Source organism: Nocardia amikacinitolerans NBRC 108937 (genome assembly GCF_001612615.1).
Taxonomy (GTDB): Bacteria; Actinomycetota; Actinomycetes; order Mycobacteriales; family Mycobacteriaceae; genus Nocardia; species Nocardia amikacinitolerans.
In genome coordinates, this window is record NZ_BDAU01000044.1 from 1 (window position 1) to 44,454 (window position 44,454).

Here is a 44,454-nt window from a genome sequence, read left to right on the forward strand (position 1 = left end):
TGCGAACCTGGACCGTCCGCGTCCTCACCGCCACCACCCTCGACGAGGTCTTCGCCTGACCAGTTCCGGGGCCCGACTCGTACGGCGACGACCCACCGAGACAGTCAGTAGCCGAACCACACGACCCGACGACCCTCAGAAGCAGTAAGGGAACTTGCACGTCGAGGGATCATTCGGGCCGAAGATCGCGGCAATCAAGCCATTGATGACGGCATCGGCCACGCCGGATCCAGTGCTGATCGCCACTTCCTGTGCGGTAGCGGGCTTGTCGGCAACGAAATCATGCCGTGCGACATCGGCCGACGCTGTCGCGGGTGCCGTAATCGCAACGCCTACCGCTACGGCCAGAACAACCTTCCGGATCATGTTGCTGCCTTTCGCTTTTCGGTGATCGACAACTCGCAGCCTACTCAGGACATCGAGGGGCGCATCCCCCTCTTACTGGGGCACTTCGGGTTGCCGACATCCCCGGACATGCACAAGCCCGGGGTCACTCGACAGTGCGCACTCGGCACGGCCACGCCGCCGACTTACCAACGGTCAAGGCACTGTGCGACTTTGCTCAAGGGATGGATTCGCACGGTTCCCGTGAACATCTCGGATGAAGCAAGGAACCAGCCCTCCCGGCGTAGACCTCGACAGTCGGTCCAGCCCTTGGTGTAGCTAGCGGTGGCTGCCTTCTTTTCCAGATGTGGATCTCGAAGGACACGCGCGCTGCGCGAGCGGTGCCGGGCGCCGTGATTCGTTTCGGCTGGCCCGATGCTCATCGCACAGGTGCCCACTCCCGCGCCGGATGAAGGCCGGGTCCAGTCGCTGCGCGAATGTCAGATTCTCGCGGCGCCAGCAGTCGCCGCAGGCGTACTCGCTCATGTCGGCCTCCTCGTTCCTTCGCTCAGCGTGTTGCCGAAGAGTTCCCACTCGCAAGGGGAATCGAAGCCATGTGTCCATACCATCGCCGTTTGGCGCCCATACCGTGACCGATCCGGCGTCACTACTCCGAGCGACGGATGGGCGCACGTCGTTGGCTCACGCCATCGTGGTGTGCCACACGAGCAGTCAGCAGCCGCATCCATCCAACGCAACGCATCGAGCAAGCCACGAAGGAAACCAGCGCCGTCCGAAGCCAACTCAGCTCTTCAACATGCGGCCGATACCCCCACTTGGCGAACTCGACGGACATTGCGCCTCGCGTGCTGGTCAGTCAGCTGAATCGACCTAGCCACCCGGCCGGCGGTGCCGACTCACGGTGCTTTCAGTCGTCGTAGTGGTAGCGGCAGGCAATGACGACGACGACATCGTCGTCGGCGCGGTACACGATGCGGTGCTCCTTGGTGACTCGCCGGGACCACCACCCGGACAGGTTCTGCCGCAACGGCTCCGGCTTGCCTATACCGTCGGCGTTGCCATTGCGGCGAATATCCTCGATCAACCGGTTCACCTTCTTCAGAGTGGCCCGGTCCCCGGACTGCCAGTAGAAATAGTCCTCCCACCCGTTGGCGTCGAACAGAACCTTGCGGCTCATGCCTCGACAGACCCGTCATCACTCAGCGAGCGCGGCTCGATCAGGCCCCGCTCGACGTTTTCGATCGACTCCATCAGACGGCGAGCGTTCGCCCGGCTGCCCAGCAGGTAGGCCGTCTCCTTCAGCGCCTCGTATTCGCGCAGACTGATGACGACAGCAGGCTCTTTGTCACCGCTGCGGGTGATGACGACTTCGTCGTTGTCCTCGGTGGCCGCATCGAGAACTGCCGCGAAGTTGGCCCGCGCCTCGGTGGCGTGCATAGCGCGCATGATGTGACCTCCAGTCAGGATCTTTCGATCTCCAGCATACCTCATCCCGTACGCAATCCCGTACGTGATTTCAGCCTGCCCGAAATCACCGCCTCACCTACACCTTCCCCACCACACCGCCTGACCTGCCCGGTCTCTACGCCGACACGGCAGCCTGCCCTCCGGTCGACCTGCGACTCGACAAGGTGCGCACGGGCTCACCAACCGTGCGCACCACAGCGTGGCCAAAGTGCCCTCATACGTATGCACCACCGCAGTCTCCGGCCCGTCCGCGGTGGTGCTCATGCAGTAACCGACCTGCGCGCCGTACCGCGCGGCGGTGCCGTCCGCATGTCACTCGTCAGCGGCCACACCCTCGCCCGCCAGATCATCGCCACCGTCCCCGTCATCCCACGCGGCCCCACCCTGACTTCCGGATCAACCGCGCCGATTTCGGCAAAGTCGACGAGCGCCCCTGCTGGTTATAAATCACCAAAATGTTCGGCCGGTCCGAGGGCGGCGCTTTCCGGCATGCGGGCATTACGACAGAAGCAACGCAGCTCGCAATACTTCACCGGAACGGTGCATACCAGTCCCTAGGGAGGCCCTGGATCTTGTCAATCTCCGCAATACTATCGTTGACGATTCGGAAGCTCTTGTAGGTCATCGGATAGTTGACTGCCGACATGGCGTGTTCACTGGTGAAAATATGCAGTTCGCCGTCGACGCCGCCCTTCATTTCGAGAACGGCTCGAAATCCGATCATCGAGTCGCTTAGAACGTTTACCGACCGCTCCCGATACGATGACAAAAATTCCAACTGCCACACCGTATACCAACCCCCTCCCTCGAGTGCCGAGCATTTTCCCCACACAGTCTTACGAATGTTGGATGACGAATATCTCGGCTGCTCACCATTCATGGCGTCACCTTTGCGACACAACTGGCTAAGTACCGGCTTGACCGGAGCGGAATTTGACAAGCCATTGCCACTCCCGCTCCAACTCTTCGACCCTCTCGGCCGTCCCGTTATCCAAGGCCAGAAGCGGCACTAAACGATCCCTTATTTCGATCCAAGGGATCTCGCACGAATTCGACAGTATGGCAATCAGCTTAAAGGCAGTCAGCTCGAAATTCTCGTCGGACCGGAGGTACGATAGAATATCTTGAAAAGAATGACCCTCTGCCGCCAGCTTGCGCACGGCAACAATCCTGTTGTCCAGAACGTTTTCACTCACGAGAACAGCACCTCGATGTTTGTATACTGACCACTATCGCCCATTAGCTTGTATACGTGCACGTTGGTGAACCCGAGCTCCGATGCACGCTTTCCAGTAAAGGTCGCCAGAGCCGCCTGCTCAGGACTCATTCCTTGCCGGATCAGCTCATTGTATTTATCAAGATTGGTCGGCATCTCCGTTACCCATTTGGCATCGATTCCGGTTATATTTTCTCGACCGAAGTGATCTACCATTTCTTGGAACATATCCCGCCCGCTAGGAGTACCGGCACCTCGCTCGATAACAAAGGATAGAATGCCTTCATCGGTGAGCTTGCCAAGAATACCACCGCTCCCATCATACAAATTTGCGTACTCTCGACACGCAAGTCCGAGAGGGTCGATCCAGGTGGTTGGATTGCGTGGGTAGCTATGGGGGTTGGGCGAGGGTAGCAGGCCAAGTGGATCCCGTGAGATGTACCGGCCACTGTCGGGATCGTAGATACGGAAGAAGTTGTAATGGAGTCCGGTTTCAGGGTCGTAGAACTGACCGGGAAGCCGGAGTTGTGTGTCGGTGCTTCCGCGCCAAGTGGTGCGGCCCCACAGGTCTGAGGTTGCGTAGGCGGCGATGTGTCCCGTAGCGGGATCGATGAGTTCAGTTGGGGTACCGACCAAATCGGTGACGATGGCGAAGAATTCGCGGTCGATGGTCACTTGGTCGGCGGTTTGGGTTACGGGTATGTAGGTGTTGGGTTGGTAGCTCCAGCGCCGAACGACCTGTGGGGCGCTTTGTTCGATGAGGCGGGTGTCATCCCAGGCATAGTCGGTGCGTTCGAGGACGGCTCCGTCGTTGGTGAGGTGTTGTTTGGTGGTGCGGCGGCCGTAGGCGTCGTAGGTGTAGTGCCACCACTGGCGGTCGGGGGTGTAGACGTCGGTGAGTTGGTCGAAGGCGTTGTAGCGGTAGTGCCAGATGTCGGGTTTGTGGGAGAGGCGGGTGGTTTCTTTGCGGATGAGGCGGCCTGCTTGGTCGTAGTGGTAGCGGGTGCGGCCGTCTCGGATGAGGAGGTTGTTGCGGTATTCGCGGTGGATGTCGGTGACGGGGTTGGAGCGGTCTGCGACAGCGGTTGCGGTGGTAGCTGTTGGGGCAGTGTCGGTTTCGGGTAGGTGGCTCGTGGTGATGTTGGAGAGGGCGTCGTAGGTGTAGCGCTCGGTGGTTCGTCCGTTGGCGGTGATGGTGGTGACGCGGCCGATGGGGTCGAGGGTGTAGTCGCGGACGAGGGGGCTGGTGTCGGGGCGGGTGGTGGTGTGGGGTGGTGATGTATCCGTCTGGGCGCCACGTGTAGTCGTCTCGGCGCAGGAGGTGCGGGGCAGGCGGGGTTGTGAGGTCCTGCACGATCGCCAGGTTGGCGTGGACTTGCTGTTGGGTGATGAGGCCGTGGGAGGAGAGTGTTTGTTCGACGGTGATGGCGCCGAGGCTCCAGCCGGTGTTGCGGCCTGCTGCGTCGTGGGTGAAGGCGATGGTGTGGTCGTCGGTGGTGAGTGCGGTGATGCGGCCGGTGGGGTCGTGTTGCCAGGTGGTTGTGGCGCCGGAGGGGTTGGTTCGGGCGGTGCGGCGGCCGTGGGCGTCGTAGCCGAAGACCATCGCGGGGCGGTCGTCGACGCGTTGGGTGACGAGGCGGCCTTCGGTGGTGTAGGTGGATTCGACGGTGTGGGTGCGGTCGTTGCCGACGCCGGATATCGCGGTGAGTGGGCGTCCGGCCAGGTCGTGGGTGTAGCGAACCCATTCGCCGGTGTCGGCGCGTACTTCGGTGAGTCGTCCGAGGATGTCGTAGCGGTTGCGGCGGGTAACGCCGGTAGCCGCGGTGGCTGCTGTGACGCGCCCGGCGGCGTCGAAGTCGTAGCGGGTCTGCGCGCCGGTGTAGTCGACCTCGCTGCTCACGCGGCCGGCCGGGTCGTAGGTGTAGCGCCAGGTGTGACCGAGCGGGTTGACCACTCCGACCATGTGGCGTTCGGTGTCCCACGCGTAGTGGGTGGTCGTGTTGTCGGGTTCGGTGCGGGAAGTCAGTAGGTCGAACGCGCCGTAGGTGAAGCGAGTCTGCCCGCCCGCCCGGTCGATATGGGTGAGGAGGTTGCCTTCCCCGTCGTATTCCCAGGTGGCGGTGTGGCCGTCGGAGTCGGTGCGGCACAGCAGTTTTCCCTCTGGCGACCATTGATAGCGGGTGATCGCGTTCAACGGGTCGATGACGGTGACGGGACGACCGAAGTGATCACGTGTGATCCGGGAGACGCCGCCGTGCGGGTCGACGATTGTCACCGGCAGCCCGGCGGCGTTCACTTCGACAACGGTTCGCGCGCCGGTGGATTCGGTGATCGAAGCGACGGCGCCCGACGGGTGGTGGGTGTGCACGGTGCGCAGGCCCGCGTTGTCGATGACCGCGGTGAGGTTGCCGTGCTCGTCGTATTCGAAGCGCCTGACGGAACCATCGGCATCGCGGATCATCCCGGGGCGGTTTCGGGCGTGGTATTCGACGGTGATCGTCGCCTCGTCCGGGCGAGTCACAGCGGCGAGGTCGCCGTCGTCGCTGTACTCGTATCGGGTGACAGCGCCGTCCGCGGCGACCACCCGGACGGGCTTGCGGTCGTCGTTGTAGTCGGTCCGGGTGCGAGCGCCGGTCGGGTCGATCGTGTTCCGCAGGCGCAGATCGTCGTCGAACTCGAAGATGGTCACTGCGCCAGACGAATTGGTGTACGTCGTGCGGCTGCCCGAGGGAAGGCTGTCGTAGTCGAACTCGGCCGACATGATGCCGTTGGTGCCGTGCTGGCGGATGACGCGTCCGGCCCCGTCGTAGACGTTGTGCATCTGGTTGCCGTTGGAGTCGGTCCACGATAGCATCCGATGCTGGTCGTCATAGGTGTAGTGGGTCGTGGCGCCGACGCCGTTGGTGATCGACACCAATTGACCCATCTCATATCCGAATTCGCGGACGCGGGTGACGATCTCGGAGCCGTAGGCGTCGCGGCCCAGCACCGACAGCGCCGTGACGCGTCCTTCGGCGGTGTCGACTCGTACGCGATAGCCGCCGGAATGGGTGACTTCGGTCGGGGCGCCGTCGGCGTCGTAGTGGTAGCGAATCTCGTTGTGGTGGCGGTCGGTGATCGCGGTGATGGGGTAGTCACCGAGCAGGGTCGAGATCGCGCTGTGTGAGGGTTTGGGGGCGAAGTGCCAGGTGATTTCGCGGTCGGGGTCGAAGACGCGGTAACCGCCCGACTCGGTCCGGGTCATCGTCCAGCGTGGCGAACGACCCGAAGGAAGCACGGCTATATCGGGTGCGGTGTGCGGGTAGGCCAACAGGATTCCGTCTTCGCCGACGAAGGTCACGCCCTGCTGATCGACCACCACGCGCATGTCGAACGTCGCCGACCAGGACGGGCCGAACCAGCGTCCGAACCGATAGCTCGACCGATGCCTGCGCCGCAACACCAGGCTCAGCACTCCGGGCAACTCCACATCGGTCTCCGGCAGCAGGAATTCACCCGTCGCGGCATCGACCGGGTCACCGCAGGAGTTGACGTCCTCCGGCTTTTGCGTGTCCTTCGGATTGTTGGCCCGCGCTTCGTCGCCCACACCCTCGTTCGACTTCGACGGGTTGTTGGGCTTCGGCTTGTCGGTGTTGCTTGGCGAGTTGGTGCCCGCGGGATTGGTGTTGTCGGGCGAGTTATTGGGTGTATCAGGCTGTTTCGATGGCGGATCGGCGGGCTTCGGCTCGGTGCCTGCGGGTTTGGTGTCGGTGTTGGCGGGTTTCGTATCCGTGTTCGCCGGTGTGGTGTCGGTATCGGTCTTCTTCGACGGACGAGTGCCGGACGGGGTAGCACCGCGCTTTCCGGTCAGCTTCTTCATGATCGCGGCGAACGCGTCCTTCAGCTTCCGCAGCAGCGGGCGTCAGCTTCGACATCGTCGAAGCGAGTTTGCGGAACAGCTTCGAGATCGTGTTCATCGTCTTGGCGACGTAGACCGCGGCCTGGGTGGCCACCACCGGGATGCCGACACCGAGGGTGAACACCGCCTCGGCCGCCCACACCGCCAGCCGCCCGACGGTCTGAGCGACGATGTCGCGCACCACCATCCGCACCGCCGCCACCACACCACCGGCCATCTCGATGGCCTGGGAGGCCGCCTCGGCCGCCTTCGTCGCCGCGGCCAACGCATCAGCGGTCTCAGCCGCCCGCGCCCGATACGCGGTCGCCGTCGCACCGGTCCACTCGGAGATGTCCTGCTCCACGGACTGTTTGTGCGCCTGGGCGGCCTCGTTGATCTTCTCCGAAACATTGCTCCAGGTCTTGGCATACGCCTGGATCTGATCCGGATCACCGGCGACCCAGTTCAACGCCTCCTGCAACGGCTCGACATGCTCGATCAACCAACCCACACCGAAACCGGCCAGCGTGCCGAACGGGTCGACCACCACAGCGGCGACCTCGAGCCCGACACCGACGATCCCGAGCCCCGCCTCGACCCACGAACCGGACGAAATCGCTTCGTAGGTATCGGAAACCGTCTCGAACAGCGTGACACCGGAGTACCACTCCGTCGAATCCTCAGCCTGCGCGATCAGCGGATTCGACTGGCCATCACTCACTTGGCCGACCCGTTCGGCTCAACCGCCTTCAGCTTGCTCGCATTCGAGCTGTCGGTGCTCTCATACCCCTCGGCCACTGTGCGCAGCTTGCCCGCGTCCTCGCCCACAGCCGTGACGGCGGCCTCGAGCGCCGCGATCCCGTCGCTCTCCACCGAATCGACGAACAACGGTGGCAGAAACGCACAGATCTTGCCGAACGCCTCCGTCGGAGCCGACACCGCCTTCGCCGCATCCAACGCCTGCCCCAACGGCGCTGCCAACTTCTCCACATTCGACGCATGCGTCCGGATACGCTCCGGATCGACGTTCAAGCTCTCAGCCATGAGGCGTCACCTCCCCCAGACCGGGGACAACCCCAGGTTGAAACGTTCTGCGGCACGAGCTGATGCCGCCACGAGCATAGCGGGACGCCGATGTCCCTCAGGTTGGCCGCTACCGGCGACTACCGCTACGCCGTTCGTGGACGAGCAATGGCCTACTTATATTGACGCACCGAAAGACCGAGCGGTTCCGACGAATTCGAGGGCGGAGCGGCGATCAACAACGCGGACGTACTCGCGGCTGGACACTTCCGGCCGGTGCGTCGCCCAAGTATCACAGTTGCGGCGGGTGAGTCGCCCGCCAGTGCTCGGCGATATCGATTCGCCGGGTGATCCAGACCCGGTCGTGGGATTGGACGTGGTCGAGGAAGCGGTCGAGGGCGGCCGTGCGGGCGGGGCGGCCGACCAATCGGCAGTGCAGGCCGATGGAGAGCATCTTCGGGCTTCCTTCCGCCCCTTCGCGATACAGGACGTCGAAGGCGTCGCGGAGGTGGGTGAAGAACTGTTCGCCGCTAGGGAAGCCTGCCGGGGAGGCGAAGCGCATGTCGTTGGTGTCGAGGGTGTAGGGCACGACGAGGTGGGGGCGCTCGTGCGCGGTGACCCAGTACGGCAGGTCGTCGGCGTAGGAGTCGGAGTCGTAGACGAAACCGCCGTGTTCGATGACCAATTCGCGCGTGTTGGGCGAATCGCGGCCGGTGTACCAGCCCAGCGGCGGGGCGCCGGTCAGCTCGGTGTGCAGGCGCACCGCTTCGGCCATGTGGGCGCGCTCGGTCTCTATGTCGGTGAGCTGGTAGGACTTCCAACGCAAGCCGTGGCAGGCGATCTCATGACCCAGCTCCAAGAACGCCGCGACCACCTCGGGGTTCCGCTCCATGGCGCGCGCCACGGCGAACACGGTCAGGGGAAGGCCGCGGCGCTCGAAAATCCGCAGCACGCGCCACACGCCGGCGCGGGAGCCGTATTCGTAGAGCGACTCCATGCTCATGTGCCGGTTCGGAAAGGCCTGAGCTGGAGTCATTTCGGAGAGGAATGTTTCCGAGCTCGGGTCTCCGTCGAGCACACAGCTCTCCCCTCCCTCCTCGTAGTTCAGTACGAACTGCACCGCGATGCGCGCCTCGCCCGGCCACCGCGGATCCGGCGGATTCGGCCCGTACCCTACGAAATCCCTCATGCGCCCAGCTCCCCGTACAACCGCAGCCGGGCAAGTCCGCCGTCGGGATAGATGTCCAGGCGCACCTCTTCGACCGACGCCGCCATCGGCGCGATCGGGAAGCGATGCCTGGTGTCGGGCAGTAGCTCGGTGCGCGGCAACAGTTCCACGTCGGTGCCGTCGTTGGTGCGCCCCGACAGCCGCGCCGAACCGGGACTGTTGCCTAGAAAGTAGGAGGTGTCGATCTCTGCGAGCCGGATGAGCCCCGGGCCAGCGAGACGTATTCGCACCCAATCGTTTCCGTCGTCGCGGCGGCGCGCGGTCTCCCAACCGTCGCCCATGCATCGCGCCGAGCCCGGATAGAGCAACTGGTTGGGAGAACTGTAGAAGCGGTTGGAGCAGTCCAGCACCAGGGCGCCGTTCTCAAGCGCCGCCAAGTCCAGCGGGCCGAGACCGAGCAGCGCGGGATCGGGCCTCCCCTCGCCGTGGACGCGTAGCCGAGCGACGCCGCCATCCGGGTGCATGGTGAGTTTCACGTGCGTCCACCGCTTTTCGCTGTCGACCGGAAACGGATTGCGAGCGTCTCCGGCGATCGGCGCGCGGTCGATCAGCGTCGTCCAGTCCGTTCGACCGGCGAGCGACTCGGCGGTCGGATATCCCTCGACCTCCAGCGCCGCCACCGACACCGCGGGCGGATAGTTGCCGCGAAACCACGCGGTGTCCACGACGATGCCACGCACCACCCCCGGCACGCCGAGCCGCACGACGGCCGCGTCGTCGCCCGGCATGCCGCGGCGCCTGCGGGTCTCCCATCCGTCGTAGACCTGGCCTCTGTGGCCGAAGGTGGACGGTCGATACTCCGGCACGCCGGGGCTGATCAAGTTCTCCTTCTCCGCGAAGAACTCGTCGTTCGCCCAGATCACCGCGCCGCCGAGCGGGCGCACCGCAAGATCGGGCAGCAGCGTGAAATGCCCGTCGGCCTCGCTCATGTCTGCGCCTCGCCGACGTTCTGCTCCGGCAGGTGCGAGGTGATTCGCTCGCTTCGTTCGCTCATCGCTTCTCCTTCACGCCGAGATCACCGATCGGCTCGCGCGCCGCGAGCGCTTCCAACACCTCCCGGGTCAGTTCCGGTGCCGTGGAAGTCAATTCCGCCTCCGAGCGCGCGCCGCAACGCAGCCCCCGAAGCACCGTGGCGGCCAGCGCCTCGGCGGTGGCCGGTTCGTCGACGACTCCCGAAACGGCGTCGTGCCGCTCGAGGTACGCCCGCAGCCGGGGCACGGCGACATCGATCGCGCCACGGAAGAATTCGTAGGTCGCCAGCCAGCGGGTGACCAGGTGCCCCGGGTGCATGTCCCAGCCCTGGTAATAGCCGCGGCGCAGGGCGCGAGTGACCAGCCGATGATGTTCGCGCAGTGCGGCTTCCGGTTCCGCGTCCGGCACGATCTGGGTGGATCCGTCGCACACCCAGACGCCGGTCTGCGCCGCTGCCGCCTGCATGACCGCCTTGGCGTAGTCGGCGGCGGGATGGTCGAGCGCCTGGTCGATGGCGGCGATCCCGCACGCGGCGGTGTAGTCGTAGGTGCCGAAATGCAGCCCGGCGCAACGTCGCCCGGCGACCTTGATCATCTTGGCGACCGGCACACCGCCGTCGGCGCCGACGATCGCCTGCGGGCTCTCGATCTGCAATTCGAAGCGCAGCATGCCATCGGCGAGCCCGGATCCACGCTCCAACCCCTCGCACAGCGCGACGAGCGCCGAAACCTGCTCGGCGGCACGAATCTTCGGCACCGTGAAGACGAAACCTTCCGGCACACCGCCCGCGCCGTCCAGCACTAGTTCGAGGGTGCGCACGGCCCTGCGACGCTCGAGCCCCTCCAGTCCTTTGACCCGAATGCCGAAGCCGGCCGGGCCGTCGACGGACCACCCGGCCAGAATCTCGCCCGCTGCCGTCGCGGCAGCGTCCTCTTCCTCGTCCGAGCGATACCCGTAGCCGTCCTCGAAATCGATCCGCAGATCCTGCACCGGCTCACGCAGCAGCCGCTCCCGCACCGCGGGCAGCGCCGCGGCGGTGTCGAGTTCGGCGAGCGATTCGCGGTGGGTGTCCAGCAGCTCGACGGCCGCGGCGCCCCACTCCGCCGGTGTGTCGGCGCTCGCGCGGTCGGCGGGCACGTAGACGGTGTGGATCGGTTGCGTCCGGTCCCCCGACCCCGGGTAACGCGCCCGCAGATCGGCGTCTACGGCCTCGAGCATGGCCTCGATCCTGGCCCGGACGTTCTCCGGCAGCCGTGTCGCGGTCACCGTTCCTCTCCCTCCTGCATGGCGCGCCAAACCCGGTCGGCCGTCATCGGCAGTCGATCGATGCGCACTCCCACGGCGTCGCGGATGGCATTGGCCAGCGCCGGGGCGACCGGGTTGTACGGTGACTCGCTCATCGATTTCGCGCCGAGCGGTCCGAGTTCGTCGGCGGTGTCGGCGAAGTAGACCTCGGTCGAGGGTAGATCGGCGAGCTGCGGAATGTGGTATTGCCGCAATGTCCGGGTGGTCACGACGCCGTGTTCGGAGCGCATGTCCTCGTAGAGCGACGTGCCGATGGCCTGGGCGACCCCGCCCTCCACCTGCCCGCGGCACTGCACCGGGTTGAGCACGGTGCCCGCGTCGGCGGCCTGGACCGATTGCAGAATGCGGACCCGACCGGTCGCGCGCTCGACGGCGACGCGGAAGGCGTGCACGTTGAAGCTGACCGAGCGCGGGATACCCGTGTGGTCGCCGTGCGCTCTCAGTTCGCCCGCCGCCGCGAGCTCCGCCGTGCTGATCAGCCGATCGCCGCACCGCACCCCGTCCGGACCCAGGACGCAGTCGCGCACCGGTGTCCCGGTGAGTTCGGCCGCCCTGGCCAGCATCGAGTCCTTCAGCGCGAGCGCGGCTCGGTAACCGGCGTTGCCCGCGACGACGATGCCGGTCGAGCCGAACGCTCCGGTGTCGTAGTCGACGAGGTCGGTGTCCGACTGCCGGATCGCGATCCGCGCCGGCTCGGTGGCCAAGGCCGTCGCCGCGAGCTGCGCGTGCACCGTCGTCGTGCCGCTACCGAATTCCGCTGTGCCCACCCGAATTTCGAAAGAACCGTCGGACCGCAATATCGCGACGGCGGTCGAGCGATGCCCCCGCGGCGGGATGGTCGCGATCATCGCCAATGCCATGCCCTCGCCCACCGACCACCCCGGACCCGGTGCCGTTATCCCGTTGCCGCGCAGTAAAGCTCGTTGCGCGAGGTCGAGACACTGATCCAGCCCGTAGCTGCCGAACACCAGATCCCCGGCCTCCACCTTCGCACCTGTGAACGCGTCACCCGGGACGACCACGTTGCGCCTACGGAACTCGAACGCATCGATGCCGAGCTCTCGGGCCAGCTCGTCGAGTGCGGACTCGACGGCGAAGATGATCTGACCGAGCCCGTAACCGCGGAACGCGCCGGAGGGCACGTTGTTGGTGTAGACCGCACGGGCGTCCACGCGCTTGTTCGCGCACCGGTACACCTCGATGGACTCGCTCACCCCGTGGTACATCACGCCCGCGCTGTGATTGCCGTACGCACCCGCGTCGGACAGCACGTCGACGGCGAGCGCGGTGAGCACGCCGCCCGCGTCCGCGCCCGCGGTGACGGCGACGCGCATCGGATGTCTGCTGGTCGCCGCGGTGAACTCGTCGGAGCGGGTGTACTCGTACTGCACCGGCCGCCCTGTGCGCAGCACCGCGAGCGCGACGAGATCCTCCACGAGCATTTCCTGTTTGGCGCCGAAACCGCCGCCGACCCGAGCGGCGAACACCCGCACCCGTTCCCGCGGCAGCCCGAAGATGTGGCACAGCTCCTCGCGGGTCAGGAACGGCACCTGCGTGCTGCATCGGATGACGAGTCTGCCCTCGGCGTCCAGCCACCCTATGCCGCAGTGGGTTTCGAGGTGGACGTGCTGTCCGCGCGGCGAGTGCCACGTCCCGCGCACCACTCGCGTCGCGGCGGCCAGACCCGCGTCCATATCACCGACGCCGCCGTGCAATTCGGCGACCACGTTTTGTTCACGGTCGGCGATACGCGCCGAATCCGGTTTGTCGCCGTGCAGTTTCGGCGCGTCCTCGCTCAACGCCTCCACTGGATCGAACACGGCGGCCAGCGGCTCGTACGAAACGCGCAGGGCGCGGCATCCCGCCGACGCGATGTCCATGCTGTCCGCGACGACGGCGGCCACGCGCTGGCCGACGAAACGCACCGTGCGATCGAGGACGAAGGTGTCGTCCGGGTCGTCGGCGCGCCACTCGTGCCTGGCCGTGGAGAACGGCACCGCGGGGGCGTCGGCGAAGGTCAGGACAGCGTGCACGCCCGGAATCGCCTCGGCGGCGGCGGTATCGATGGAGATGATGCGCGCGTGCGGATGCGGGCTCGGCAATACCGCGATGTGCAGGGGGGCGGTCGGAGGCGCCGCCGGGTCGTCGACGGAGGGGAGCACGTCGAGCGTGAACGGCTCTGTGCCGGTGACGATCCGAGGACCGGCGGGAGCGCCGAGGCGACCGAGTCCGGACGGAAGCCGCTCGCTCGCACCCGTCCCCGCGGGCAGGGCGCTTTCCACCTCGCCAGGTGAACCGGAGCCGTCAGCATCGCCCGTCAGTGCCGCGCGAATCGGTCGATACCCGGTGCAGCGACACAGGTTCCCCTTCAACAGTTCCGGCAGATCGGCAGCATCCGGTCCCCCGTCGGTTCCGCACCCCAACCCCACCGCCGTCACCACCATGCCCGCCGTGCAGAACCCGCACTGAAACGCCGCCTCCTCGATGATCCGCCGCTGCACCGGGTGCAATCGATCCGGCGCACCGAGCCCCGCCGCCGTGGTGATCGACCGGTCGGCCGCGCGGTAGGCCGGAATCAGACACGAGTGCACCGTCTTTCCGTCGAGCCGCACCGAGCACGCACCGCAGTCGCCCGCGTCGCACCCCTTCTTCACCGCGAAGAATCCCTGCTCGCGCAGTAGCGTGCGCAGGCATTGCCCCGGACGGGGTTCGGCGTCGACGGTGCGGCCGTCGATCTCGAATCTCACGGTCGCCCACCGGGTTCGGCGCGCAGCTCGGCGGCCACTTCCACCGCGAGCAGCCCCGCGGCATGTCTGCGCCAGTCGGGCGACCCGTGCGGATCGTCGAACCAGAGCGCCGCATCGATACCCGCCACCGCCGCCGCCACCTCGCGATCCTCCGGCACGGTACGGAAATTCAGCACGACCGGACGGGTGGTCGCCGCCGTGAGCGTCAGCACGCACCGTCCGTCGGGCTCGCGCCGCCCCATCAACAGCGCACCGGACCGCCCAAGCGGCGCGAGCGCGATCTTTCGAATAGCAGTGCGCGCCAACAGCGCGCGCTCCGGCACCACGACCGAGCGCAGCACCTCGCCCGTACGCAACACCGAAAGTCCCGGCCCGATCACGAACTCCCGCAGCGGAATCCGGCGAGCACCGCCGTCGGCGGCCCACACCAGTGCGACACCGTCGAGCGCGGTCAGCGCCGCGAGCACCGCACCGGCGGGCAGCGCGAGACACACGTTCCCGCCGACGGTCGCGCTGTGCCAGATCTTGTGCGAGGCCACCAGCGCCCGGCAGGCGGGCGCGAACAGCGCGGTCCCCGGCCACCGCGGCCACCGCGCGTCGGCACCGAGCTCGCGCCCGGGCGCGGCACCGGCGAACTCCGCCAGCGTGCACGTCGCCCCGATCTCCAAGCCCTCGGCCGTCTCCGTGAAGGCGGGCCAGCCGAGCGCGGTGATATCCACCAGCCGGTGCAGCTGCGGCTGCGGCTCCGAGAACAGGAACGTCCCCCCGGCCAGCACCCCGGTCGCCCCGCCGACGCCGGCCAGGTCGGACCGCCCCCGCGCCACCACCACCGAACGGATCGTGTCCAAGTCCACGTCTCACCTCGCTCCACAGCACCTGCCGCCACAGTAGGGGCCCGGAGTTGCCGCGGTGTTGCGCGACACCCGCCCCAGATTGCGCGGCCGTTACCTCGATCGTCCTCCGCGGGCGCGACGAGGGCACCCGCGGCGAGCGGATCCCGCCGCGACCGGCGGAGGAGTTCGCGCGATGGCGATTACCGCTACCGAATGGCTGATAACGAGTGACGTCGCACTGGAGGCGGCGTTCCGGGTGGATCTTCCCGAACCGAGCAGGGGCAGCTGGGTGTTGTCCTACCTCCCGACCGATCGGCGGCTGACCAGGGAGCAGGCGCTGCTCGGCGTCGCGCTGGCGGAGATGATCCTCTTGGACCAACCGCACTCGGCAGCGCCCTTCGACCTCGAAGTCGGCCGACTGCACGCCGCGCAACTCGGGCTGACGCTGCACGACGTCATGTGCTTGCTCGCGCTGCGTGCCGACGGGAACGCCGATCCGCTGCCGTGCCCGCCGAACGCCACGGGCGATCGCGACTCCGCGCCCACCGTCGCGGAGGGGACGACAGTGTTCGCGGTCTGACGACGGGATCGGGCAGTCGACCCGATCCCGTTGTCGCCCAATGCTTCACCGAGTACCGGCGACGAGGGCGGTCTGGGCGCGCGTTACCGCGCGGCCCACCGCTTCCTCGTCCACCGTTCGCACCTCCCCGTCGCGCACCACCTCGCGGCCGTTCACGATCAGGGCGGCCAGCGGGGGCGGGGAACCGAGGATCAGTGCGGTGACGGGGTCGTCGATGCCGGCGTGGGCGGGGGTGTCCATGCGCCAGAGGGCCAGGTCGGCGAGTTTGCCGGGTTCGATGGAGCCGATCTCGGCGGCGCGGCCGAGGACCCGCGCGCCGCCCATGGTGGCCAGCTCGAGCGCGGTCCGCACGGTCATCGCGCGGGGGCCGTTGGCGGCGCGGGCGTAGAGCAGGGCGTTGCGGGGTTCCTCGATCATCGAGCCGGCTTCGTTGCTCGCGGCGCCGTCGACGCCGAGCCCCACCGCGACGCCGGCGGCGAGCAGGTCGGGAACGCGGGCGATGCCCGCGCCGAGGCGTCCGTTGGACGTGGGGCAGTGCACGACGCCGGTGCCGGTGCGCGCGATGGCGGCGATCGCGACGTCGTCGAGGTGGACGGCGTGCGCGTACCAGACGTCCGCGCCGAGCCAGTCGAGCCGCTCCAAATACTGTGCGGGCGTGCAGCCGTGAGTGGCGGCGCAGTAGTCCTGTTCGTCGAGGGTTTCGGCCAGGTGGGTGTGCAGGCGCACCTTTTCGGCCCTGGCCAGTGCGGCGGACTCGCGCAACAGGTCGGCCGTCACCGAGAACGGCGAACACGGCGCGAGCGCGATCCGGACCATGGCGTCGAAAGACGGATCGTGCCAGCGGGCGATCGCGTCGGCGCTCGCGGCGAGGACGGCGTCCAGCGATTCCACCACGGAGTCGGGCGGCAAACCGCCCGCGCTCGCGCCGAGGTCCATGGCGCCGCGACAGGGGTGGAAACGCAAGCCGACGGTCGCGGCCGCGGCGATCTCCGCGCCGAGCAGGTCACCGCCGCCGCGCGGGAACAGGTAGTGGTGGTCGGCGGTCGTGCTGCAACCCGTGCGCGCGAGGGCGACCAGCGCACCGGTGGCGGCGATCCGCACCGATTCCTCGTCGATGCCCGCCCAGATCGGATAGAGCGCGGTCAGCCAGTCGAACAGACCCGCGTCGGCGGCCAATCCCCTGGTGATCCACTGGTAGAGGTGATGGTGGGTGTTGACGAGGCCGGGCGTCAGCAGGCAGCCGCGGCCATCGATGCGCGGGGCGTCGAGCGCGGGCGCGGCGCCCGGCCCGACCGCGCCGATCCGGTTGCCGTGCACCACGACGTGGCCGCGCCGATACTCGGTGCCCGCCGCGTCAACGGTGGCCACCGCGCAGCCGTCGATCACGAGGGTCGCGGCCTGGCTCACGGCGCCCACGCCAGCCCGGCGTCCGGCGCGTCCGCGCGCGCCACCGTCGCCTCGATGAGGCCGTACGGGCGGTCGGCCGCGTAGTACACCTGGCCGCGGTTCTCGATGCCGAATCTGGCCAGGTCGTAGAGGAAGTGGTGCTTGTTGGGCGCGCTGAGGCGGACCTCGGCCAGCACCGGAAACGACTCCAGCACCGCTCTGCCCATCTCGAACAGCGTCTGTTGCAAGGCTTTCGAGTAGTGCGTGGCGAAGACCGCCACCAACCGCGCGCGAATCCCGTCGTAGGTCGCGTCCCAGTCCACGCCCTCGGTGGTGGCGAAGCGCCAGCGCGCGAACAACGAGGTGGCCAGCATGCGTTCGCGGGTCGGCTCCAGCACGGTGAACTCGTCGGTGAGGAAGTCGGCGAACTCGGATTCGGTCGACTTCAGGATGATCAGATCCCGGACGCCGCCGATCACCCACGCGCGCTGCGAATCTCCCGTACCCGCGACGGTGATTCGCGCCGTGCGCACCTCCGGACCCTGCCGCGTCCAGGTGAAGTCGTGCTCGGCGCCGTCGACCGAAACCCGTTGCCAGGCATATTCGTCCACCTCTACGGTGGCGCTGTCGACCGGCTCGATGGTGTCGACGAAATGCCGGGCCAGCGCCAGCGCGTAATCCTCGACAGATTGCAGGCCCGGCTTCTTCGCGTAGGCGTAGGCGGTCTGCTTCTGGCTGTCGGTGGGCAGCACCTTCGACTGGTCGCCCGCGGTGTAGGCGGCGGCGAAATCCCCGCGCAGCACCGTGGTGACGTTCACGTCGCGGATCTCGTGGCGCGGACCGTCGCGGTAGATCCGGACGATCCGGTTCTCCGCCTTGCCGTATCGGTTGTCGGTCAGCACGATCGGGCCGGACAGTGTCATGCTCAGCTCCCTCGGTAGGTGGAGAAGGCGTACGGCGAGAGCAGCAGGGGGACGTGATAGTGCCGCTCTTCGGCTACCACGAACGAGATCGAGACCTCCGGGTAGAAGGTGTCGATTCGCCTGTGCCCGAAATAGGTTCCGGTGTCGAAGACGATGCGGTAGACGCCCGGCGCGAGTTCGGCGCCCAGTCCGCCGATCCGGCCGTCGTCGTCGGTCGCGCCCGCACCGAGCAAGGCGTCGCCGGAATACAGGGTGACCGCCACGTCGACGGCCGGTAATCCGTGCACCGCATCCAGGACGTGCGTGCTCAAGGTACTCATGCCTTCACCTCCGGCATCACCTCGTGCCGGAGCACGACTCGCCCACTGCGTTCGCCCGGCTGACGCGCGACTCCGGCATACGCGCCACGCGCCGACATATGATCCGCCCCAGCTCGCTCGCTCATGCCAGCCCTGCCAGCATCCGCCGCAGCCGGATTCGATTGATCTTCGCCAATTCCGTTCGCATTACAGCCCTTTCGGTAGCGGGATCGTTGCGCAGCCTGGCAGTGAGAAGGTCGAGCAGTTCCGCGCCGGATCTGCCGGTGGCGCAGACGAGATACCGGTGCCCGAAGCGCTGTTCGTAGGCGCGGTTGCCTTCAGCGAGCGCCGCGCGCACCGCGTCGGTCGCCTCCGCCACGCCGGATTGCTCGCGGCCCGAGGTCGTGTCGTCCGTCCGCTCGCCGATGCGCGGATGCCCGGCCAGCGCGCGGTCGATCTCGTCCTCGGGGAGTGCGGCGAGCACGGCGTCGGCGGTCTCGTACAGGCGCTCGGCGCTGCGGTACGGCCGCCCGGCGAGCATCCCGCCGACCCAGGCGGGCGAGGCGCAACAGGCGAGCAACGCGTCGGCGGCCGTCGCGTTGGACAGGGCGTTGAATTCGGTGATTCCGGCCGGCTCGTCCGTCATCGAACCAGCATCGAATACGGCGAGCCCGCGCGCCACCAGAACATCGTCGGCGTGTCGAAGGTCGCTGTCCGAGCGAAAGCCAGGATTCGGCGCTCGCGGTTAACCTCGCACCCCGGTTGTCCGGCACTTTCAGGTAACCCACCGGCAACGCACGCGGTCTAGCGTGGGACACGTGGTTGCATCGGAACGCGCCGGGAACGCTCCGGTCGCCCGCACGGGGTGCGCGGGCATCGTGCTCGCGGCGGGCGCGGGCACCCGCTACGGCCGTCCCAAGGCATTGGCCGAGGGCGGCGCCTGGCTGCGTGCCGCGGTGGACGCCCTGCGCGACGGCGGCTGCGCCCCGGTCATCGTGGTGCTCGGCGCCACCGGCCCCGCGCCGGAGACGGTCGGACTGCCCGCGGGCGCGGTGCCCGTCTGGGCGCCGGACTGGGCGACCGGCATCGGCGCCTCGCTGCGGGCCGGGCTGCGCGCGGCGGCGCGAACTCCTGCACGAGCCGTCGCGATCATGCCGGTGGACACCCCGGATGTCGGGGCCGACGTCGTCGCGCGGGTGCTCGCCGCGGAGCGGGCGGCACCGAGCGGGCTGGCCCGCGCTGTGTTCCACGACACACCCGGTCACCCCGTTGTGATCGACCACAAGCACTGGACCTCGGTGAGCGCCGAGGCGGCAGGAGATTCGGGAGCGCGTACCTATTTGTCCAGTAGAGACGATATGGTGTGCGTCACGTGCGACGATTTGGCGACGGGAAGGGATCGAGACTTCCCGGCCTCGACGCACGCTGATCGGAGCGGAAACTGATGCGCGACATCGTCGACGACCTCTTGCGGGTATGGCACTCGGGCCGGATCGGTGGCCTGGCCACCGTGGTGCGGACCGTGGGTTCGGGGCGGCTGCCGGTGGGCACAGCGATGCTGGTCGACGCCAACGGCGCCGTGTACGGATCCGGACTCGGCGGCTCGGTGGAGACCGCGATGCACGAGGCCGCGGTGACCGCGGCACGCACCGGGCAGCGCGCCATGCATCGCCTACCCGTGCCGCCCGGCGAACCAGGCATGGAGGCGGGCGGCATGATCGACGTCTTCGCCGAGCCGTTCTCCCGGCGGGACTTTCCCGAATTCCCCACTGTCGCATCCGAAATCGCGGCGCACCGGCGGGTTACGGTGTTCACCGTGGTATGGAACCCGGACCCCGACGTGATCGGCCAGCACCTGATCACCGGTCAGCGACACAACACCGAACTGGTCGCGCTTCCCGAATCGGACGTGTTCATCTCGTCCTTCGCCCCGCCGCCGCGACTGATCATCTTCGGCGCCAACTCCTACGCAGCGGCGCTGACCGTGCAGGCCAGACTGCTCGGCTACCGCGTCACCATCTGTGATTCGCGCGAGGAGTTCGCCACGCCGGAGGCCTTCCCCGGCGCCGAAGTGGTGGTGGACTGGCCGCACCGCTACCTGAACACCCTTTCGGCCGCGGGCGAAATCGACTCCACCACAGGCATTGTCGTGCTGGCGCACGATCCGAAGTTCGAAATCCCGTTGCTCACAGTCGCTTTGCGCTTGCCGGAGCTCGGCTACCTCGGTGCCGCGGGCTCTTACTCGGCGCACGTCCGGCGCCTGGACGATTTACGGGCAGGCGGTTTCGACGAGGCGACGCTCTCACGCCTGCACTCTCCCGCGGGCCTGGACGTCGGCGCGAGCACGGCGGCCGAAACCGCCGTGGCCATCGCCGCCGAACTGCTGGCCGCCCGATCGGGCCGGTCGGGGCGTCAGCAGTCCGGGAACGCCGAGGTGATCCACGCCGAGCAGGCGTTCAGCGCGCGGGCCAGCGTCGGGTTGTGACGCGGCGGAACGCTCAGTCCTTCAGGCCGGGATTCTCCGCGTAGACCTCGCGCAACACCGAGAGGTCGAACAGCTGGTCGGCTTGGATGTCGATCTTCGCGGTGCGCAGCGCGGCGATGTTCTGTTCGATCAGCGCGTCGGTCATGGTGAGCAGACCGTTCGCGGCGGTGTCGGCGGAGACCACCAGGTCGTTCTGCGCGATAGCCTCCTGGGTCTGCTCGGCTAGGTCGAGATTCAGGTCCTTGCCGTACGTCTCGACCGCGAGGCGCGCCGATTCGGCCGGTGCGGCGACCGCGTCCTTCCACCCCCTGATCTCCGCCGTGAGGAACGCCTTCAGCTTCTCGCGCTCGTTGTCGATGGTGGACTGCTTCACCGTGAGCGTCTCCGCGACCAGCGGCAGGCCGAAATCGGCGAACAAGAAGTGCGCGTTCGGAAAACCCTTGGCGGCGAGCGTGATCGGCTCGTTCGTCACGTAACTGACCCAACCGTCCACCTCGCCGTTGGCCAGCGGCGTCGGGTCGAACTGCGCGGGCACGATGGTCACATCGCCCGGCTTCATGCCATTGGCGGTCAACAACGCGTTGAAGATGAGCTGATTGGTGTCCTGCACGCCGATCTTGCGGCCCTTCATGTCCTGCGGGGAGTTGATGGGCTTGGCCGCGGAGCTGACGATCGCGAACGGATTCTTCTGGTAGGTGGTCGCGACGATCTTGGCGGGCAATCCCTCGAGGATCGCGGGCGCGGTGGTCTGCGGCGCCGAGAGCCCGAGCCACACCTTTCCGGTGTCGAGCCCGGCCTCCACCGACGTGCTCGCCGCGCCGCCCGCCAGCAGATTCACCGAGCCGAACCCGGCCTCCCGGAAATAGCCGCGCGAATCGGCGAAATACTCGCCCGCGAATTCGATGTTCTTGATCCAGGACAGCTGGATCGCGACGGTGCCGTAGCGCGAGCCGTCCGGCGTCGAGCCGGTCGACGAGCCGCCCGCGTCGTCGCCGCAGGAGGCGAGCGCGCCGACGCCGCCGAGCGCGGCCCCGGTCAGTGCCGAATAACGAAGAAAGGACCTGCGGTTCAGGTTCGCCCCGAACGAAGAGCGTTGCGCGGGTGTCATGGACCGAATTTAGGGGGATTCGGTTTCGTTTTCTTTTCTTTCAGGTTCCCAACACCGAATCGCGACGATCAACCGCGCCCGGCATCCGGGCCGAACCGGGCCAGCACCAGGTTCTCGACGACGCCCACGATCGCGTACAGCAGCACCGACACCAGGGTGACGATCACGATGGACGCCCACAGCTCGTTGTACCGGAACGTGGGTATCGCACGGATCAGACTGGCTCCGAGACCTGTTCCACTGCCGAGCCATTCGCCGATCAAGGCACCGATGAGCGCGCCGGGCACCGAGATTCGCGCCGCCGCGAACACCGCGGGCAACGCCGCGGGAGCCGCCACCATCCGCAGCGCCGTCCAGCGTGAACCGCCGTACGCCGCGATCAGTTCCATGGCCTGGCGGGGCGCGCTGCGCAGTCCGGTCGTGATCATCACCAGAGCCGGGAAGAGCACGACGATCGCGGCCATCACGGTCACTCCGCCCGGCCCGCGGCCGAACACCAGCACGATGATCGGCGCGAGCGCCACCAGCGGCACCGAACGCAGCAGCATGGCCACCGGCATGAACGTGTGCTCCACGGCGCGGAACGACACGAACAGGGCGGCGAGCGCGATGGCCGCCGCCATGCCGACGCCGAAGCCGAGCGCCGCGTCGCGCAGCGTGATCTGGAGGTTGTCGAGGATGGCCGCGCGCGCTTGCGGTGCGCCGGGCGAGGTAACCAGATAGCGCCACACATCGCCGGGAGTCTTGCCCACCCGCGGACCCACCTGCGGGAAGGCCGCCAGGAACGCCCACCAGATGACCAGCATCAGCAGCAGCGAGGTGACGAGCGGGAACAGGAACCCGCCGAGGCGACGCAGGACGGTCATCGCACCTCCTCCCCGGTCCATGGCGTGACCAGCCGCGCCACCAGCGCCACGATCGAGTAGCCGAGACCGGCCAGCGCCGCGGCGGCCAGCGCCATCCCCCAGGTACGCGGCACGTTGTAAGCGGTCTGCGCGGCGGTCAGCGCGACACCGATCCCGCTGTCCACGCCGCCCAGATACTCCCCGATGATCGCGCCGAGCACGGCCGAGGGCGCGGCGATCTTCAACGCCGCGAGAGTATTCGGCAGCGCGGCGATCAGCTGAACCCGGTAGAGGCGTTGCCAGCGCCCGCCGCCGTAGACGTGCACCAGCTCTAGACTCGCCCGATCGGCCGAGCGCAAACCGGCGAGACTGCCGACCATCGTGGTGAAGAAGCAGTACATCGCGGCGAGGAACACCGTCGGCGTGCGTCCGCCGAAGACAACCAGGATGATCGGGCCGAGCGCGAGCAGCGGCGTGCAGTAGGACAGGATCGCCAACTGGGTGGCCAGCGATTCGAGCTGCGGTATGAGCGCCACCGCGACCGCGAGGCCGATGGCCAGCGCGTTGCCCCAGAGGAAGCCCTTCAGCGCGCCGATCGCGGTGATCTCGAAGTTCGGCCCGTACAGCTGCCAGCCGTCGGTGTACATGGTGTGCAGAACCCGCCAGGGGCTCGGGATGGTGCCGCCCGCGAGGTCGAGCGCCGCGGCGAGCCACCACACCCCGGCGAGGCCGAAGATGCCGAGCAGTCCACCGAGCCGCTTCACGACGGACCGCCCGCGTCGAGCGCACGGTCGCCGCGTTCGAGGGCGACGCCGCCCGCACCAGTCTTGCCGAACAGCAGTTCGGAGAGATAGTCGGACAACTTGTGGAACTGCGGGGTACGCATCATCTCCGGCAGCCGCGGCCGCGGCAGATCGATCTCCACCAGCCTGAGCACGCGGCCCGGGCGCGGGCTCAGCACCGCCACCACGTCGGAGAGGAAGACCGCCTCGGCGATGCCGTGCGTGACCATCAATGTGGTCGCGGGCTTCTCCGTCCAGATCCGCAGCAACTCCAGATTGAGCTTCTGCCTGGTCATGTCGTCCAGCGCGCCGAAGGGCTCGTCGAGCAGCAGCACAGTCGGCTGCACGACCAGCGCACGCGCGATGGACACGCGTTGCCGCATGCCGCCGGACAACTGCGCGGGTTTGGCCTTCTCGAAGCCCTCCAATCCCACCAGCGCGACGAGGTCGGCGATCTGCGCGGGATCCGGTTTCAGACCGGCCACCTGCAACGGCAGCTTGATATTGGATTCCACCGAGCGCCACGGCAGCAACGCCGCGTCCTGGAACGCGATGCCGAGTTCGTGGCGGCCACGCAGTTGCGCGGGCGTCTGGCCGTCGATCAGCGCGGTGCCCGCGGTCGGTTCCTCCAATCCGGCCAGAATCCGCAGCACGGTGGACTTTCCACAGCCGGAAGGACCGAGGAGCGACAGGAACGCGCCCTGCTCGGTATGCAGATCCACTCCGTCCAGCGCGTGCACCGTGCGCCGCCCGGCGCGGAAGGACTTGCTCAGCCCGCTGATGTGGATACCGGTCCCCCCGGCGTGCTCGGTGCTCATTCGGTCACGATAGAAGGACCCGATTGCACCGATATTGCATTTCGTGGGCCCAGATTGCGCAATCGTTACGCGCCGAGGGCATTTCACCGTCGGCCCTGCGGATGCGCCGTCCGTGCCATGGATATCCAGGCGTGCGCGCACCGGACACCCGGCGTCGCCGGTCCGGATACCCAGGCGTCCGCGCACGGACCCCGGCGTCCGCGTCCACGCACGGGCATTCGGTATGACGGCGAGCCGAACTCGTCGTCCGCGGATGAGATCGCGCACAGCGCTGGTTGCACACCAGGTGGACCCGCTCAGCACACTGCTCGACGCCGAACTGCACATCGCGGGCTCGGCGATCCTCTGGCGTGAGGTCATCGGCAACGGGTTCGGACTGGCCGCCGCGGTGGGCGGCATGCGGCGGCGGGTGTGGGCGTGGCCGGTCGGAATCGCGGGCAACGCGCTGCTGTTCACCGTGTTCGTCGGCGGCTTCTTCAACACACCGCAGCAGTTGAACATGGCCGGGCAGGCCGGGCGGCAGCTCATGTTCATCGCGGTCAGCGTGTTCGGGTGGTGGCAGTGGCATCGGCACGCCCGCCTCGGTACCGGGCTCGAGCACCGCGGCGTGGTGCCGCGCTGGGCCACCGCCCGCGAACGATGGCTGCTGGTCGCCGCCATGCTCCTCGGCACGGTCGGTTTCGCCCAGTTGTTCGCCTGGATCGGCTCCTACGGCCCATGGGCGGAGGCCTGGATCTTCACCGGCTCGGTCCTCGCCACCTACGGCATGGCCCGCGGCTTGGCCGAGTTCTGGTTGATCTGGATCGCCGTCGACATCGTCGGCGTCCCACTCTTGCTGAAGGCGGGCTACTACCCGTCCGCCACCCTCTACCTGATCTACGCGGGCTTCGTCGCCTGGGGTTTCGCCGTCTGGGTCCGCGCCATGCGCACCGAATCGGCGCGCACGGCATCCGTCCCGGTGGCCGCCGGGCAGGGTGCGCCCGATTGATCCCGCCCGCGAGCGACCCCGCCCATGACAGCCGGACCGAGCACGGCCGACCGATCCGCGAGCGCGCCCGCGGCATCCATACCCGTGGCGGCCGGAGAGGGCGCGTCCGACCGACCACGTCCGCGGATCGCCGCCCCGTTGCGTGACGCCGGTCGACGCCTCGACAGGCCGGTTCGCGGAACTACACCAAATCCACGCGGACGCCCGCGGCGCGGATGGCGGCGACGGCGGAGGCGTCGGCGCGGGTGTCGGTGACGAGGACGTGCACCTGGTCGATTCCGCAGATGCGGGCGAGGGCGGAGCGTTCGAGTTTGTCGGAGGTGGCGACCACCATGACGTGGCCGGAGCGGCGCACCATCTCGGTGGTCACCCCCGCCTCGTCGATGTGCCTGCACTGCGCGCCGCCCTCGGCGGAGATGGCGTTCACGCCGAGAATCAAGGTGTCCAAACGCAATTCGGCGAGGGCGCGCTCGGCGAGTGGGCCGTGCAGTTCGTAGGACTCCCGGCGCGCCACGCCGCCGAGACAGATGGTGCGCAGGTGCGGGCGCAGCACCATCTCGCCCGCGATGTTGAGCGCGTTGGTGACGATGGTGAGCTGGTCGTCACCGGAGTTGGCCAAATCCGTGCGACCCGCGAGCGCCCGCGCCACCGCCGTGGTGGTGGTGCCGCCGTTCATGCCGACCACCGCGGTCGGGTCGACCAGCGCGGCGGCGTGCTCGGCGATGCGCTGTTTGGCCTCGCCGCCGGTCTGCCGGTAGCGGGCGGGCAGGTCGTAGGCGACCGTGGTGGCCACGACACCGCCGTGGGTTCTGGTGGCCAGCTGCTGTTCGGCCAGCGCGGTGAAGTCTCGGCGCACGGTCGCGGGCGACACCTGGAGCCGCTCGGCGGCCTCCTCCACGGAGAGCCGACCCGATTCGGCGAGCAGCTCGAGCAGCCGGTTCCACCGCTGCGGACGATCCGTCGGTCCGGTCATCTCACACCGCCCCGACCCGGACGACGTGCCGTTTCTGCTTGCACGCGAACAATCTGACCACAGCCACGATGCCAAACCGTAGAGATTCCACGCGCCGCTTGCCAACGTGAGCCGCGCGCGGACTCACTGCGCGGCGAGCCCGGAATTGACCACGTAGGCGATTTCCTCGCAGATGTCGTCCAGCGAGATCCGCGCGTCCGGCTGGGTGGTCTGCACCAGTTCCTGCGCCAACGAGTTCACCGCGCCGATCACCGCGAGCGCGAACAGGTCGAAGCGCCGCGGTTTGGTCTCGCCGCGTTCGACAGCGCGCTCGGCCTCGGCGATCAGCATCGACGAGATGCGCCCGCGCTGTGCTCTGCGCCATTCCTCCACCGCCTCGCTGACCCCGACCACTTCGACGTAGCAGACCCGCGCGGTCCGCCGGTCGGCACAGGTCACCTCGAGGTAGGCGCGGAAACCGGCGGCCACCTTGCTCGACAGCGGCTCGTTCGCGGTGCGCGCCAGCGCTTCCGAAGCACGGGCGATGGCCCGCGTGGTGATCCGATCCACCAGGGCGATCAGCAGGGCCTCGCGGCTGCCGACGTCCTCGTAGAAGCTGCGCGTGGAGACGTTCGCGAGGGTGCACAGGCGCTCGATCGAGGTGGTCGCGTACCCCTGGGTGCCGAACAATTCCAGGGCCGAGTCGATCAACCTGGTCCGCCGCTGCGCCACCCGCTGCTCCTTGGACAACCCCGCGTAGTTGCGGCCGTCCTTGGGAGCGCCGTCCTGCCGTGCCACCAATCGATGCTACCGCCGAAGGATGCCGCTCGCGGGGCTCGAGCGGCGGTCGGAGAAGGGCGATATCGCTGGGCGGCCTCACTTCACGCTGCCCGCGGTCAGTCCCGCGACCAAGCGCTTCTCGATGAGCGCGAACAGGATCACCACCGGCACGATGCCGACGGTCGAGATCGCGAACACGTACTGCCACGCGGTGTCGTACTGGCCGACGAACTTGGTCAGCGCCACCGAAAGCGGCTGATTCTCCGGCGTGGTCAGCACCACCAGGCTGGCCGCGAACTCGTTCCAGCAGGCGACGATCGTGAAGATGGTCGCGGTGACGATGCCCGGCCAGACCAGCGGCAGACTGACCTTGGTGAGGATCTGCCAGCGGTTCAGCCCGTCGAGCTGGGCCGCCTCCTCGATCTCCACCGGGATCGCGGCGAAGAAGCTGTGCAGGATCCACACCGCGAACGACAGGTTGAACGCGGCGTTCACCAGGATCATGGCCAGCCAGGTGTCGTTGATGCCCAGCGCGAAGAACTGCCGGATCAGGCCGGTCACCAGCACCGTCGGCTGCAACATCTGGGTGATCAACACCAGTCCGAGGAACACCGCGCGGCCCGGAAAGCGATGCCGCGCAGTGTGATACGCGGCCGGGATGGCGACGAGCAGCACGAGCACCGTGGCGCTCACCGCGATGACGACGGTGCTGACCATGTTGAACGGCAGCGGCGTCTCTGGGGTGTCCCACATCGTGGCGTAGTTGTCCGGATGCCAGGTCTGCGGCAGATAGGTCGGTGGGATGCGCAGGATTTCGGCTCGGCTCTTCAGCGAACCGAGCACCATCACGACGAACGGCGTCAGGAAGATCAGCGCGATCACGACGCCGATCGCCGTCAGCTCCCAACGTCGGCGCTTCGCTCGTACCGGCGCCTCTTTCGGTGCGGTGGTGGCGTTTTGGGACGGCACGCGCACCTCTGTCTCGGCGGTCATGCGTCGACCTGCCGCGTCGGCCGGACCAGTTTCACGTAGATCGCGATGATCACCACGATCAGCGCGAAGTTCAGCACGCTCATCGCGGCGGCGGTGTCGACCTGCTGGTTCTGCCGGATCAGCTTGAACGTCAACGTCGTCGTGGTGTCCGCGGAGAAGCCCGCGATGCTTCCGGTGACGACTTGCAGGATCGGCAGCGAATTGAACACGTTGATGATGTTGATGACGGTGGCGACGGCGATGGCCGGGCGCAACTGCGGCAGCGTGAGGTAGCGGTAGCGCTGCCACGGACCGGCGCCGTCGACCCGGCCCGCCTCCTCGATCTCGGCCGGAATCGATTGCAGCCCCGCCAGAATCGTGTAGGTCGTGAACGGAATCGAGACGAACACCGCGACGCCGATCGCCACGAGGAAGGCCTGCGTCGGCTGCTTGGTGAACCCGTAACCGCGCTCGAGCAGCCCGATGTCGACGAGGAACCGGTTGGCGATGCCGACGTCGGGATCGAGCATGTAGTAGAAGATCGTCGTCGTCATCACCACCGAGGCGGCCCACGGCACCAGGATGGCCATCCGCACGGCGGTACGTCCGGGAAAGTCCTTGTTCAGGAACTGGGCGAGCCCGGCGGAGAGCACAAGGGTGATCAGCACGACGCTGACCACCCAGACCACCGTGTGCGCGAGCACCGTGCCGAGTTCGCCGATGTCGAACAGAGCGCGGAAGTTCGCCAGCCCGGCGGGCCCTCGGTCCTGACCGTAGGCGCTGAGATCCCTGGTGCTCGTCCACAGCATGTAGCCGACCGGGAACGCGACGATCGCCACGATCAGCAGCAGGGCGGGCCCGAGCCACGGGACCGCCCTCAGCATCGCATTGCGCCGCACGCTATTTCGCTGCTTCCTGAATGCGGGCCAGTACCTGCGCCGGGTCGGCGCCCTGCGCGATGGTGCCCATCTGCTGCCGGATGGCGCCCTGCGCCGCAGCCCATTTCGGATTGTTGCTCGGGTAGAACTTGGCAACGGGCAGCGTCGCGGCGAACGCCTTGGTGACCGGGTCCTGCGCCAGTTCGGCCGCGCCGCTCTGAGTGATCGGGATGAAGCCCTCGTGCTTCACGAAATTCGCGTACACGCTCGCGGAGTAGAAGTGGTCGAGGAACTTCTTGATCGTCTCGGTCTTCCTGCCGTCCTTCTTGAAAGCCATCAGGTGATCGGCGACGCCGAGGGTCACCGGCTGGCCGGATTTGGTCGGCGACGGCGCGGTCGCGTACTTCAGCTCGGGATTCTTGGCGGCGATCTGACCGATGGTGGGCGGCAAGCCCTCGATCATGCCGACCTTGCCCTGGATGAAGGCGTTGATCACGTCCTTGCGGTCGGTCGCGCCCGGATTCGGTTGCGTCGCATTGGCGTCGATGAGCGTGCGCATGGCGCGCACACCTTCCAGGTTGGCCGGGGTGTCGACGGTGATCTCGCCGCCATTGGACCAGTCGCCGCCCGCTCCGAAGGTCCAGATCGAGGTCTCGCCCTGCGCTTCTTCGCTACCGAGCGGCAGGCCGTAACCCGAGACGCCGTCGCCGAGCGCCTGAATCTTGGCCGCGGCCTCGGTCAGCTCGGCCCAGGTCTTGGGCGGCGCGGCGACACCGGCGCGCGCGAACAGATCGGTGTTGTAGAACAGCGTGCGGGTGGAGGCGAACAGCGGTAGCGCGTACTGGGTTCCGTCGAGCGAGGCGTTCTTCGCGAAGCCGGGCTGAATGTCGGCGAGCACCTGCGGGGAGACGATTTCGGCTGCGGGGTACAGCATTCCGTCGCCCGCGAAGCTGGCGTAGGCGTCGATGTTCAGGATGTCGGGCGTGGTGGAGGGCGACTGGAGCTTGGTGCGCACCACGTCGTTGATCGAGTTCCAGGACTCCAGCTGGAGATTCACCTTCAGGCCGGGATTCTGTCGTTCGAAATCGGCGATGATCCCGTCCCAGAGCGCCTTGGTTCCGGTGGCGCCGTCGCTGTAGACGGGGGCGAGGAAGTTGATCGTGGTGTCGGAGTCGGCGGAATCGTTGGAGCCGAAGCCACACGAGGCGACCGCGACGGCGAGGCCGGTGGCCAGCGCGGCGCCCGTGAGCAGGCGGTGGAGTGGTCGTTTCACGAAGCGAACCTTTCGAATCTGCACCCCCGGCGCCTACCGACCGCCGATGATGAAGCAAAACGTGTCGACCGGTTGAATCTAGCGCGAATGATGATCGAACGTGACCATTTTGCGCAGATATTTGACATGAACGATCATCGGCGCGATTCTGTTCTCGTGCCGTCCGCTGACCACGCCCCCGCATCCCACCTGGCCGCCGAGGTCGCCACCCAGCCCGACGACTGGGCGCGCGCCGCCGCGATCGCCGCCGAACACCGCGCCCTGCTCCCGCAGCCGGGTGAACGGGTCGCCGTGATCGGCTGCGGTACTTCGCTGTTCATGTCTCGCGCCATCGCGGCGCTACGCGAGGACGCGGGCCACGGCCTGACCGACGCGTGGCCCGCGAGTCAGGTGCGCGGCCGCGACTACGACCGCTACCTGGTCATCTGCCGATCGGGCACCACCACCGAAGTGGTCTCGGCGATGCGCGAGATCCCGTCGCACATCCCGCGCACGGTGATTTGCAGCAGCCCTGGCACCCCGGTGCTGGAGCTGGGCGACCCGATTCTCATCGACGAGGTCGACGAAGAATCCGTGGTGCAGACCCGCTTCGCCACGACCACATTGGCGATCCTGCGCTGGCATCTCGGCGAGGACCTCGGCCCCGTCGTCGAACAGGCGCGCGCCGTCTTGGCCGAGGACCCCGCGGAATCGCTGGCCGCGGTGCGCTGGACCGAGCAGATCACGTTCGTAGGCATGGGTTTCGCGGGTGCGCTTGCCGAGGAGGCGGGGCTCAAGCTGCGCGAGTCCTGCCAGTCCTGGGCCGAGTCCTACCTCGCGACGGAATACCGGCACGGGCCGATCAGCATCGCCGCGCCCGGCCGCGCGGTCTGGGCGCTCGGGCCGCTGATCCCGGATTTCGCCGCCGACGTCGCCGCCACGGGGGCCCACTTGGAGCACCGCGACATCGATCCGATGGCGGAGCTGGTGCGCGTGCACCGCCTCTGCGTCACGCGCGCCGCCGACCTCGGGCTCGACCCCGACCATCCGCGCAGCCTGAACCGCTCGGTCGTCCTGGACCAGTGACCGGTACGCCGCCGTGTCCGCGCCCAAGTCCCACATCCCGGAGCCGCCGACGACAAGGTTGCTGAGAGTAACTACGCTCCCGGAGATGGACACGCATCGCGTCGGCGGCAGCGCACTCGCGCCTGCGGTCGAGGCGCGGCCGCCCGGCCCAAGCACGTCGAGACGGGACACACCGGCGATGCCCTTGGGCTCGAATGCACTCACGTTGGGTTTGGACGTCGGCGGCACCACCATCAAAGGCGAGATCGCCGACGCGTCCGGCGCGATCCTCGCGGCGGGCACGGTACCGACCCCGCGCGGTGAGACGGCGTTCGAGGCGATGGGCGAGCTCGGCGACAGCTTGCTCGCCGAGTTGCCCGCGGATCGGCGCGGCCGGCTCGGCCGGGCCGCTGTCCTGCTGCCCGGCATCGTCGACGCCGCGCGATCGATCGCCGTCTTCAGCGGCAACGTCGGCTGGCGCGATGTGCACGTCGGCGATCGCTTCACCACGCGCTGGGGCGTTCCGGTGTTGATCGAACACGATGTGGCCGTTGCGGGTTGGGCCGAATGGCGTTTCGGCGCTGGGCGCGATCACGGCGACGTTCTGGTGATCGTGCTCGGCACCGGAGTCAGCGGGACGCTGTCCGTCGGCGGCCGGTTGGTGCGCAGCGCCTTCGGACAGGCGGGCGAGTACGGCCACATCCCCGTACGGTCCGCCGACGGGTTGCCTTGTGCCTGCGGGAATGTCGGTTGCGTGGAGACGCTCGCCTCCGCCGCGGCCATCGCCCGCAACTACGCTCGGCTGTCCGGCCACGAAGTGAGCAGCGCGGCAGACGTTTTCGGACGGCTGCCGGACGATACCCACGCGGTGCGGGCGGTGGACGACGCCGTCGCCGCGCTCGCGGACGGACTGCTCGGCGTCATCCACGCGGCCTGCCCGGAACTCGTCGTACTTGGCGGCGGGCTTGCCGGTGCGGGCGCCGCGCTCAGCGAGCGCTTGCAGACAGCGCTGGAGCAGCGTCTCCGCGTGGTGCCGGTCCCGAAGGTGGTGCTCGGCGAATTCGGTGCGCGCGCCGGGCTCGCGGGTGCCACGCTCTTCGCCAGGTACGGAGCGCTGATATGAGCGCGCGGCGGAGTCCATCGTTCCCGGCGAGGACGCGATTCCGCCGAGTACGAAGCACGCGGCGCGACTCGGAGCCCACGACCGAGACTCGATTCCGCCGAACACGAAACCCTCGGGCGAGCGCCCGGACCGGTCCGGCCCAACGGACGGAGGCTCGATGACCAACACCTCCGACGGCCTGGAGGTCCGCGGCCGAATAATCTCGGCGTCGTTCGACCTGACCGACGGCGTGGTCTCCGTGCACGGCGATCGCATCGTCGCGGTGCGGCCGATGGCCGAATGGCTTGCCTTCCATCCGGATTCGGCGCCGCCCAAGTTCTCCGGCCTGATCGTCCCCGGCCTGGTGGACATCCACAATCACGGCGGCTTCGGCCACCGCTTCGACACCGTCGACGCGGACGAGGCGCGCGCGGCCGCCGGATTCCACCACTCGCGCGGATCGACGACGGTGCTCGCCAGCGTGGTCACCGGTCCCGCGGCCGACATGGTCGCCCAGGTCGCGACGCTGCGCGCGCTCGCCGTCGACGGCACGATCGGCGGAATCCACGCGGAGGGACCGTTTCTCGCGGTCGCCCGCTGCGGCGCCCAGGACCCCCGCTACCTGCGCGACCCCGACCCCGCACTGACCGACGAACTGCTGACCGCCGCCGACGGGCACCTGCGCGTCTGCACCATCGCGCCGGAATTGCCCGGCTACGACGCGGTCGCGCAACTCCTCACCGACAACGACGTGGTCATCTCCCTCGGCCACAGCGACACCGATTTCGCGCGCTTCCGGCAGGCGCTCGCGCCGACCGGATCGGCGCGCCTGGTGACCCACCTGGCCAACGGCATGCCGCCGCTGCACCAGCGCAACTCGGGACCGGTCGCCGCGGCTCTGACGGCCGCCGCCAACGCCCACGCGGTGGTCGAGCTGATCGGTGATGGAGTGCATGTCGACGCCGGTTTCGGCGCATTGGTTTTCGCCGCCGCTCCGCGGCAGGTCGCGCTGATCACCGACGCCATGCAGGCCGCGGGCATGCCCGACGGCGAATACCGGCTTGGACCGCAGGCCGTCCGGGTGATCGACGGGGTGGCCAGGGTGCCCAACGGGTCGATCGCGGGCGGCACGGCGACTCTGGCGCAATGCCTTTCGTGGGCGGTCCGGAACTGCGGTGTGCCGCTGCCCGACGCGGTGCGCGCCGCGACCGCCGTACCAGCCGCCGCCGCCGGCCTGACCGACGTGGGCGATCTCCGAACCGACCAGTACGCCGACCTGCTGATTGTCGATGACGATCTACAGTTGCGCCGGGTGCTCAGACGTGGACAGTGGTTGACGTGATCCTCACTGTGACAATGAATCCCGCGTACGACATGACCTACCGGGTCGAGCGATTCGAGCGGGGACAGGCGCACCGCGTCCGCTCCGTCGAGCAGCGCATCGGCGGCAAGGGCATCAACGTGACGCGGGTGCTGAACCAGCTCGGCAAGTACGCGAGGGCGACCGGCTTCTCCGATCACGCCTTCGCCGCGGCCGCCGAGCTGGAGATGCCGGTCGACTTCGTGCACGCGCTGCCGTGGGTTCGCCGGACGGTGGTGATCAGCGAGTCCCGCGACGGCACCGCCACCGCGCTGTGGGAGCCCGGCGCCCGCGTGTCGAACCCGCACGCCGCCGAGCAACTCGCCATCCGGGTCGCGGGCCTGCTTCCCGATATCAACGGCCTCGTCGTCTCTGGGTCGCTGCCGGGCGGGATAGATCCCGGCCTACCCGCCGAGCTCGCCCGATCGGCGGTCGCGGCGGGGGTGCCGACCATCTGCGATGTGGACGGCGAGGCGCTGCGGCTTGCGGCGGAGGTCTCCGGCGTGGTGCTGATGCCGAATACCGAAGAGCTGGCGCGTCTTTCCGGCAGCACCCAGAGCACGCCGGAGGAGGTGGTTGCGGCCGCCCGCCCGCTGATCGATCGCGGCGTGCGAGCCGTCGTCGCCACCCGCGGCGCCAAGGGCATGATCGCGGTGACGGCCGACGGCGCGTGGTGCGCGACGCTGCCCGAGCCGCTGGCCGGAAATCCCACCGGCGCGGGCGATTCCGCCGCGGCGGCGGTGATCGCGGCGCTGTCCACCCGCACCGAGCCCGACTGGGCGGCCATCCTCACCGACGCCGTGGCCACCGCGGCGTCGGCCGTCGTCATCCCAGTGGCCGGTGAGATCGACCGCTGCCTGCGTACCCGCCTCGCACCGACCGTCCGGGTCGACAAGCTCGCCGCCCCGGAATCCGAAGAGACCACGCCATGACCGCGGAGACCAACCCATGCCGCTGACACCTGTACCGGACCTGATCGCGGCCGCGAGACCCGGCGGCCTCGGCGCGTTCAACGTGATCACCCTGGAGCACGCCGAGGCCATCGCCGCTGCCGCCGAGGACGCGAAACGTCCCGTGGTCATGCAGATTTCGGAGAACACCGTCCGCTATCACGGCTCCCTGGCCCCACTCGCGCTGGCGTGCCTGCGGATCGCGGCGGACAGCTCCGCGTCCATCGCGGTGCATCTCGATCACGCCACGTCCGTCGAACTCGTCACCGCCGCTGCCGAACTGGGCATCGGTTCGGTCATGTTCGACGCGTCCACGCTCGACTACGCCGCCAATGTCGCGGCCACCGCAAAGGTCGCGCGGCGGTGCCGCGAGCGCGGCGTCTTCGTCGAAGCCGAACTCGGCGAGATCGGCGGCAAGGACGGCGCGCACGCTCCCGGCGTCCGCACGGATCCGGACGAGGCCGTCGAATTCGTCGCGGCGACGGGCGTCGACGCGCTGGCCGTCGCGGTCGGTTCCGCACACGCCATGCATGCAAGAACCGCCGAGCTCGACCTCGAACTGATCGCCACGCTGGCCGCGAAAGTCCCTGTGCCGCTGGTCCTGCACGGCTCGTCCGGGGTGCCGGACAACGGCCTGCGCGCCGCTGTCGAGCACGGTATGACGAAGGTCAACATCGCGACCCGGCTCAATGTGCTGATGACCGAGGCGGTCCGGTCCGCCGTCATCCGCGACGCCGACCTGTCCGACCCGCGCAAGTACCTGGCGCCCGGCCGCGCCGCCGTCCGCGCGGAGGTCGAGCACTTCCTCCACCTCCTCGCGAACCGACCGGACGACCCTCACCGGCACGGTCCGCCGAGGTAGGGCAGCCTGCGAATACCGGCCGAGACCTCGAGCGCCAGATCCTGGTAGCCGAGCGCCAATTCGGCGAGCAGCTCCCAGTCGTCGTGCACTACCCAATCCGGTTCCGACACCAGCGAAGCGAAGGCGCGGGCCGAGAACTGGGCGAGACGATCGATCACCATGCCGACGGATTCGGTGTGCATGTGCGCGCCGCCGTGCGCGGGCGGCAGCTCGGTGGCGACCCAGCGATCGATGCCGAGCACGAGGTGCACTCGACGCTGATCGATCTCCCCGGTCGCATCGGCTTCGGTGCGCAGTCGCCGCACGTGCAGCTCGCCGAGCGTGTGGGCGGATTGCAGAACCGGATGTTCCTCGCTCGGCTTGGCGCGAAACGCCCTGAGCACGTGCTTTTTCGATGGCAGTGGTTCCACCGCGCATTCCCCTGTTCGAATAGTGGTGCAGGACAACGCTCTTATCGGTCGCTCCGCGCGAAACGCGGAAGCGCCTTGTCCCAAGGCCTTTCGTTGACCGCGAGGCCGATGGCCTCCAGCGCGGTGAGCCCGACCCGCGAGGCCAGATCGTCCATCAAGGCGACGGTGTCCGCCGCCTGCATCGCGGCGACTGCCTGCTCGGTGGTGAACATCCGGCCGCGGAGATACGACACCACCCAGGTGTCGTCACTGACCCGCCGCGCCTGATGCGGCGTCCGGTCACCGACCATCCAGCACTTACCCACAACATGCACAGACATCCACCCCTCGATCCCGCCGGGCGGGACCGGCCGGAGCACACCCGCGATGTGACATGAGACACAAGGAGGCTAGGTGAGCGTCGCATTGTGCGTCAAGTTGACAAAATGAAACGGCATTGTGCGAGCCGGTCACCGCGGGGAGTACGGTCATCTCCACGCATCGCTAGAGCTGGAAGGACACCATCCAACGATGGCACCACTCTCGCCGACGGTCGCGCGTCGGGAACTGATGCTCCGTATCGGGCGGAGGCGTAAGCAGAACGACGTCAGCGTGTCCGCGATCGCCAAGGAGCTCGGCTTCTCCATCTCCTACTGGTCGAAAGTGGAGAAGGAACGCGTCCTCGCCGAATCCAAACTCGACGAGCTGATGAAGCTACTCGACTTCGACGCGGCCGAACGCGAAGAGCTGCACGAACTTCGCGACATCGCCAGGCAGCGCGGGTGGTGGACGAGCTACTCCGGGCTGATCTCCGACGAGATCGGCCGCCTGTACGGTCTCGAACACGGCGCCGACAGCGTGCGCACCTACGAAAGCATCCTGATCCCAGGGCTATTGCAGACCGCCGACTACGCCCGTGCGCTGATCGCGAACGATCGCGCGCGGATTCGCCAGGTCGAGATCGACCGGCTGGTGGAGATCCGGCTGCGCCGCCAGCGGCGCCTGCACGGATCGGATCCGTTGCGCGTCACCGCGATCGTCAACGAGGCCGCGCTGACCCAGCAGATCGGCGGTCCCGAGATCATGTTCGATCAGGTGCGCCACTTGGCCGCGCTGCTCGAGGAGCACATGGAGACCATCGACCTGCGGATCATTCCGTTCGAGGCGACCGGCGGCGGCTTGCTCGGCGGCGCGACGTTCCACCTGCTCGGCTTCGACAAGTCGGTGCTGCCGGATGTCGCGTGGACCGAGACACTGGTCCACCACGGCGTCATCGAGGACACCGAGCCGGTGCGGCATCTCAACACATTGTTCGCGAACGCCTTGGCCGAACAAGCGCTTTCGCGCGAGGAATCGCTCGCGGCGCTGGAACGCAAGATGTCCGGCGCGTCCGGCCGGTAGCATCGCGCCATGAGCAGCGTGTCGTCAGCCGAGACGGGCTGGTTCAAGTCGTCGTATTCCAGCGATTCGGTCGCCTGCGTGCAGGTCAAATTCGAGCCGGGGCGGGTGCTGATCCGGGACAGCAAATACCGGGGTCGGGCGAGCGAGCGGCCGATGCTCGACTGCTCGCCCGCGGACTGGGCGGCGCTCACCGCGGGCATTCGCGCGGGCGAATTCGACCGCCCCTGAGCGCTGTTCGGCGCGCGCTCCGGTCGGCGCGGTTCCCGCGCGGCGTCAGCCCCCTTCTGCGCCGAGTCCGATCGGCGGGTCCTGCACGGCGCGAGTCCTGTTCGGCTGCCGTTCACAGCCGACTCTCAGCGTGGTCACCGCCGTTCTCGAGCGGGAAGGTTCAGGATCGACACCGTCGACGAACGGAAGGTCCCGCGGCGCTCCACGCGGGACGCCTCCACTTCCCTTTCCCGACACGGTGGCTCACTGCCCTGACCACCACCCGCCGGGCCGGCGGCGCCGACCCCTCGCAGCGCGCCGCCGGTCCGCACAGTCGGACTCCGGGACGCGGTCCGGATATCCGGCCCGCAATCACTCGATGATGGGCGTTTCAGGAAAGGCGGCGTCGCGGAAAGCTTTTCGATTCAGTCGTCGGTGAGCGGTTCGGCGAGTGCCCAGCCGCCCGCCTCGAGATGCGCGGCGACCCTGGCGATGTCGTGCTCGTCCGGCTGTTCCATGGCGATCCTGGCGATCGCGGCCACGATGTCCTCGTGGCTGATCTCGGAGTCGGGATTGCTGTCCGCCAGTTCCTGAGCGACGGCGGCCACCTCGTAGTCGGTGAGATGGCGGTGCAGGACCGCGAACAGGGCGACGTAGTCGGACTGCGGAATGCCCTGCGGATATCCGGCGCGCAACCAGCCGAGGACGCGGCCGAGGACCTTGGGGCGTGAGGTTTGGGGGTGATCGGTCAATGCAACGCCCTTCAGGACTGTCCGAACAGGTGGATGCCGAACTTCGCGGCGAGAAACGCCTTCGCCGTGTAGAGGATCCCGGTGACGATCGCGACGACGATCAGCGCGAAACAGGCGTAGGCGCCTGCCAGCGCCGGATAGTTCCGGCGGGCGCCGCCGCCCTCGCCGTCGACGGTATCGGCGGCGGACCACAGCCGCACGCCGAAGGCGAAGACGATCGGCAGCCCGGCGCCGAGCACCAGGGACACCGCGACCACCTTCCACAGGGAGTTCAAGTTCGTGACGAGCGTGTGCACGGTGGCTCCTCTACAGCTGGGCGGAACGGGTGGGCGGATGCGCCTGCGCCGGAGGCCCGGCGTTGCGCGGGTCGCCGCCGCGCGCCGCGTCCCCGTGCGGATCGTCGGTCGAGCGCGGTCCGTGGTCGGCCTTGGCAACGTCGGGAGCAGCCGTCGGCGTGTCGGAGTCGCCAGGCCACTCGTTGACGTTGGTGGTGTCGACGGGGTTACGCCGCGACCGCAGCCACATCAGCGCGGACAGGACGATCAGGATCCCGAACACCACGAGGACGCCGGGCAGCCCGCCGACGAAGTGCGCGACGGCCCAGCAGAGCGCACCGGCCAGGCCCGCCATCGGCAGCGTCAGCAGCCAGGCGACCACCATCCGTCCCATCACCGACCAGCGCACCTCGGCGCCCTTGCCGAGCCCGCTGCCGAGGATGGAGCCGGTGGCCGTCTGGGTGGTGGACAGCGGCAGGCCGAAGTGCGCGGAGGTCAGGATGATCGCGGCCGAGGAGGATTCGGCGGCAAGGCCCTGCGGCGAATCGATCTCGACCAGCCCCTTGCCGAGGGTGCGGATGATCCGCCAGCCGCCGAGGTAGGTGCCCGCGGCGATGGCCACGGCGCAGGCCGCCATCACCCACAGCGGCATCTCGTCGTTCTTGGTCAGCGTTCCATGCGCGACCAGCGCGAGGAAGATGACGCCCATCGTCTTCTGCGCGTCGTTGGTGCCGTGCGCGAGGGAGACAAGCGACGCCGAACCGATCTGGCCCCAGCGGAAGCCCTCCCGGACTTTGCCTTCGTTGGATTTCGCGGTGATCCGGTAGACCGCGCGGGTGCCGATCGCCGAGACCAGCGCGGCGACCACCGGGGCGAGCACGGCGGGCAGCACGATCTTGGTGAGCACGCCGTCGGAACCGGACGCCCAGATCACGCCGCCCCAACCGAGGGAGGCGATGGTCGCGCCGATCAGACCGCCGAACAGCGCGTGCGAGGAACTCGACGGCAGGCCGAACAGCCAGGTCAACAGGTTCCAGAGAATGCCGCCGACCAAACCTGCCAAGACGATGATCAGCAGATCGTGTCCGTCCACCGCACCCAACTGCACGATGCCCTTGGCCACCGTGGCCGCCACCTCGACCGACAGGAACGCGCCGATCAGGTTCAGCACCGCCGAGAGCGCCACCGCGACCCGCGGCCGCAGCGCGCCCGTCGCGATGGAGGTCGCCATCGCGTTGGCGGTGTCGTGGAATCCGTTGGTGAAATCGAAAGCGAGTGCCGTGACGATGACGATCAGCAGAACCAGTAATTCGACGGTCACGCCTCCAGTGTGCGGCACCGCTCCAGCGGATTGCCATGCGGTAACCACCTGCCGGGAAGACTTCCGGGTGCGCTAGCGTGGACGCCCGAGGTGGCACCCGGTGCGGTCAGGGGAGTCCGAAACTGGAGCAGCCGCTCGGCGCGGGCTTCCCCGCGAGGCGCTCGTCGATCCAGGCATTCACGCCCGGGATTCCGGTGGCTCCGACGATCATGTGCTCGCCGAGATAGACCTCGAATCGGACCGGCACCCCCTGCGCGCACCAGTCGTCGTAGAGATTCTCGGCGCCCTCCAGCGGGATCCACACCTCGTGCGCGCCGTGGTACATGAACACCGGAACGCGCGGCGCGGCGGCGCCTAGCCGGTTCTGTCGGCAGCACCGTCGCGGGATCGCGCGAAGGGTGATTCAACTCGCGGAGCGGACCGGCGGGCACCGGACCCGGTCCCGGCAGCACCGCGAGACTCAGCGCCGCGCCGAGAGAGGTCACGACCGCGAGCAGCACGGCTCGCCGCCCTACGCGACCGATGCCCGCCGACCACATCCACCGTTTCCTGCGCACAAAGGCTCCCGTCCAGACCGACACCGGACCGTTCGGCCCCCAAGTCTGAACCACCGCCGCCGCGCCGCTCCGCAAGCTCGGGGGGCGCGTCGTAGCTGGTCAGGCGCTCGAGGGAGTCACGTGCCGTGCGCTCACGGCAGCAGGGCGCGGATGGTGTCGATGGTGTCGGCGTCGGCGGGGGTCTTGTCGGGGCGGTAGCGGACGACGCGGGCGAAGCGGAGGGCGACGCCGCCGGGGTAGCGGGGGCTGACTTGGACGCCGTCGAGGGCGATTTCCACGACGAGTTCGGGCCAGAGGTAGACGGTGTGTTGGTCGCGGGAGCGTTCGTGGCGGGGGAATTCGGCGGTCTGCCAGTGCAGCAGCGCGTCGGTGAGGCCCTTGAAGGTCTTGCCGACCATGACCGGTTCGCCGGTCGCCGGATCGCGCGCGCCGAGGTGCAGATTCGACAGGTAGCCGGTGCGGCGGCCGTAGCCCCATTCCGCGCCGAGCACGATCAGGTCCATGGTGTGCGTCGGCTTGATCTTCAGCCAGGCGCGGCCCCGGCGGCCCGCGGCGTACGGCGCGGACAACGACTTGACCATCACGCCCTCGTGCCCGGCGGCGAGCGCGCCGTCGAAGTACTCGGCGGCGGCCTCGGGGTCGGGGCGGATCAGCGCGGGGATGGTGTGCTCGCCCGCCACGTGCAGCAGCGCGGCGCGCCGTTCCGAGAGCGGGGCGTCGAGCAGGTCGCGGCCGTCCAGGTGCAGGCAGTCGAAGAAGTACGGGTGCAGCAGCAGTTCCCTGGTCGAACTCACCGCGGGGACGAGCGGACCGGCGGACGCGCCGGGCGGCAACCTCGCCTCGTCGCCGGGCTCGACCGCGGCGAAGCGGCTCATGGTCTCCTGGAACGGACGCGGCCGTCCGGAATCGGTGAGCGCCAGCGTCTCCCCGTCGAGCACGACGCTCCGGCACGGCAGCCCGGCCACCAGCCGGACCAGTTCGGGCACGCCGGAGGTGATGTCGCGCAGGGTCCTTGTGAAGACGCGGACCTCGTCGCCGTCGCGGTGCACCTGGATACGCGCGCCGTCCAGCTTGTGCTCGACACTCACATCGCCGTCGAACTCGCCCATCGCCTCGTCGAGCGCGGAGCCAGGGGAGGCGAGCATCGGCTGGATCGGCCTGCCCACCTCGAGCCGGAACGCGGCGAGCGCCTCCGAACCGCCGGTGAGCGCGGCGGCGGCGGTGACGGGCAGCTGCCCGGCAAGCATGTACGCGCGCCGGACCTGCTCGACCGGCACCGCGGCGGCTACCGCGACCGCCTCGGCGACGAGCGCGGTCAACGCGCCCTGCCGGATCTCACCGGTGAGCAGGCGAAGCAGGAACGACTGCTCGGCCGAGGTCGCCGCACTCCAGAGCGCGGTCAGCAGTTCTTTGCGGCGGTTCGCCGAGCCCTTTCCCGCGATGGTGGCGAGTTCGTCGAACACCTTGTCGACCGCCGAAACCGACAGTGTCGCAACGGAAGCCGACCCACCGTCCAGTCCGGTGAGGGTGCGCCATCCGGTGCCGATGCGACCTTGGCGCAGCTCACCGGAAACCCACGCCACCACGGGCGTGAGTTCCTCCGGCGAGGCCGCGCCGAGCAACTCGGCGAGCGCGGCGATCTTCGTCTTTCGGGACCTGGTCGCGCGAACGGTTTCCGACGTTTGCACGACTTCCGAGAACAGCACATCTCGACGGTAACCCGAGGCTGTGACATATAGCTCAGCTCCGCTGTTAATTTCCCATTGGCACCGCTGCGAAATGCCCCATAAACTGGACATATGGCCAAGACTTACGTCGGCGCCCGGCTTCGACAGCTGCGGACCGAACGGGGGCTGAGCCAGGTCTCGCTCGCTCAGAAGCTGGAGATCTCGGCCAGCTACCTGAACCAGATCGAGCACGACGTGCGCCCGCTCACCGTGCCGGTGCTGCTGAAGATCAGCGAAGTCTTCGGCGTGGACGCGACCTTCTTCTCCTCCGCCGACGACACCCGGCTCATCGCCGAGTTGCAAGAGGTCGTCATGGATCAGGAGCTGGGCATCGAGGCCGACACCCAGGAGATCGCCGACATGGTCTCGGCGCACCCGAGCATCGCCCGCGCGATGGTCGCCATGCACAACCGCTACCGCAACACCAGCGCCCAGCTCGCGGCCGCCACCGAGGACCGCTTCGCCGACGGCGCGGGCAGCGCGACCATCAGCAAGCCGCACGAGGAAGTGCGCGACTACTTCTATCAGCGGCAGAACTACATCCACGAATTGGACACGGCCGCAGAAGAACTCACGGCCCGCATCCGCTTCCACGGCGGTGACGTGCCCAGCGAGATCGCGCGCAGGCTGCGCTCGCACGACGTGAAGATCGTGGAGCGTATCGATCTGGGCGAAGGTGTGCTGCACCGCTACGACACCGAGTCCCGGGTGCTGGAGATCGCACCGCACCTGTCCGGCGGCCAGCGCACGTTCAAGCTCGCCGCCGAGCTCGCCTACTTCGAATGCGGCGATCTGCTCGAAAAGCTGGTCGACGAGGGCAATTTCGCGTCCGAGGACACCCGCAAACTGGCCATGCTCGGCCTCGCCAACTACTTCGCGGCGGCGACGGTCTTGCCCTACACGCACTTTCACGAGGTCGCCGAGGACTTCCGGTACGACATCGAACGGCTCTCGGCGTTCTTCAGCCAGAGCTACGAGACGATCTGCCACCGGCTGTCCACCCTGCAACGGCCCAAGTTGCGCGGCGTCCCGTTCTCCTTCGTCCGGGTCGACCGGGCGGGCAACATGTCGAAGCGCCAGTCCGCCACCGGTTTCCACTTCTCCTCCAGCGGTGGAACCTGCCCGCTGTGGAACGTGTACGAGACGTTCGCCTATCCCGGCAAGATCATGACCCAGATCGCGCAGATGCCCGACGGGCGCAAGTACCTCTGGGTCGCCCGCACCGTGGAGCGCCGCGCCACCCACTACGGCCAGCCGAGCAAGACCTTCGCCATCGGCCTCGGCTGCGAGCTGCGCCATGCGGGTCGGGTCGTCTACGCCGACGGCATCGACCTCGACGTGGTTCAGCCGACGCCCATCGGCGCGGGCTGCCGCGTCTGCGAGCGAGCCAACTGCCCGCAGCGCGCCTTCCCTCCGCTCGGCAAGGTCCTCGACATCAGCGAGCACCGCAGCTCGGTGTCGCCCTACGTGCTGAAGTGAATTCCCGCCGCTCGCGCTGCCGATCGGTGTCATCGTGGCAGACAGTCCGGCATCGCCGATAGCTCAGCGCACCGCGACACACCAGACAACCGCAGAGATCATCCCGCTGACGAAAGCCACGGCGGTTACCCTTGGTCTGCGAACACCGCAGCCGAGCATGGGAAATCCCGGAACTTGGAGGACGGTAATGGCTGACTACGATCGAGTCGTTTCTTTGTCCCGCGAGGAATTCGAACGCTCGGGACCGAGTGTGGCCGAACTCAGAGATGTTTCGAAGTCGACAAAATCGGATGATGTCGATATCGCACGGATGGAGCGGCTCCTCGACTTGAGAGAGGGCATGCTTGCCGAAGACGAATACTATCTCCAACGGGTCGAATGCGAATGCGGAAGACGCTTGACCATGTACGACTTCGTATTCACAGGCTTGGTTGACGCAGGCCACTCGAGGTCGCTGATCGTCCATACGTTTCTCGGCAACAAATTGGTAGTGAACGACGCTCGGCCCATCAGATGTTCCGCCTGCGCACGGAAGGGCCCGCGCCCGTGGTACCGGATGCCGCAGAGTTATGGTTGCCGGCCGCCCGCATAGCAGAAACAGGTTTTGGGCAGAAGCGACGCGATCGGAGCGGGTATCCGAGCGTCGATCCCGGCCTCGGATCTGCCGGATCGCTGGGAGTACACCCCTGGGTGCTGGAACGGCTACTACCACACCTACTGCTGCTAACTCGCCGGGCTGAGCGCCTACCGTTGGTTCCTAGGGCTCGGTCTGGTGCGGACCGCTGGGTTGGGTGATGGTTCCCAATGTTGCGGGTGCCCAAGGGGTTCGCCTACCCAGGTTCTCCCCGGAGCAGTGCTGGGCGCGTCGGGTGCCGTACCCGGCTTACCTCCCGCAGTCGGGTGGGCGGGTTCGGCTTCCGGCGTGGTCGACCGGCTGTGGTTGCGT

Annotated in this window: 46 protein-coding genes and 1 pseudogene; 13 read left to right on the plus strand and 34 right to left on the minus strand. The window is 68.0% G+C overall.

Annotation, left to right across the window (positions count from 1 at the left end):
- Nucleotides 1-135: 135 nt before the first annotated feature.
- The 14 genes and pseudogenes from NAM01S_RS28240 to NAM01S_RS28300 all read right to left on the minus strand — a co-directional run bounded on the left by NAM01S_RS28240 (nucleotide 136) and on the right by NAM01S_RS28300 (nucleotide 15,034).
- Complete coding sequence (locus NAM01S_RS28240; protein ID WP_067790997.1) at nucleotides 136-366, minus strand: hypothetical protein; 231 nt, start codon at nucleotides 364-366, stop codon at nucleotides 136-138.
- Nucleotides 367-1,252: 886 nt separating this feature from the next.
- Nucleotides 1,253-1,522: a Txe/YoeB family addiction module toxin gene (locus tag NAM01S_RS28245; RefSeq protein ID WP_067790998.1), complete on the minus strand. Its 270-nt coding sequence runs from the start codon at nucleotides 1,520-1,522 to the stop codon at nucleotides 1,253-1,255.
- Nucleotides 1,519-1,782 (minus strand): type II toxin-antitoxin system Phd/YefM family antitoxin, encoded by a 264-nt coding sequence (locus NAM01S_RS28250; RefSeq protein ID WP_253799444.1) that lies wholly within the window; start codon nucleotides 1,780-1,782, stop codon nucleotides 1,519-1,521. Before NAM01S_RS28250 ends, NAM01S_RS28245 begins: the two co-directional genes overlap by 4 nt.
- A gap of 559 nt (nucleotides 1,783-2,341) precedes the next feature.
- Nucleotides 2,342-2,692: a hypothetical protein gene (locus NAM01S_RS35450; protein ID WP_157107960.1), complete on the minus strand. Its 351-nt coding sequence runs from the start codon at nucleotides 2,690-2,692 to the stop codon at nucleotides 2,342-2,344.
- A 25-nt stretch (nucleotides 2,693-2,717) separates the two neighbouring features.
- Complete coding sequence (locus NAM01S_RS28255) at nucleotides 2,718-3,008, minus strand: hypothetical protein (protein ID WP_067791001.1); 291 nt, start codon at nucleotides 3,006-3,008, stop codon at nucleotides 2,718-2,720.
- A complete protein-coding gene (locus tag NAM01S_RS37575; protein WP_505250012.1) occupies nucleotides 3,005-4,360 on the minus strand; it encodes an RHS repeat-associated core domain-containing protein in 1,356 nt (451 codons plus the stop codon). Before NAM01S_RS37575 ends, NAM01S_RS28255 begins: the two co-directional genes overlap by 4 nt.
- A gap of 763 nt (nucleotides 4,361-5,123) precedes the next feature.
- Nucleotides 5,124-6,614 (minus strand): annotated as a pseudogene (locus NAM01S_RS37580) (DUF6531 domain-containing protein); the annotation flags it as partial.
- 103 nt (nucleotides 6,615-6,717) lie between these two features.
- Complete coding sequence (locus NAM01S_RS36825; RefSeq protein ID WP_067791009.1) at nucleotides 6,718-7,626, minus strand: hypothetical protein; 909 nt, start codon at nucleotides 7,624-7,626, stop codon at nucleotides 6,718-6,720.
- Complete coding sequence (locus NAM01S_RS28275) at nucleotides 7,623-7,949, minus strand: type VII secretion target (RefSeq protein WP_067791010.1); 327 nt, start codon at nucleotides 7,947-7,949, stop codon at nucleotides 7,623-7,625. The genes NAM01S_RS36825 and NAM01S_RS28275 overlap by 4 nt, the downstream gene beginning before the upstream one ends.
- Nucleotides 7,950-8,220: 271 nt before the next feature.
- Nucleotides 8,221-9,117, minus strand: a complete 897-nt coding sequence (gene puuE / locus NAM01S_RS28280; protein WP_067791011.1) for an allantoinase PuuE — start codon at nucleotides 9,115-9,117, stop codon at nucleotides 8,221-8,223.
- The gene (gene alc, locus NAM01S_RS28285) at nucleotides 9,114-10,085 is read right to left on the minus strand and encodes an allantoicase (protein ID WP_067791012.1); all 972 of its coding nucleotides are present in this window, start codon (nucleotides 10,083-10,085) and stop codon (nucleotides 9,114-9,116) included. Before alc ends, puuE begins: the two co-directional genes overlap by 4 nt.
- Before the next feature lie 61 nt (nucleotides 10,086-10,146).
- Entirely contained in the window at nucleotides 10,147-11,394 is a 1,248-nt protein-coding gene (locus NAM01S_RS28290) for a DUF6986 family protein (protein ID WP_372511739.1), read from the minus strand.
- Nucleotides 11,391-14,180 (minus strand): molybdopterin-dependent oxidoreductase, encoded by a 2,790-nt coding sequence (locus NAM01S_RS28295; protein ID WP_067791013.1) that lies wholly within the window; start codon nucleotides 14,178-14,180, stop codon nucleotides 11,391-11,393. The genes NAM01S_RS28290 and NAM01S_RS28295 overlap by 4 nt, the downstream gene beginning before the upstream one ends.
- Nucleotides 14,177-15,034 (minus strand): FAD binding domain-containing protein, encoded by an 858-nt coding sequence (locus NAM01S_RS28300; RefSeq protein ID WP_067791014.1) that lies wholly within the window; start codon nucleotides 15,032-15,034, stop codon nucleotides 14,177-14,179. The genes NAM01S_RS28295 and NAM01S_RS28300 overlap by 4 nt, the downstream gene beginning before the upstream one ends.
- Before the next feature lie 172 nt (nucleotides 15,035-15,206).
- Here NAM01S_RS28300 and NAM01S_RS28305 point away from each other — a divergent pair, with 172 nt between their 5' ends.
- Nucleotides 15,207-15,593, plus strand: a complete 387-nt coding sequence (locus tag NAM01S_RS28305) for a hypothetical protein (protein WP_067791019.1) — start codon at nucleotides 15,207-15,209, stop codon at nucleotides 15,591-15,593.
- 45 nt (nucleotides 15,594-15,638) lie between these two features.
- Here the strand turns inward: NAM01S_RS28305 and NAM01S_RS28310 are convergent, their stop codons facing one another.
- The 4 genes from NAM01S_RS28310 to uraD all read right to left on the minus strand — a co-directional run bounded on the left by NAM01S_RS28310 (nucleotide 15,639) and on the right by uraD (nucleotide 18,847).
- The gene (locus tag NAM01S_RS28310) at nucleotides 15,639-17,009 is read right to left on the minus strand and encodes an 8-oxoguanine deaminase (RefSeq protein ID WP_084483387.1); all 1,371 of its coding nucleotides are present in this window, start codon (nucleotides 17,007-17,009) and stop codon (nucleotides 15,639-15,641) included.
- Nucleotides 16,997-17,902 carry a factor-independent urate hydroxylase gene (gene pucL, locus NAM01S_RS28315; protein ID WP_067791020.1) on the minus strand — a complete coding sequence of 302 codons (906 nt, stop codon included), beginning with the start codon at nucleotides 17,900-17,902 and terminating at the stop codon, nucleotides 16,997-16,999. The genes NAM01S_RS28310 and pucL overlap by 13 nt, the downstream gene beginning before the upstream one ends.
- A 2-nt stretch (nucleotides 17,903-17,904) precedes the next feature.
- Complete coding sequence (gene uraH, locus NAM01S_RS28320; RefSeq protein ID WP_067791021.1) at nucleotides 17,905-18,222, minus strand: hydroxyisourate hydrolase; 318 nt, start codon at nucleotides 18,220-18,222, stop codon at nucleotides 17,905-17,907.
- A gap of 121 nt (nucleotides 18,223-18,343) precedes the next feature.
- The gene (gene uraD, locus NAM01S_RS28325) at nucleotides 18,344-18,847 is read right to left on the minus strand and encodes a 2-oxo-4-hydroxy-4-carboxy-5-ureidoimidazoline decarboxylase (protein ID WP_067791077.1); all 504 of its coding nucleotides are present in this window, start codon (nucleotides 18,845-18,847) and stop codon (nucleotides 18,344-18,346) included.
- A gap of 172 nt (nucleotides 18,848-19,019) precedes the next feature.
- Here uraD and NAM01S_RS28330 point away from each other — a divergent pair, with 172 nt between their 5' ends.
- Together NAM01S_RS28330 and NAM01S_RS28335 are read left to right on the plus strand one after the other, a co-directional pair.
- Nucleotides 19,020-19,646, plus strand: a complete 627-nt coding sequence (locus tag NAM01S_RS28330; RefSeq protein ID WP_067791022.1) for a nucleotidyltransferase family protein — start codon at nucleotides 19,020-19,022, stop codon at nucleotides 19,644-19,646.
- Nucleotides 19,646-20,686 (plus strand): XdhC family protein, encoded by a 1,041-nt coding sequence (locus NAM01S_RS28335; protein WP_067791023.1) that lies wholly within the window; start codon nucleotides 19,646-19,648, stop codon nucleotides 20,684-20,686. The genes NAM01S_RS28330 and NAM01S_RS28335 overlap by 1 nt, the downstream gene beginning before the upstream one ends.
- A 13-nt stretch (nucleotides 20,687-20,699) precedes the next feature.
- Here NAM01S_RS28335 and NAM01S_RS28340 read toward each other — a convergent pair whose 3' ends face one another.
- The 4 genes from NAM01S_RS28340 to NAM01S_RS28355 form a co-directional block, all read right to left on the minus strand.
- Nucleotides 20,700-21,794: an ABC transporter substrate-binding protein gene (locus NAM01S_RS28340; protein ID WP_067791025.1), complete on the minus strand. Its 1,095-nt coding sequence runs from the start codon at nucleotides 21,792-21,794 to the stop codon at nucleotides 20,700-20,702.
- A 68-nt stretch (nucleotides 21,795-21,862) separates the two neighbouring features.
- Nucleotides 21,863-22,660, minus strand: a complete 798-nt coding sequence (locus NAM01S_RS28345; protein WP_067791083.1) for an ABC transporter permease — start codon at nucleotides 22,658-22,660, stop codon at nucleotides 21,863-21,865.
- Nucleotides 22,657-23,403 carry an ABC transporter permease gene (locus NAM01S_RS28350; protein ID WP_067791032.1) on the minus strand — a complete coding sequence of 249 codons (747 nt, stop codon included), beginning with the start codon at nucleotides 23,401-23,403 and terminating at the stop codon, nucleotides 22,657-22,659. Before NAM01S_RS28350 ends, NAM01S_RS28345 begins: the two co-directional genes overlap by 4 nt.
- Nucleotides 23,400-24,239, minus strand: a complete 840-nt coding sequence (locus NAM01S_RS28355) for an ABC transporter ATP-binding protein (protein ID WP_067791034.1) — start codon at nucleotides 24,237-24,239, stop codon at nucleotides 23,400-23,402. The genes NAM01S_RS28350 and NAM01S_RS28355 overlap by 4 nt, the downstream gene beginning before the upstream one ends.
- 253 nt (nucleotides 24,240-24,492) lie before the next feature.
- Here NAM01S_RS28355 and pnuC point away from each other — a divergent pair, with 253 nt between their 5' ends.
- Nucleotides 24,493-25,227, plus strand: a complete 735-nt coding sequence (pnuC, locus tag NAM01S_RS28360) for a nicotinamide riboside transporter PnuC (protein WP_084483388.1) — start codon at nucleotides 24,493-24,495, stop codon at nucleotides 25,225-25,227.
- A 181-nt stretch (nucleotides 25,228-25,408) separates the two neighbouring features.
- On the opposite strand, the gene NAM01S_RS28365 is transcribed toward pnuC, so the two are convergent.
- The 5 genes from NAM01S_RS28365 to NAM01S_RS28385 all read right to left on the minus strand — a co-directional run bounded on the left by NAM01S_RS28365 (nucleotide 25,409) and on the right by NAM01S_RS28385 (nucleotide 30,082).
- Nucleotides 25,409-26,200 (minus strand): DeoR/GlpR family DNA-binding transcription regulator, encoded by a 792-nt coding sequence (locus tag NAM01S_RS28365; RefSeq protein WP_067791037.1) that lies wholly within the window; start codon nucleotides 26,198-26,200, stop codon nucleotides 25,409-25,411.
- A gap of 123 nt (nucleotides 26,201-26,323) precedes the next feature.
- Nucleotides 26,324-26,977 carry a TetR/AcrR family transcriptional regulator gene (locus NAM01S_RS28370; protein ID WP_067791039.1) on the minus strand — a complete coding sequence of 218 codons (654 nt, stop codon included), beginning with the start codon at nucleotides 26,975-26,977 and terminating at the stop codon, nucleotides 26,324-26,326.
- 78 nt (nucleotides 26,978-27,055) lie between these two features.
- Entirely contained in the window at nucleotides 27,056-27,952 is an 897-nt protein-coding gene (locus NAM01S_RS28375; protein WP_084483389.1) for a carbohydrate ABC transporter permease, read from the minus strand.
- On the minus strand, nucleotides 27,949-28,815 hold the full coding sequence (locus NAM01S_RS28380) for a carbohydrate ABC transporter permease (protein ID WP_067791086.1): 867 nt from the start codon (nucleotides 28,813-28,815) through the stop codon (nucleotides 27,949-27,951). The genes NAM01S_RS28375 and NAM01S_RS28380 overlap by 4 nt, the downstream gene beginning before the upstream one ends.
- A 16-nt stretch (nucleotides 28,816-28,831) precedes the next feature.
- The gene (locus NAM01S_RS28385; RefSeq protein WP_067791040.1) at nucleotides 28,832-30,082 is read right to left on the minus strand and encodes an extracellular solute-binding protein; all 1,251 of its coding nucleotides are present in this window, start codon (nucleotides 30,080-30,082) and stop codon (nucleotides 28,832-28,834) included.
- Between the two features lie 87 nt (nucleotides 30,083-30,169).
- Here NAM01S_RS28385 and NAM01S_RS28390 point away from each other — a divergent pair, with 87 nt between their 5' ends.
- From NAM01S_RS28390 to NAM01S_RS28410, 5 genes are all read left to right on the plus strand, one after another.
- Complete coding sequence (locus NAM01S_RS28390) at nucleotides 30,170-31,147, plus strand: SIS domain-containing protein (RefSeq protein WP_253799446.1); 978 nt, start codon at nucleotides 30,170-30,172, stop codon at nucleotides 31,145-31,147.
- An 85-nt stretch (nucleotides 31,148-31,232) separates the two neighbouring features.
- The gene (locus NAM01S_RS28395; RefSeq protein WP_157107961.1) at nucleotides 31,233-32,249 is read left to right on the plus strand and encodes an ROK family protein; all 1,017 of its coding nucleotides are present in this window, start codon (nucleotides 31,233-31,235) and stop codon (nucleotides 32,247-32,249) included.
- Nucleotides 32,250-32,406: 157 nt separating this feature from the next.
- On the plus strand, nucleotides 32,407-33,570 hold the full coding sequence (locus NAM01S_RS28400; RefSeq protein WP_067791045.1) for an N-acetylglucosamine-6-phosphate deacetylase: 1,164 nt from the start codon (nucleotides 32,407-32,409) through the stop codon (nucleotides 33,568-33,570).
- Nucleotides 33,567-34,520, plus strand: coding sequence for a hexose kinase (locus NAM01S_RS28405; RefSeq protein WP_084483392.1), 954 nt, complete (start codon nucleotides 33,567-33,569; stop codon nucleotides 34,518-34,520). Before NAM01S_RS28400 ends, NAM01S_RS28405 begins: the two co-directional genes overlap by 4 nt.
- Before the next feature lie 16 nt (nucleotides 34,521-34,536).
- On the plus strand, nucleotides 34,537-35,400 hold the full coding sequence (locus NAM01S_RS28410; protein WP_067791048.1) for a class II fructose-bisphosphate aldolase: 864 nt from the start codon (nucleotides 34,537-34,539) through the stop codon (nucleotides 35,398-35,400).
- On the opposite strand, the gene NAM01S_RS28415 is transcribed toward NAM01S_RS28410, so the two are convergent.
- Together NAM01S_RS28415 and NAM01S_RS28420 are read right to left on the minus strand one after the other, a co-directional pair.
- Nucleotides 35,376-35,810: a DUF4254 domain-containing protein gene (locus NAM01S_RS28415; protein WP_084483390.1), complete on the minus strand. Its 435-nt coding sequence runs from the start codon at nucleotides 35,808-35,810 to the stop codon at nucleotides 35,376-35,378. The two genes, NAM01S_RS28410 and NAM01S_RS28415, sit on opposite strands and share 25 nt — an antisense overlap.
- Nucleotides 35,811-35,851: 41 nt before the next feature.
- Nucleotides 35,852-36,130, minus strand: a complete 279-nt coding sequence (locus tag NAM01S_RS28420; protein WP_067791049.1) for a hypothetical protein — start codon at nucleotides 36,128-36,130, stop codon at nucleotides 35,852-35,854.
- 190 nt (nucleotides 36,131-36,320) lie between these two features.
- On the opposite strand from NAM01S_RS28420, the gene NAM01S_RS28425 reads away from it, so the two are divergent.
- Both NAM01S_RS28425 and NAM01S_RS28430 read left to right on the plus strand, forming a co-directional pair.
- Nucleotides 36,321-37,190 carry a helix-turn-helix domain-containing protein gene (locus NAM01S_RS28425; protein ID WP_067791051.1) on the plus strand — a complete coding sequence of 290 codons (870 nt, stop codon included), beginning with the start codon at nucleotides 36,321-36,323 and terminating at the stop codon, nucleotides 37,188-37,190.
- A gap of 9 nt (nucleotides 37,191-37,199) precedes the next feature.
- Nucleotides 37,200-37,418, plus strand: coding sequence for a DUF397 domain-containing protein (locus NAM01S_RS28430; RefSeq protein WP_067791053.1), 219 nt, complete (start codon nucleotides 37,200-37,202; stop codon nucleotides 37,416-37,418).
- Nucleotides 37,419-37,822: 404 nt separating this feature from the next.
- Here the strand turns inward: NAM01S_RS28430 and NAM01S_RS28435 are convergent, their stop codons facing one another.
- The 5 genes from NAM01S_RS28435 to NAM01S_RS28455 all read right to left on the minus strand — a co-directional run bounded on the left by NAM01S_RS28435 (nucleotide 37,823) and on the right by NAM01S_RS28455 (nucleotide 42,008).
- Nucleotides 37,823-38,149: a DUF3349 domain-containing protein gene (locus NAM01S_RS28435; protein WP_067791055.1), complete on the minus strand. Its 327-nt coding sequence runs from the start codon at nucleotides 38,147-38,149 to the stop codon at nucleotides 37,823-37,825.
- An 11-nt stretch (nucleotides 38,150-38,160) separates the two neighbouring features.
- Nucleotides 38,161-38,445, minus strand: a complete 285-nt coding sequence (locus NAM01S_RS28440; RefSeq protein WP_067791057.1) for a hypothetical protein — start codon at nucleotides 38,443-38,445, stop codon at nucleotides 38,161-38,163.
- A 10-nt stretch (nucleotides 38,446-38,455) separates the two neighbouring features.
- Nucleotides 38,456-39,745, minus strand: coding sequence for an inorganic phosphate transporter (locus tag NAM01S_RS28445; protein ID WP_084483391.1), 1,290 nt, complete (start codon nucleotides 39,743-39,745; stop codon nucleotides 38,456-38,458).
- A 106-nt stretch (nucleotides 39,746-39,851) separates the two neighbouring features.
- The gene (locus NAM01S_RS28450) at nucleotides 39,852-40,148 is read right to left on the minus strand and encodes a lipase family protein (RefSeq protein ID WP_169810918.1); all 297 of its coding nucleotides are present in this window, start codon (nucleotides 40,146-40,148) and stop codon (nucleotides 39,852-39,854) included.
- A 285-nt stretch (nucleotides 40,149-40,433) separates the two neighbouring features.
- Nucleotides 40,434-42,008, minus strand: coding sequence for an ATP-dependent DNA ligase (locus NAM01S_RS28455; RefSeq protein ID WP_067791064.1), 1,575 nt, complete (start codon nucleotides 42,006-42,008; stop codon nucleotides 40,434-40,436).
- Between the two features lie 93 nt (nucleotides 42,009-42,101).
- Between NAM01S_RS28455 and ramB the strand changes: the two genes are divergently transcribed.
- Complete coding sequence (ramB, locus tag NAM01S_RS28460; protein ID WP_067791066.1) at nucleotides 42,102-43,508, plus strand: acetate metabolism transcriptional regulator RamB; 1,407 nt, start codon at nucleotides 42,102-42,104, stop codon at nucleotides 43,506-43,508.
- 187 nt (nucleotides 43,509-43,695) lie between these two features.
- Entirely contained in the window at nucleotides 43,696-44,100 is a 405-nt protein-coding gene (locus tag NAM01S_RS37585) for a DUF8243 domain-containing protein (protein ID WP_505250005.1), read from the plus strand.
- Nucleotides 44,101-44,454 lie beyond the last annotated feature (354 nt).

Coding starts and splice junctions, on each gene's coding strand:
- NAM01S_RS28390 (WP_253799446.1), top strand. CDS start 30,170: ATGATGATCGAACGTGACCATTTTGCGCAGATATTTGACATGAACGAT.
- alc (WP_067791012.1), bottom strand. CDS start 10,085: ATGAGCGAGGCCGACGGGCATTTCACGCTGCTGCCCGATCTTGCGGTG.
- NAM01S_RS28365 (WP_067791037.1), bottom strand. CDS start 26,200: ATGACCGGACCGACGGATCGTCCGCAGCGGTGGAACCGGCTGCTCGAG.
- NAM01S_RS28355 (WP_067791034.1), bottom strand. CDS start 24,239: ATGAGCACCGAGCACGCCGGGGGGACCGGTATCCACATCAGCGGGCTG.
- NAM01S_RS28275 (WP_067791010.1), bottom strand. CDS start 7,949: ATGGCTGAGAGCTTGAACGTCGATCCGGAGCGTATCCGGACGCATGCG.
- NAM01S_RS28410 (WP_067791048.1), top strand. CDS start 34,537: ATGCCGCTGACACCTGTACCGGACCTGATCGCGGCCGCGAGACCCGGC.
- pucL (WP_067791020.1), bottom strand. CDS start 17,902: ATGACACTGTCCGGCCCGATCGTGCTGACCGACAACCGATACGGCAAG.
- uraH (WP_067791021.1), bottom strand. CDS start 18,222: ATGAGTACCTTGAGCACGCACGTCCTGGATGCGGTGCACGGATTACCG.
- NAM01S_RS28250 (WP_253799444.1), bottom strand. CDS start 1,782: ATGCACGCCACCGAGGCGCGGGCCAACTTCGCGGCAGTTCTCGATGCG.
- NAM01S_RS28375 (WP_084483389.1), bottom strand. CDS start 27,952: ATGACCGCCGAGACAGAGGTGCGCGTGCCGTCCCAAAACGCCACCACC.
- NAM01S_RS28420 (WP_067791049.1), bottom strand. CDS start 36,130: ATGTCTGTGCATGTTGTGGGTAAGTGCTGGATGGTCGGTGACCGGACG.
- NAM01S_RS37585 (WP_505250005.1), top strand. CDS start 43,696: ATGGCTGACTACGATCGAGTCGTTTCTTTGTCCCGCGAGGAATTCGAA.
- pnuC (WP_084483388.1), top strand. CDS start 24,493: ATGAGATCGCGCACAGCGCTGGTTGCACACCAGGTGGACCCGCTCAGC.
- NAM01S_RS28395 (WP_157107961.1), top strand. CDS start 31,233: ATGGACACGCATCGCGTCGGCGGCAGCGCACTCGCGCCTGCGGTCGAG.
- NAM01S_RS28305 (WP_067791019.1), top strand. CDS start 15,207: ATGGCGATTACCGCTACCGAATGGCTGATAACGAGTGACGTCGCACTG.
- NAM01S_RS28340 (WP_067791025.1), bottom strand. CDS start 21,794: ATGACACCCGCGCAACGCTCTTCGTTCGGGGCGAACCTGAACCGCAGG.
- puuE (WP_067791011.1), bottom strand. CDS start 9,117: ATGAGGGATTTCGTAGGGTACGGGCCGAATCCGCCGGATCCGCGGTGG.
- NAM01S_RS28345 (WP_067791083.1), bottom strand. CDS start 22,660: ATGACCGTCCTGCGTCGCCTCGGCGGGTTCCTGTTCCCGCTCGTCACC.
- NAM01S_RS28380 (WP_067791086.1), bottom strand. CDS start 28,815: ATGCTGAGGGCGGTCCCGTGGCTCGGGCCCGCCCTGCTGCTGATCGTG.
- NAM01S_RS28335 (WP_067791023.1), top strand. CDS start 19,646: ATGCGCGACATCGTCGACGACCTCTTGCGGGTATGGCACTCGGGCCGG.
- NAM01S_RS35450 (WP_157107960.1), bottom strand. CDS start 2,692: ATGAATGGTGAGCAGCCGAGATATTCGTCATCCAACATTCGTAAGACT.
- NAM01S_RS28245 (WP_067790998.1), bottom strand. CDS start 1,522: ATGAGCCGCAAGGTTCTGTTCGACGCCAACGGGTGGGAGGACTATTTC.
- NAM01S_RS28240 (WP_067790997.1), bottom strand. CDS start 366: ATGATCCGGAAGGTTGTTCTGGCCGTAGCGGTAGGCGTTGCGATTACG.
- NAM01S_RS28430 (WP_067791053.1), top strand. CDS start 37,200: ATGAGCAGCGTGTCGTCAGCCGAGACGGGCTGGTTCAAGTCGTCGTAT.
- NAM01S_RS28425 (WP_067791051.1), top strand. CDS start 36,321: ATGGCACCACTCTCGCCGACGGTCGCGCGTCGGGAACTGATGCTCCGT.
- NAM01S_RS28400 (WP_067791045.1), top strand. CDS start 32,407: ATGACCAACACCTCCGACGGCCTGGAGGTCCGCGGCCGAATAATCTCG.
- ramB (WP_067791066.1), top strand. CDS start 42,102: ATGGCCAAGACTTACGTCGGCGCCCGGCTTCGACAGCTGCGGACCGAA.
- uraD (WP_067791077.1), bottom strand. CDS start 18,847: ATGACGGACGAGCCGGCCGGAATCACCGAATTCAACGCCCTGTCCAAC.